The sequence below is a fragment of the Streptomyces spinoverrucosus genome, assembly GCF_015712165.1.
GTDB classification, from domain to species: domain Bacteria; phylum Actinomycetota; class Actinomycetes; order Streptomycetales; family Streptomycetaceae; genus Streptomyces; species Streptomyces spinoverrucosus_A.
This window is the reverse complement of record NZ_JADPZX010000001.1, coordinates 4,600,001-4,656,841: the sequence shown is the minus strand read 5'-3', so window position 1 is coordinate 4,656,841 and position 56,841 is coordinate 4,600,001. Positions and strand designations below refer to the sequence as shown.

Sequence of the window (56,841 nt, the reverse complement as noted above, 5' to 3'; positions counted from 1 at the left end):
GTCGGGTGGGCGTGTCACCGGTGTGTCGCATCCTGAGACGGGATCGTCCAGTATGCGAGAACGAAGAAGCGCCCGGGGCGCCGTGACACGGCACCCGGGCGCTTGTGTACGCCATCACATCTGCGGTACGGACGGGGCGTCTCGCCTGTCGGACAGCGGACGCCGTCCGGGCTGGTCCTACCCGGCCAGCTGCACGTTCGAACCCTGCACCGAGATCTCCACCCCGTTCGGCGCCGCCTCGACCTTGTCCAGCTTCACGCCGCCCGGGAGGTCGTCGATGGCCTGCTGGAAGTCGGTGATCTCGCGGACCGAGTCCTCGGCGAGGTCGAGGCCTGCCAGGTCCGGAAGCGAGTCGGTGCGCACCTCGACGGTGTCACCCTTGACGCTCACCGTGCTGAGCACGGACATCTCCCTGGTGCCGATGACGGGGGCCTCGATCTCCAGCCCGACCTCGATCTTGCCGTTGCCGCCGTCGGAGAGGCTCACCACCCGGGCGGTGATGCCGGGGGCGACCTCCGTCGGCTCGGACTTGGCGGCCTTGAGCAGCTCGTCGTACGCGATGGTCGCCGTGCCCGTCGCGGAGGCGGCCGTGGCGGAGCTGAAGTCGCCGGAGAACTCGACGCCCTTCATGTTCGCCCGCAGGTCGTCGATCCGGATCTGCTCGCCGTCGCCCGCGGCCGCCTCGTAGTCCTGGATGCCCACCTCGACGTCGTCCAGCGTGCCGCCGGCGACCTGGGTGAGGAACGGGAAGCCGTGGATGGACACCTCGGGCGTGGCCGACAGGCCCTCGGTGGTGCGCAGCCGGTCCGCGACCTCGCCCTCGGCGAAGTTGACCGCGAGCCGGTCGGCGGCCACGAACAGGCCGCCCAGGATCACGACGACGATCAGAAGTACTCGCAGCCAGCGCATGTTTCCCCACCCAGGCGGTCAGTGACGGACGACGGTCACCGTAACGCCAAAGGGAACACCCGCCGGGAAATTGTCGATCACCTGTGACAGGCGGTACGTCAGACCAGCGCGCGCCCCAGCACCCACAGCACCGGCGCCGCAGCGCTCAGCGGCAGGGCCACACCGGCCGTGAAGTGGACGAACCGGGACGGGTAGTCGTAGCTCGCCACCCGGTGCCCGATCAGCGCGCACACCCCGGCGGCCGCGCCGAGCAGCGCGCCCCCGTTCCCCACGCCGGTGATCCCGCCCACCGCGATGCCCGCTCCGGCCGCCGCGAGCAGCGCGACGACCACCGAGGCCGGCGTGGGCAGCGGCAGCGCACGGGCGAGGACCGCCACGGCCACGGCGGCGGCGCCGACGGTGACCGCGTCCGGCTCGGCGGCCAGATAGCCGGTCGCGACGACGGCCAGCGCGGCCGAGACGACGGTCGCCATCAGGCCGTACATCCGCGTATCGGGGTCGGCGTGCGAGCGCAGTTGCAGCACGAGGGTCAGCAGCACCCACACCCCGAGCGTGCCGAGGATCGCCGCGGGCGCCTGCTCACGGCCCGCGACCAGCAGCGCCACGTCGGCGGTCAGCGCCCCCGCGAACGCCAGCGCGATGCCCTGCCGGGCCGGCCACATCCCGTTCAGCCGGAACCAGCCCGCGGCCGTGACGGCCTGGAGCAGGACCAGCGGGACGAGCAGGGCGTACGAGCCGAGCGCCGCGCCACCGGCCAGCAGCAGGCCGAGCACCGCGGTGAGCGCGGCGGGCCGCAGCCCGGGCTCGATGATCGGCGACCGCCCTTCGAGCCGGGCCCGCTGAGCGGCCGTGAGCGGCGCCTCCGGGGCGGCCGGGGCCTCGGGGGCCTGCTGGGGCCGCTCGTTCGGCTGCTGCGCCCACTGCCCGCTCTCCGGGGGCTGCTGCGGGACGTACGCCGGGGTCGGCCGGCCCTGCGTGTCCCAGGTCTGGCCCTCCCACTGCTGGGTGTACTGGGCGGCGGCGTGCGGCTGCTGGTACTGGGCCTGCTGGTACTGAGGCTGCCCCGCCTGGTACGGCGGGGCCTGCTGGTACTGGGGCCGGCCCTGCTGGTACTGGGGCTGCCCCTGCCGGTACTGGGACTGTCCCTGTTGGTGCGGAGGCTGCCCCTGCTGGTACGGAGGCTGTCCCTGCTGGTACGGGTCGTACCCGCCGTCGTACGCGCCCTCGTACGGCTGGTTGCTCATCGGTGTGGTCACCCTCCTGCGAACGGCGGGAGCACCTCGACCGTGCCGCCCTCGGCCAGCCGTACCGTCTCATGCCCGCGGGTGCCCACGGGGTCACCGTCGACGAGGAACGAGCATCGCTGCAGGACGCGCACCAGTTCGCCGGGGTGTCGCTCGCGCACGGCGGCGAGCGCCTCGGCGAGCGTGTCCGCGTCGAAGGGCTCCTCGGCGATTCCCGCCGCGGCCTTCGCGGCCGCCCAGTAGCGCACCGTGACCTTTGCCATCTCGTCCTCGAGTCAATCGGCCTGGCTGTGAATACCGCCAGGCTAGCCCGCCGCACCGACAGCCCAGTCCCCGATCCGGGCCAGGAGCTCGTCGGTCGCGGCGTGCTCGGCGTGGCCCATGCCGGGCTCCAGCCAGAGTTCGCCGTGGTCACCGGCGGCCGCGGCCAGCATGTGGGGGTGGTCGACGGGGAAGTAGCCGTCGCGGTCGCCGTGGACGATCAGCAGCGGCGTCGGCGCGATCCGGGGGACCGCCTCGACCGGCGAGAGCGGCACGGGGTTCCAGCCCCGGTGGTGGATGCGGGTGCGCAGGCCGTAGCGGCCGAGCAGGCGACCCTCGGGGCGGGTCACCAGCCAGTGGACGCGGCGCATGGGGGCCGTACCCCGGTAGTACCAGCGGGCCGGGGCGCTCACCGACACCACCGCCTCGGTCTGCCGGCCGTGCAGCGCGGCGTGCCGGAGCACCACCGAGCCGCCCATGGAGAAGCCGACGGTCACCACGCGCGCGTGCCCCTGTTCCCGCGCCCACGCCACCGCCGCCGCCAGATCGAACACCTCACGGTCGCCGACGGTCGAGCGCCCGCCGGACGCCCCGTGGCCCCGGAAGGAGAACGTGACCACGGCGCCGTACCGGGCGAACACCCCGGCGACCCGGCGCACGTGCGGCTTGTCCGCGTCGCCGGTGAAGCCGTGCGCCACGACGAACGCCGGATGGTCGGAAGGTGGCGTCAAAGTTTCGTATACAGCCGCACCCGGCTCGTATACGGCGTCGATCCGCACACCGTCGGCGGTGTGCAGAAACGTCCGCAATAGTGCGGATCTACCTGCCCCGGACGTCTCACAGTTCGGACGAACGGCGGTGGATCGTGCCGCTTGGCCTGCCGGACCGTTGCTCATGTGGGCTATTCTGCTGGGCAGAGGACTCGGGCAACGTAGCCCCCGGGTCCTTTTGTGCTTTCGGAAGCGTTGTATACGAGGCGGAAAACCGCAGGTGACCGCAGGTGTACGGGCCCCGGGATCGCAGCGCAGTACCGCAAACGTCCTCGCAGGGACCGAGGAGGAACCAGACGTATGAGTTCTCTGCTGCTCCTGACCAACGCTCTCCAGCCGTCGACGGAAGTGCTGCCGGCGCTCGGCCTGCTGCTGCACAACGTGCGCGTGGCTCCGGCGGAAGGACCCGCCCTCGTCGACACCCCGGGCGCCGACGTCATCCTCGTCGACGGCCGGCGTGACCTCCCCCAGGTGCGCAGCCTCTGCCAGCTGCTGCGCTCCACCGGCCCCGGCTGTCCCCTCATCCTCGTGGTGACCGAGGGCGGCCTCGCCGCCGTCACCGCCGACTGGGGCATCGACGACGTACTCCTCGACACCGCCGGCCCCGCCGAAGTCGAGGCACGCCTCCGCCTCGCCATGGGCCGGCAGCAGATCGTCAACGACGATTCCCCCATGGAGATCCGCAACGGCGACCTGTCCGTGGACGAGGCCACCTACAGCGCCAAGCTCAAGGGGCGCGTCCTCGACCTCACCTTCAAGGAGTTCGAGCTCCTGAAGTACCTGGCACAGCACCCGGGCCGCGTCTTCACCCGCGCCCAGCTGCTCCAGGAGGTCTGGGGCTACGACTACTTCGGCGGCACCCGTACGGTCGACGTCCACGTACGACGACTGCGCGCCAAGCTCGGACCCGAGCACGAGTCGCTGATCGGGACCGTCCGGAACGTCGGTTATCGATTCGTTACGCCGGAGAAGGTGGACCGCGCCGCGGACGAGGCCAAGGCCAAGGCCGCCCGGCCAAAGCCGGAGGATGCGGACGAGACGGCGCCGTTGAGCGCCGCCGAGGCCCGGGCCGACGCGTAACCGGCGCACGGGCGCCCGTCAGGGGGTGCGCCGTCTTGTGCATGGGTACGCACAAGACGCCGTACGCCCTGCCCAGAGCTGGTCCATCCGCGTAGACTCCGCGCGTGGCCAAGGTGACTCGGGATGATGTGGCGCGGCTGGCGGGGACCTCCACCGCCGTGGTCAGCTATGTCATCAACAACGGACCCCGGCCGGTCGCCCCGGCCACGCGCGAGCGTGTCCTCGCCGCCATCAAGGAGCTGGGCTACCGGCCCGACCGGGTGGCCCAGGCGATGGCCTCCCGGCGCACCGACCTCATAGGCCTGATCGTCCCGGACGCCCGTCAGCCGTTCTTCGGTGAGATGGCGCACGCGGTGGAGTGGGCGGCGGCCGAGCGCGGAAAGATGGTGCTGGTCGGCAACTCCGACTACGTCGGCGAGCGCGAGGTCCACTACCTGCGGGCCTTCCTCGGGATGCGGGTCTCCGGGCTGATCCTGGTCAGCCACGCGCTGAACGACCTGGCCGCCGCCGAGATCGAGGCCTGGGACGCCCGGGTCGTCCTCCTCCACGAGCGCCCCGAGGCCATCGACGACGTCGCCGTCGTGACCGACGACCTGGGCGGCGCCCAGCTCGCCGTACGCCATCTGCTGGAACACGGCTACGAGTACGTCGCCTGTATGGGCGGCACCGCCGAGACCCCGGCCGTCGGTGACCCGGTCTCCGACCACGTCGAGGGCTGGCGGCGCGCGATGACCGAGGCCGGGCTGCCCACCGAGGGACGGCTCTTCGAGGCGCCGTACAACCGCTACGACGCCTACCGGGTGGCCCTGGAGATGCTGTCGGGGCCGGATCGTCCGCCCGCGATCTTCTGCTCCACCGACGACCAGGCCATCGGTCTGCTGCGCGCGGCCCGCGAGCTGCGGATCGACGTGCCCGGGGAGCTGGCGGTGGCCGGCTTCGACGACATCAAGGAGGCGGCGCTGGCGGACCCGCCGCTGACCACGATCGCCTCCGACCGGTCGGCGATGGCGCGCGCCGCGGTGGACCTCGTCCTCGACGACGGACTGCGGGTCGCGGGGTCGCGGCGGGAGCGGCTGAAGGTGTTTCCGTCGCGGCTGATGGTGCGGCGGTCCTGCGGCTGCGAGTGACCGCTCCATGAGGCGTCTCTGAGAGACGTCGACGACCTGCGAGAAGCGTCTTTATATCGGGCATACGAGGTTCTGCCGGGCTTCTCAGGGAGCACTCAGGGAGCTCTCATGGTCGGGCGACAAGCTCATGGACATGACCGAGAGCCTCCGCCCCAGCGGCGAGTACGAGAACCCGTACCAGGGCAACCAGCAGTACGCCTCCACTCCCGTGAACCCCGAGTGGCCTCCTCCGCCCGCACACCAGCCCACCGCGCTCCTCACCGAGCCGGTCTCCCCCGCGCCGGCGCGGAAGAAGCGCACCCCGGGGCCGGTCGGGCTGCTGGCCGCCGTGGCCATCGTCGCCGCGGCCGTCGGCGGCGGCACGGCGTACGGCATCCAGGAGCTGGCCGGCAGCGACACGGTGGCCTCCTCCAGCACCAGCACGAACGTCGTGCCCTCCAGCCAGAAGGGCACGGTCGCCGGCGTCGCCAAGGCGGTCAGCCCGAGCATCGTCGAGATCAACGCCACCTCGAACGCCGGTTCGTCCACCGGGTCGGGCGTGATCATCACCAGCGACGGCGAGATCATCACCAACAACCACGTGGTCTCCGGCGCGTCCCAGGTCAAGGTGACGACCAGCGACGGCAAGTCCTACAGCGCGCAGGTCGTCGGCACCGACAGCGGCAAGGACCTCGCCCTGATCAAGCTGGACGACGCCTCCGGCCTGACAGCGGCCACCCTCGGTGACTCCGACGGCGTGCAGGTCGGTGACGAGGTCGTGGCGATCGGCTCACCCGAGGGGCTGACCGGGACGGTGACCAGCGGCATCGTCTCGGCGCTGAACCGCGATGTGACGGTGTCGACGGGCGAGGGTCAGCAGCAGCAGCAGCGGCCGGGCGGCGGCTGGCCGTTCGAGTTCGGTGGCCAGGAGTTCAACGGCGACACCGGGTCGTCGACGACGACGTACAAGGCGATACAGACCGACGCGTCCCTCAACCCCGGCAACTCCGGCGGCGCGCTGATCGACATGAACGGCAACATCATCGGGATCAACTCGGCGATGTACTCGGCGGCGGGCTCGTCGTCCGACGCGGGCAGCGTGGGCCTCGGCTTCGCGATCCCGATCAACACCGTCAAGGCCGACCTTGCCACGTTGCGGGCGGGCTCCACCGACTAGGAGTACGTCATGATCAAGCAGGTTTCGCACAAGGTGACGGATGTCGGCGCGGCCGACCTCGCCCTGGCCCTCGACGTGGCGTACGAACTGCACGCGCCGACGGCACCGCCCCGGGCGCCCGAGGTTGCGGTCCCGCAGATGATGGGCCTGCGTGGCACGGCTGCCCGCCCGCACCGCCGCAAGGTGCCGCTGAACCGGCTCACGGCGATGCGCGACTGATCTCATCCAACGCTGTTCTTCACGCCGCGGCGGGGAAGCATGCGAGGCTGAAGGCGTCGAGCATCCCCTGTCGTCCCACCGCACCCGAGGAATCCAACGCCCATGAGCCCCGCCGAAGGCGACCGTGACCCGCAGCGCATCCTCATCGTCGACGACGAGCCGGCGGTGCGCGAAGCACTCCAGCGCAGCCTCGCCTTCGAGGGGTACGACACGGAGGTCGCGGTCGACGGCGCGGACGCCCTGGAGAAGGCGACCGCGTACCGGCCCGACCTGGTCGTCCTCGACATCCAGATGCCCCGCATGGACGGCCTGACCGCCGCGCGCCGCATCCGGGGCGCCGGGGACACGACGCCCATCCTGATGCTCACGGCCCGCGACACGGTCGGCGACCGGGTGACGGGACTGGACGCCGGGGCGGACGACTACCTGGTCAAGCCCTTCGAACTGGACGAGCTGTTCGCCCGTATCCGCGCCCTGCTGCGGCGCAGTTCGTACGCGGCGGCGTTGGCGGCGGCCGGGACGCAGGAGGACGAGGCGCTGGTCTTCGCCGACCTGCGGATGGATCTCGCGACGCGGGAGGTGACGCGGGGTGGGCGGCCGGTGGAGCTGACGCGCACGGAGTTCACGCTCCTCGAGATGTTCATGGCCCACCCGCGTCAGGTGCTCACCCGGGAGCAGATCCTGAAGGCGGTGTGGGGCTTCGACTTCGAGCCGTCGTCGAACTCGCTGGACGTGTACGTCATGTACCTGCGCCGCAAGACGGAGGCGGGCGGCGAGCCGCGTCTTGTCCACACGGTGCGGGGTGTGGGGTACGTGTTGCGGCAGGGCGGCGCGGAGTGAACAAGGTAGTACGCCGCTTCCGCACCCTGCCGATCCGGACGCGACTGTCGCTGCTGGTGGCGGCGGCGGTGGCGTTCGCGGTGGCGGCGGTCTCGGTGAGCTGCTGGTTCGTGGTGCGGGACAAGCTGTACGACGAGATCGACAACGATCTGCAGTCGTCCATCGGTTCCGTGTCGCGCATCGACGTCGCGGCGGCCCTCGGCGCCTGCGGCCAGTCGCCGGCCACCGGCCCGCTCGGGCCCCGGTCCGACAGCTACGTCCAGATCGTGCGGGCGGACGGCGAGGCCTGTCCGTTCGCCGGTTCCGCGGGCACGGTCGCGGTCACCGACAGCGACACGGCCGTGGCCGAGGCCCCGCAGGAGCGGGAGTTCACGCTGCGCACCGGCAAGGACAGCGACGGCGCGTCGGTGCGGGTGCTGACCACGGCGCTCGTGGTCAAGCTCGGGCCCGGCGAACAGTACGTCGCCGAGGACTCCGCGCTGGTCCTCGGTATCTCCCTGAAGGGCACTCAGCGCACCCTCAACGAGCTCGCCCTGCTGCTCCTGATCGTCTCCGGCATCGGAGTCGTGGGGGCCGGAGCCGCCGGTCTGGCAGTGGCCCGCGCTGGTCTTCGCCCCGTCGACAAACTCACCGAAGCCGTGGAGCACGTCGCCCGCACCGAGGACCTCACCATCCGCATCCCCGTGGAGGACGACAGCGAGGACGAGGTCGCCCGGCTCTCCCACTCCTTCAACTCGATGACGTCGGCGCTGGCCAGCTCCCGCGAGCTGCAACAGCAGTTGATCGCGGACGCCGGCCACGAACTGCGCACCCCCCTGACGTCCCTCCGCACCAACATCGAACTCCTCACCCGCAGCGAGGAAACCGGCCGCCCCCTGCCCGAGGCCGACCGCAAGGCGCTGCTCGCCTCGGTGAAGGCGCAGATGACGGAACTGGCCGCGCTGATCGGCGACTTGCAGGAGCTGTCCCGCCCGGACACGGGTCTGCACACGGGCAGGACGCAGGTGATCGCCTTCCACGACACCGTCGAGTCGGCCCTGCGCCGCGCCCGCCTGCGCGGCCCGGAGCTGACGATCACGGCCGACGTGCAGCCCTGGTACGTACGGGCGGAGCCGTCGGCACTGGAGCGGGCGGTGGTCAACATCCTGGACAACGCGGTGAAGTTCAGCCCGGACAACGGCACGATCGAGGTCGAGCTCACCGACGGCGTCCTGACGGTCCGCGACCACGGCCCGGGCATCCCGGCCGACGAGCTCCCCCACGTCTTCGACCGTTTCTGGCGCTCCCCTTCGGCGCGTGCGTTGCCCGGCTCGGGCCTCGGCCTGTCGATCGTCGCGCGTACGGTGCACCAGGCGGGCGGCAAGGTCACGCTGGCCCGGGCGGAGGGCGGCGGCACGGCGGCGACGGTACGACTGCCGGGAGCGCCTACGGCTCCGCCGGGGGTTGTGTAGGCGACGGTGCCGGGGCAGCCTTCGCCAACCTCGACGCGGCCGCTGTTTTTCGTCGGACCAGCGCCGAACCGCTGACGGTGACCTGACCGACCGGCCGCCCGCAGTCAACGCGTCAATGAACGCCGAGCATGCCGGGTGAGTCGACGTCGACGGTGAGCATGCCCGGCGGATAGTCGTCCTCGCGTTCGGTGAGAATGATCGACATCCCGCCCGACTCCAGATGCGGCGTGGCCACGTAGATCGCGTGGCAGGTGTCCGCACCTCCCCATCCATCGCGCACCATGCCGCCCACCGTCACAGCGGCGGTCTGTCCCAACGGGTCGACGTTGATCCCCGGGAGTGCCAGCAGCCCGCGCCCGACGCCCTCGTCCTTCTCCTCGGCCCGCATGAGACAGAGCGCGGGGACGTGCAGCCAGTCATTGGGCGTGTGCGCGACGTTGTCGACGAGCCGATGCAAGGCCTCGTGCCCACGCGCGAGCGCCAGCACCGCGCCCGCGTCGAGAATGATCACGCAGCCCGCTCCCGAAGCGCTCGCGTCTTCTCGGCGGCCATCGCGTAGATGTTGGCCAGGACGTCCGGGCCGTCGTCGAACTCCTCGTCCGTGAGCGTGCACCCCATCCGCTCGCGCAGGGCCTTACGCGCCGCCGTCACCCGCTCGGCGATCTGCTCTGCCGTGGGCTGCGCAAGCGCCAGCTCCTCGACAAGCTGCCCCAACGTCATGCCGCGCTCCTTGGCCACCTGCGCGAGGTGATCGCGAGCCTGCCGCGACACCTGGATGGTCGTGTTCTCAGCCATGGGACCACCATAACCACGCCACAGCCCAGCCCGCCCCGCCTTGGGGCCATTCTCACCCCGGCTGTTCCTCCTGCCTACGCCCTCCACGTTCCCCGGCAACCATCCACCCCCCAGCGGCAACTCCCCAGTGACGAACCCTTCCCACGAAACGGACCCGCGCATGACCACCCCCCGCAGTAAGCCCCGTCACCGCCGCCGCAGAAGCGCCCTCCTGGTCGGCGTCCCCGCCGCGGTCGCCGTCGCCGCGACCCTCGCCTACGGCACCGTCTTCGGCGTCTTCGGCGACGACGCGCAGCCCACCGCACAGGCCGCCGCCCCCTCCTGGGCCACCGCCACCGCCGACGGTTTCGCCTCCGTCGACAGCCTCGGCCAGAAGGGGACGTACGGCGGGCGGGACGGCAGGACCGTCACCGTCAGGACCCTCGCCGAGCTGGAGAAGTACGCCACCGCCGCCGAGCCCTATGTCGTCGTCGTCGCCGGCACCATCAACATGAACCCCGTCGGCAAGGAGATCAAGGTCGCCTCCGACAAGACCATCGTCGGGTCCGGGACCGCCGGGCACATCGTCGGCGGCGGGTTCTTCCTCGGCAACGGCGTGCACAACGTGATCATCCGGAACCTGACCATCCGGGACTCGTACCAAGGCGTCTGGAACGACAAGGACCACGACTTCGACGCCATTCAGATGGACGGCGCCCACCACGTCTGGATCGACCACAACGATCTGCGGCACATGGCCGACGGGCTCATCGACGTCCGCAAGGACAGCACCAACATCACCGTCTCCTGGAACAGGCTGAGCGACAACAACAAGGCCTTCGGCATCGGCTGGACCGAGAACGTCGTCACCGACATCACGATCCACCACAACTGGATCCGCGAGACCGAGCAGCGCAACCCGTCCACCGACAACGCCGCCCACGCCCACCTCTACAACAACTTCCTGGAGGACACCCCCAACACCAGCATCACGTCCTCCTACGGCAACTACTCCCGCGGGAAGACGAAGATGGTCCTGGAGAACTCCTACTTCCAGGGCTTCAAGAACCCCGTGACCAAGGACTCCACCGCCACCGTCGTCCAGCGCGGCAATCTCTTCTCCGGCACCAGCGGCCGCAACGAGAGCGGCGGTACCGCCTTCGATCCCAAGGCGTACTACCCCTACACGCTCGACAAGGCCGCGGACGTCCCGGCGCTTCTCAAGTCCGGTACCGGACCTCGTACGTCCATCGGTACGAGCGCGGCTGCCACCACGAAAGCGGCCACCACCCTCACCGTCGCCAAGGACGGCTCCGGCCAGTACTCCACCGTCCAGGCCGCCGTCAACGCCGTCCCGGCGAACAACCCCTCCCGCGTCGTCATCGCCGTCAAGCCGGGCACGTACCGCGAGACCGTCAAGGTGCCGTCCGACAAGCCGCACGTCACCATCCAGGGCACGGGCGGCAGCCGCAAGGACACCGTCATCGTCTACAACAACGCCGCCGGGACGCCCAAGCCCGACGGCTCGGGCACGTACGGCACCAGCGGCAGCGCCACCGTCGCCGTCGAGGCCGACGACTTCCAGGCCCGCAACCTGACCATCACCAACGACTTCGACGAGAAGGCCAACCAGGGCCTCAGTGGGCATCAGGCCGTCGCGCTGCGTACCGCCGCCGACAAGGTGTTCCTCGACAGCATCATCGTCAACGGCGACCAGGACACCCTCCTCCTCGACACCGCCGCCAAGGACAGGCTCGGCCGGGTCTACCTGACCAACTCCTACGTCACCGGCAACGTGGACTTCGTCTTCGGGCGGGCCACCGCCGTGATCGACCGGTCCGTCCTGACGCTGAAGAAGCGGTGGGACGGGACGTCCGCCGGTTACATCACCGCGCCGAGCACCCCCGCCGACCGCAAGGGCTTCCTCGTCAACCGCTCGACCGTCAACGGAGACGTCTCCGCCGCGAGCTTCTTCCTCGGCCGCAACTGGCACGCGGGCGGCGACGCCTCGCTCCGCCCGCAGACCACTGTCCGCGACAGCACCCTGAGCGCCGCGATCAGGTCGACCCCGTGGTCCGACATGGGTGGCTTCTCCTGGAAGAACGACCGGTTCGCCGAGTACCGCAACACCGGCCCGGGCGCCGGGTCCGCGAGCGCCGACCGGCCGCAGCTGACCGACTCCCAGGCGACGGGCCAGGAGGTCGCCGACTGGCTGGGCGACTGGACGCCGAGCGCGTCCTGAAACACTCAACCCTGAAACGCACAACGGGGGGACGCATGGTCCATGCGTCCCCCCGGCTGCGTCAGACGGTCACTTCACGATCGTGATCCGGTTCGCCGCCGGCGGCGCGATCGGGTTCGTCGCCGAGGAGTTGGCCGTCAGGTACTTCTCCAGGGCCGTCAGATCGTCCACGCCCACGAGGTCGTTGGTGCCCTGACCCAGCGTCGGGAAGCCGTCGCCGCCGCCCGCGAGGAAGCTGTTGGTGGCGACGCGGTACACCGCCGACGGGTCGATCGCCGCGCCGTTCAGCTTGACGGAATCCGTCACGACCCGGTCGGCGCCGCTCTTCGTCAGGTCCAGGGTGTACGTCAGTCCGGCCGACGGCTGAAGCACCTTCGGCGCGGCCGCGTTGGCGCCGCTCACCTGCTCCTTGAGGACCTGGACCAGCTGGGCGCCGGTGAAGTCCTGGAGGTTGACCGTGTTGGCGAACGGCTGGACCGTGAAGCCCTCCGCGTACGTCACCACGCCGTCGCCCTCACCGGCCTTGGCCGGGTAGGTGAGGGGCGCGCGGATGCCGCCGGGGTTCATCAGCGCGAGGTCGGTCTCCGGGTCCAGCTCCTTGCCGTACGCGAGCTGGGCGTCGGCGATCAGGTCGCCGAGCGGGGACTCGGTGCCGGTGTTGGTGATGTCGGCGGAGATGTGGCCGATGGCGCGGTTGCCGATGGGGCGGCGAGGGTGTTCCACTTGCTGATCAGCTCGGTCATGTCCGGCGCCTTGGGGACGTCCCGGGTGACCACGTGGTTCGCCGACTTCACGGCCGTACGGGCGATGTCACCCGTCCAGCGGTCGTACGTCAGGGTCGTGTCGGTGTAGAGGCGGCCGAAGGAGGACGCCGAGGTGACCATACGGGGCTTGCCCGACGGGTCATTGATCGTGCACACGTACGCCGCGTGGGTGTGGCCGGTGACCAGCGCGTCGACCTGCGGGGTGACGTTCTTGGCGATGTCGACGATGGGGCCGGAGATGCCGTCGCCCGCGCCCGGCGAGTCACAGTCGTAGTTGTACGCCGAGGAGGCCGGGAAGCCGCCCTCGTGGACCAGGGCGACGATCGACTTCACGCCCTGCCGCTGGAGGACCTTGGCGTACTTGTTGATCGTCTCGACCTCGTCCTTGAAGGTGAGGCCCTTCACGCCCTCGGCGGAGACGATGTCCGGGGTGTCCTCCAGGGTCACGCCGATGAAGCCGACCTTGACGCCGTTCTTCTTCCACACCCAGTACGGCTTGAGGAGGGGCTTCTTCGTCTTCTCGTCGAGGACGTTCGCCGCCAGGTACGGGAAGTCGGCGCCCTTGAACTTCTTGTCCGTGTAGCAGCCCTCGGTGGGGTGGCAGCCGCCGTTCTGGAGGCGGGCCAGCTCCTTGGCGCCCTCGTCGAACTCGTGGTTGCCGACGCTCGTCACATCCAGGTCGAGCTTGTTCAGCGCCTCGATGGTGGGCTCGTCGTGGAACAGGCCCGAGATCAGCGGGGAGGCGCCGACCATGTCGCCGCCGGCCGCGGTGATGGAGTACTTGTTGCCCTTGCGCGCCTCGCGCAGATGCGTGGCCAGGTACTCGACGCCGCCCGCGTCGACGGTCGTGGTCGTGCCGTCCTCGTGCACCTCGGTGACGCGGCCGGAGGAGCCGGCCGGCGGTTCGAGGTTGCCGTGCAGGTCGTTGAAGGACAGCAGCTGCACGTCCTGGTAGCGGCTCGGCCGGTGGCCGCCGCGGTCGTCGTGGGCGCTCGCCGTCGACGGCAGCGCCGCCGCCAGCGCGCCGACGGTGGTGAGTCCGGCGGCTGCGGCGAGCAGTCGGGTGGTACGGCGTCTGTGGTGCGGGTGCCGCTTCGGTGTGGCCGGCATGTGCCCCCCTGGTGGGTCGGCTGAGGTTCGTGGGACGTGGCTCCGTCCGGCCGCAGCCTAGAGTCAACGCGCGTAGCGCGACAGGGGGTTCATGGTTACATCCTGGTATCCACAGGCGTTTTCCCGCGCGTTTCCCCCCGCGCTCCCCGTGCCGCCACTTTGCCGTCCCCGCCCCGTACCCTCATATGCATGACCAGCGACGACAGCGCACGGCCCGGCGGCCCCCTCTCCCGCTCCATCGAGACCTACGCCGCGCTCGCCCCGGAGCAGGCCGAGGCCGTACTCGATCTGCTCGCGGCGGCCGCGCGGGGCGACGGCCAGCAGGCGGTGTCCGAGCAGGGTCGGCTCCAGATCCGTGGCGGCGCCCGCGAGGGCGTGTCCCATCTGCTGCTCAGCGTCGACGGCCAACTCGTCGGCTACGCCCAACTGGAGGACACCGACCCGGTGGAGGCGCCGGCCGCCGAACTGGTCGTCCACCCCTCGCACCGCGGCCACGGACACGGCCGCGCCCTCGGCGCCGCCCTGCTCGCCGCGTCCGGCAAGCGGCTGCGGGTCTGGGCGCACGGCGGCCACGCCGCCGCCCGGCATCTGGCCCAGGTGCTGGGCCTGACCCTGTTCCGCGAACTGCGCCAGATGCGGCGCCCGTTGGCCGGACTGGACCTGCCCGAACCGGCCCTGCCGCAGGGCGTGACCGTGCGCACCTTCGTGCCGGGGCAGGACGACGCGGCCTGGCTGGCGGTCAACGCCGCCGCCTTCGCCCACCACCCCGAGCAGGGCTCACTCACCCAGCGGGACCTCGACGACCGCAAGGCCGAGCCGTGGTTCGACCCGGAGGGCTTCTTCCTCGCCTTCCGCGGCGACGAACTCGTCGGCTTCCACTGGACGAAGGTGCACGCCGAGGAACAGCTCGGCGAGGTGTACGTGCTCGGTGTCGCGCCGGGCGCGCAGGGGACCGGGCTGGGCAAGGCGCTCACCTCGATCGGCCTGCGGCACCTGGCGGCGCAGGCGCTGCCGACGGCGATGCTGTACGTCGACGCCGACAACAAGGCGGCGGTGAGCGTGTACGAGCGGATGGGCTTCACGACGTACGAGACGGACCTGATGTACCGCTCCGAGACGTGAGACATACGCGCACATAAGCCCCGGGAGGGGGCGGCGATCTTGACGCCGCCCCCTCTCTTGCACCACCCTTTCACTACTCAATTAGTGAAAGGGTGGTGTTCGAGTGGTCGAGTACCGCATCGACCGGCGCAGCGGCGTCGCCACCTACGTCCAGATCGTCCAACAGACCAAGCAGGCCCTACGGCTGGGCCTGTTGCGGCCCGGCGACAAGCTGCCCACGGCCCGCGAGGTCGTCGAGGCCACGGCCATCAACCCGAACACCGTCCTCAAGGCCTACCGCGAACTGGAGCGCGAGGGCCTGGTCGAGGCGCGGCGCGGCCTCGGCACGTTCGTCCGGCGGTCGCTGGGCGCCGCCCCGGCCGACTCCCCGTTGCGGGCGGAGCTGGTGGCCTGGGCGGAGCGGGCACGCGCGGCGGGGCTGGAGCGGGAGGACGTGGCCGCGCTCTTCACCGCCGTACTCGATGAACAGTTCACGGAACAAGAGGGGGACCAGGCATGACCGACACCGCCATGGAGGCGGCCGCGCTGGGCAAGCGATTCCGGCGGCGGGGACGGCAGGCGCTTCAGTCCTGCGCCTTCCGGCTGCCCGCCGGCGTCATATGCGCCGTCGTCGGCCCCAACGGCGCAGGCAAGTCGACCCTCCTCGCCCTCGCCGCCGGACTGACCGCCCCCACCGAGGGCACGCTCACCGTCCTCGGCGGCACCCCCGCCCAGGCCCGCGAGCGCCTGGCGTACGTCGCCCAGGACAAGCCCCTGCACCCCCAGCTCACCGTCGGCGAGACCCTGCGCCTGGGCCGGGAGCTCAACCCCCGGGTCTGGGACGCCACCGTCGCCGACCGGGTCGTCTCGGACGGCGACCTGGACCCGGACGCGAGGATCCGCACCCTGTCCGGCGGCCAGCGCAGCCGGGTCGCGCTCGCCCTCGCGCTGGGCAAGCGGCCCGAGCTGCTACTGCTCGACGAGCCGATGGCCGACCTGGACCCGCTCGCCCGGCACCAGCTGATGGGCACGCTGCTGGCCGACGCCGCCGAGCGCGGCACCACGGTCGTGATGTCCTCGCACGTCGTCGCCGAACTGGAGGGCTCCTGCGACCACCTGCTGCTGCTCGGCGCGGGCCGGGTCCGGCTGGCCGGTCCGCTGGACGACCTGCTCGCCGCGCACACCCTCGTGACCGGCCCGGCGACCGGCGACCTCGGCCCGCACACCGTCGTCGAGTCCCGCACGACCGGCCGCCAGCTCACCGCCCTGGTCCGGCCACGGGGCCCGCTCGGCGCCGACTGGGAGACGGCCGAGCCGTCCCTGGAGGAGCTGGTCCTGTCCCATCTGCGTTCCCCCGAGGCGCCGGAACTCCGCCTCGACGCCCCCGAGGAGGCCACCGTATGACCGCCGCGACCACCATGACCGCCCCCGCGCGCGGGGCCCGGCCGCGTGGCCTGACCTGGGTCCTGTTCCGCCTGCACCGCTCGGCGCTGTGGTTCTGGGTGATGCTGCTGGCCGTCGCCGCCGGCGCCCTGCTGTGGGCGTACGGCCCGGGCGCGCACGACGCGCTCGTGGAGTACCGCGAGATGGACTGCGCCGCGCCCGGCCCAAGCCTGTCCTGCGACTACACCGGCCCCGCCCACCAGCGCTACAACACCCTCATGGCCGTCGGCGCCGGGCTGATCAACATCGTCCCGTTCCTCACCGCCGCCTGGGCGGGCGGTGCGCTGATCGGCCGGGAACTGGAGGACGGCACGGCCCGGCTGGCCTGGACGCAGTCCGTCACGCCGGTCCGCTGGCTGGCCGCCAAGCTGGCGGTGCCGGCCGCGCTGATCGTCTCCGGCACGATCGCCCTCACCCTGCTGCACCGGCTCGCCTGGGCGGCGGAGGGCCCGCAGCTGCGCGAGCTCGACTGGTACGACCCTTACGACAGCGCCCCCTACCTCGCCAACGGCACCCTCGCCCCCGCCTACGCCCTGCTGGGCCTGGCGCTCGGCATCCTCGCGGGCCTGGCCGTGCGCCGCGCCCTGCCCGCGCTGGCCACCGCTGTCATGAGCCTGATCGTCGTGTCGTACGGCCTGTCCACCCTGCGCCCGCACCTGTGGCCGGTGCGCACCCTGACCGACCGTGGCGAGTACCCGTCGATCGTCGGCATGTTCGTCGACGAAGGGGCCCTCACCTCCACCGGCGCCCGCGTCGAGGACCCGATCTGCGTCGACGACCTCACGTGCCTCGCCGACCACGACGTCGTCGGCTTCTACCGCGACTACCACCCCGCCTCCCACTTCTGGCCACTACAGCTCATGGAGACCGGCGTCGTCCTCGCCGTGACCGCCCTCGCGGTCCTGGCCGCCTTCCGGCTGCTGCGCCGCCGCACCGCCTGAGCGACGCCGAGGTCGGGCGGCGTACTCCAGGCGTGCGAGTACGCCGCCCCCGCCACCGTGGACGCCGGGGAGCCTCCCCCCGCTATCCCGCACGTCATGTCTCCGTAACCATTGATTCAGCCGGGCTTGCGACGCTCGGCCAATGACGCCCGCTGTGCCAGAGCCTTCGCCGCCCCCCGAGGGCCTCGCGAGGAACGGGGCCGTGATGATCCCGCCCGCTCGGTCCGACGCGCCCGTTTCGCCCCAGGCGCGGAACAATGGGGCCATGAGCCAGCAGAACGCCGAGGCAGAGGTCCAGCACGCACAGCCCTCCGTGGGCTCCATCGCCGCGCACCGCCCCCACACGGTCTCGGCCACGGTCTCCGACCTCGAACCCGACATCGATGCCGACCTCGACGCATACGAGGACGCGCAGGTGGACGGTATCCAGCTGCCGCAGGGCCGGTTCCTCGACCGGGAGCGCAGCTGGCTGGCGTTCAACGAGCGCGTCCTGGAACTCGCCGAGGACCCCAACACGCCCCTTCTGGAGCGCGCCAACTTCCTCGCGATCTTCGCCAGCAACCTGGACGAGTTCTTCATGGTCCGGGTGGCGGGACTGAAGCGCCGTATCGCCACCGGCGTGGCCACCCGCTCCGCCTCCGGACTGCAGCCGATGCAGGTGCTGGAGATGATCTGGGCCCGCTCCCGCGAGCTGATGGCCCGGCACGCCGCCTGCTACCACGAGGACGTCGCCCCCGCGCTCGCGGAGGAGGGCATCCACCTGGTCCGCTGGAGCGAGCTGACCGAGAAGGAACAGGCCCGCCTGTTCACGCTCTTCCGGCACCAGATCTTCCCGGTCCTGACCCCGCTGGCCGTGGACCCCGCGCACCCCTTCCCGTACATCTCCGGCCTCTCCCTGAACCTGGCCGTCGTGGTCCGCAACCCGGTCAGCGGCCACAGGCACTTCGCCCGCGTCAAGGTGCCCCCGCTGCTCTCCCGCTTCCTGGAGGCCGCCCCCGGCAGGTACGTCCCGCTGGAGGACGTCATCGCCGCGCACCTGGAAGAGCTCTTCCCCGGCATGGAGGTGCTGGAGCACCACGCCTTCCGGCTCACCAGGAACGAGGACCTGGAGGTCGAGGAGGACGACGCCGAGAACCTGCTCCAGGCGCTGGAGAAGGAGCTCATGCGGCGCCGGTTCGGGCCGCCGGTCCGCCTGGAGGTCGAGGAGTCCATCGACCGCGAGGTGCTGGACCTGCTGGTGCGCGAGCTGAAGATCAGCGAGGCCGAGGTCTACCCGCTGCCCGGCCCGCTCGACCTCACCGGCCTGTTCCGCATCCACCGCCTGGACCGGCCCGAGCTGAAGTACCCGAAGTTCATCGCCGGCACCCACCGCGACCTGGCCGAGGTCGAGTCCGCCTCCGCGCCCGACATCTTCGCCGCGCTGCGCGCCAGGGACGTCCTGCTGCACCACCCGTACGACTCCTTCTCCACCTCCGTGCAGGCGTTCCTGGAGCAGGCCGCGTCCGACCCGGACGTCCTCGCCATCAAGCAGACCCTGTACCGGACCTCGGGCGACTCCCCGATCGTGGACGCGCTCATCGAGGCGGCCGAGTCCGGCAAGCAGGTCCTCGTCCTGGTCGAGATCAAGGCCCGCTTCGACGAGCACGCCAACATCAAGTGGGCGCGCAAGCTGGAGGAGGCCGGCTGCCACGTGGTCTACGGCCTGGTCGGCCTGAAGACGCACTGCAAGCTGTCGCTGGTGGTCCGGCAGGAGGGCGACACGCTACGGCGGTACAGCCACGTCGGCACCGGCAACTACCACCCGAAGACGGCCCGCCTCTACGAGGACCTCGGCCTGCTCACCGCCGACCCGCAGGTCGGCGCGGACCTGTCCGACCTGTTCAACCGGCTGTCCGGCTACTCCCGCCGGGAGACCTACCGCCGGCTGCTGGTCGCCCCCAAGTCCCTGCGTGACGGCCTGATCGCGCGGATCAACAAGGAGGCCCAGCACCACCGTGCCGGGCGTCCCGCCTACATCCGCATCAAGGTCAACTCGATGGTCGACGAGGCCGTCGTCGACGCCCTGTACCGTGCGTCCCTGGCGGGCGTGCCCGTCGACATCTGGGTGCGCGGCATCTGCGCGATCCGGCCCGGCGTGGCGGGCCTGTCGGAGAACATCCGGGTCCGCTCGATACTCGGCCGCTTCCTCGAACACTCCCGGGTCTTCGCCTTCGGCAACGGCGGCGAACCCGAGGTGTGGATCGGCAGCGCCGACATGATGCACCGCAACCTCGACCGCCGTATAGAGGCCCTGGTCCGCGTCGTCGACCCGGCGCACCGCGCCGCCCTCAACCGGCTCCTGGAGACCGGCATGGCCGACTCCACCGCCTCCTGGCACCTGGGCCCGGAGGGCGAGTGGACCCGGCACGCGATGGACGGGGACGGCGGGCCCCTGCGGAATATCCAGGAGATGCTCATAGACGCCCGGAGGCGCCGGCGTGGCACAGCAACACCTTGACCCGACGGACCCGATGGCCGGGCCGGTGACAGGAGACGCCCTCGCGGGCTACCTGCGCGCCCAGGCCACGGAGTTCCTCCGTGCGCTCCGGCAGCACCGGGAGACCGGGGCCGGAGCCGGCCACAACGGCACGGAGGAGACCGTCGACGCGGCGCGAGCCCTGCGCCGCTCGGCCCGCCGCATCAGCGGCAGCCTGCACACGTTCCGTCCGCTGCTGGACACCGACTGGTCGGAGGGCATGCGCCCGGAACTGGCCTGGCTCTCGGGGACCCTGGCCCTCGAACACGCCTACGCGGCCCGCCTGGAGCGGCTGTTGCAGGCCCTGCACCGATTGTCGGGGGCGACGTTCCCGTCCCAGCCGACGACCACGGCGGCGGGCGTGGCCGCGAACAGTCGTACCGCCGGCGCGGGACGGGTGGCCGCGGGCGCACCTCCCACCGCCGGTCCCCCGGCCGCCCCGGAACGCGGCAGCCTCACCGTGGGCGCGGCCAAGGCCGGCGCGCTGCTCGAACGCCAGCTCACCCTGGCCCGGACCCGGGCCCACTCCAGCGCCCTGCAGGCGCTCGGCTCCTCCCGCTTCCACGCGGTCGCCGACAAGGTCGCCGTACTGGCCAGCGAGGTCCCGCTCACCCCGGCCGCGGCCACCGCCGACCTGCGCCCGCACGCGGCGGCGGCCGAGGAGCGCCTCACGGACGCGGTGGCCGCCCTGCCCCTGGTCACCGCGGGCCACCCGTACAACGCGGAGGCCTTGATCCACGGCCTCTCCCCGGACCCCGCCCCGCACCCGCAGGACGCCCCCTGGCACCAGGTCCGCCTCCTGCTGCGGCTGCACCGCTACGCCCGCGAGGTCCTCTACGGCGAGAACGCCCCGGTCGACGTCCGACTGCTGGCCGCGGGACAGGCCCTCAACCGGCACCGCGACGCCTCCGAGGCGGCGGCGGCAGCGGCGGCCGCGGCCCGTACGCCGCGGATCGCACCGGCGACGGCGTACGCGCTCGGCGTGCTGCACGCCGACCAGCGGCACGAGGTGGAGGCGGCCCGCTTCGAGTTCCAGCAGTCGTGGCAGAAGCACGCGGTGGGTACGTCCTGAGCGCACGAGGGGGCGGTGAGCGGCGTTGACCAGTACGAAGGACACCCCGGTCCAGGCGGCCGGCTGCGTCCTGTGGCGCCGCTCGCCCGCCGACGAGGGGCTGGAGATTTGTCTGGTCCACCGTCCGAAGTACGACGACTGGTCCCACCCCAAGGGCAAGCTGAAGCGCGGTGAGGACCCGTTGGCGGGCGCGCTGCGGGAGGTCGAGGAGGAGACCGGCTACACCGCGGCGCCCGGCGCCGAGCTGCCCACCCTGCACTACATGGCGAACGGCCGCCCCAAGCAGGTCCGTTACTGGGCGGCCGAGGCCGCCTCGGGCGGCTTCGCCCCGAGCACCGAGGTGGACCGCATCCTGTGGCTCTCCCCCATGGCGGCCCGGCTGCGCCTGACCCAGCCCCGGGACCGCGAACTGGTGGACGAACTACTGGCGACCATGCGTCACGCCTGAGACCGGGCGGGACCGTCAGGATCCGGCCATGTGCCCCGCCGCGTCGGTCCGGGCCTGACTCCGCGCCCGACGCGCGGGCCCACGCCAGCCGCAGACGCAGCGGGCCACGCAGAAGGGCCCTTGCTCGACAGTGCCGACGCGATGCTCCGGACGGCCCTCACCTGGGGCGAACCGATCCTGCTCTGTCACCCTGACAACGTTACCCAGGCCGGGTAAACAGCCGGCCAGGCTTTGGTAAGCGTCTCCCATACGCCCGGCCTGCCTCCCCCTCGAACCTCCGCCGAACACTCCCCGTGCACCCCTCCACCACCCCAGACCCCGCGTGACGGCTCTACCTACCCGTCGTTAACCGAAACAACAGGGGGTCCGAGACGAACGTACGGCTGGGGGTAGGCAGACGATGGCGGAGCAGCACGGCAGGACGGGCGGATCGGTCACGGCGGCAGGACTGACGGCCTGCGTCTGCCTACTGGCCTCCGGATGCGCGGGCAGCGGCGCCGCCGCCGAGGACGCCCGCCCCGCCGACCCGGTCCGCACCCTGCACCGCGCCGCCGACGCGCTCGTCGACGCGGGCACGTCCAAGGCCAGGACGTCGATGGAGATGGCGACCGGCGGCACCCGCGTCACCATCCGCGGTGAGGGCGTCTACGACTACACCCGCCAGCGCGGCCGACTGAAGGTCCTGCTCCCCCAGGACCCCGCCGGCCAGACGGAACACCGCCCGATCACGGAACTCCTCGCGCCGGGCGCCCTGTACATGAAGAACCGGGGCGCCGGCGTCCCCGCGGACAAGTGGGTCCGCGTCGACACCACCACCCTCTCCGACGGAAACCTGGTCACCGGCGGAGCCACGGACCCCTACGCCGCCGCCGAGGTGCTGCGCGGCACCCGCACGGCGACTTACGTCGGCCGCACCGAGATCGCCGGCACCGAGGTGAACCACTACCGGGGCACCGCCGACCTCGCCCAGGCCGCCAGGACCGCCTCCCCCGGGGGCCGGGCCTCGCTCGCGGCGGCGGCGAAAGGGTTCGCCACGGCCGAGGTCCCGTTCGACGTGTTCCTCGACGACGAGGGCCGGATCCGCAAGGTCAGGCACCGCTTCAGCTTCGTCAACGGCCGGCAGCAAGCCACCGTGGCGGTCGCGTCGACGACCCTGCTCTACGACTTCGGCGCCCCCGTCGACGTAGGCCTGCCGCCCGAGAAGGACATCTACGCGGGCCGGATCGCCGAGGAGTGACCGGCGCGAACTAGCCCGTCCGTGCCATGCGCGTTGTGTAGGCCACTCCCTACTCTAGGAAGCCGGTGACGGCAGAGAAGAGGTGATGCACGTGGCTCCGGTCGGCGGTACGGCAGTTCAGGACCACGTGGCCCTCGCCGAGATCGAGCTGTGCGGAGAGCTGATCATCGCGGCCTCGCAGGCGCGGGAGCGACTCAGCCTGGAGAGCATCGACGAGGTCCTGAGGGTGGCCGAGGAACGCGGGGACGACTCTTGCCGAAGGTGAGCGAAAGCTCACGTCCGCAGCAGCCGCCCGATGGCCTTCGTGGCCTCCTCGACCTTGGCGTCGATCTCGTCCCCGCCCTTCAGCGCGGCATCGGCGACACAGTGCCGCAGATGCTCCTCCAGCAACTGCAGGGCAAAGGACTGCAGGGCCTTCGTCGAGGCAGACACCTGCGTCAGTATGTCGATGCAGTACACATCCTCATCGACCATCCTCTGCAGCCCCCGGATCTGCCCCTCGATCCTGCGCAGCCGCTTCAGGTGCTCGTCCTTCTGCTTGTGGTACCCGTGGATGCCCCGGTCATGGTCGGTCACCACGCCCTCGCCGGCCTCGGTGGTCGTCATCACGCACCCTCCATCCACATACCCCTACTGGGTATATCGTACCGAACTTTGCTGGGTATAGGCCCCTTGGCCACTGCCCGGAGCCGGACACCGAACCGCCCCCGTACAGATGCACGGAATTCATGGGCGACACTGGAGGACGGCCCATTAGCCGTGGCCGGATGATGCGCCTAGCATCAGCCTGACCGAAACCGAAGCACCCCGAGGACCCCACGTGCGCTTTCGTCTGACCCCCAGGGAGACGAGCTTTTACGACATGTTTGCCGCATCCGCGGACAACATCGTCACCGGCTCGAAACTCCTGATGGAACTGCTCGGGGCGGACGCTTCCGCCCGGGCCGAGATCGCAGAGCGTATGCGGGCAGCAGAACACGCCGGTGACGACGCCACGCACGCGATCTTCCACCAGCTGAACTCCTCGTTCATCACGCCCTTCGACCGCGAGGACATCTACTCCCTCGCGTCCTCCCTCGACGACATCATGGACTTCATGGAGGAGGCCGTCGACCTGGTCGTCCTCTACAACGTCGAGGAACTCCCCAAGGGTGTGGAACAGCAGATCGAAGTGCTGGCCCGCGCCGCCGAACTGACGGCCGAAGCCATGCCCCATCTACGCACGCTGGACAACCTCACCGAGTACTGGATCGAGGTCAACCGCCTCGAGAACCAGGCCGACCAGATTCACCGCAAGCTCCTGGCCCACCTCTTCAACGGCAAGTACGACGCGATCGAGGTCCTCAAGCTCAAGCAGATCGTGGACGTACTGGAGGAAGCGGCGGACGCCTTCGAGCACGTGGCGAACACGGTGGAGACCATCGCCGTCAAGGAGTCCTGACCCGTCCATGGACACCTTCGCCCTGGTCGTGACCGTCCTGGTCGCCCTCTTCTTCACCTACACCAACGGCTTCCACGATTCCGCGAACGCGATCGCCACCTCGGTCTCGACCCGCGCCCTGACCCCGAAGGCGGCCCTGGCCATGGCCGCCGTCATGAACCTGGCCGGCGCGTTCCTCGGCAGCGGCGTGGCCAAAACGGTCAGCGAGGGCCTGATCGAAACGCCCAAGGGCTCCACAGGCATGGGCATCCTCTTCGCCGCCCTCCTCGGCGCGATCACCTGGAACCTCATCACCTGGTACTTCGGCCTCCCGTCCTCCTCCTCCCACGCCCTCTTCGGCGGCATGGTCGGCGCGGCCCTGGCCGGCGGCACGCAGGTCTACTGGCACGGCGTCCTGGACAAGATCATCATCCCCATGTTCGTGTCTCCCGTGGTCGGCCTGATCGTCGGCTACCTGGTGATGACAGCGATCATGTGGATCTTCCGCAACGCCAACCCGCACAAGGCCAAGCGCGGCTTCCGCATAGCGCAGACGGTCTCGGCAGCGGGCATGGCCCTCGGCCACGGCCTCCAGGACGCCCAGAAGACCATGGGCATCGTCGTGATGGCCCTGGTCATCGCCGACGTCGAGGACTACGGCGACCCCATCCCCCTCTGGGTCAAGATCGCCTGCGCGGTCATGCTCTCCCTCGGCACCTACGCCGGCGGCTGGCGCATCATGCGCACCCTCGGCCGCAAGATCATCGAACTCGACCCCCCGCAGGGCTTCGCCGCCGAAACGACGGGCGCGTCGATCATGTTCACCACGGCCTTCCTCTTCAAGGCCCCCATCTCGACAACGCACGTCATCACCTCGGCCATCATGGGCGTCGGCGCAACGAAGCGCGTGAACGCGGTCCGCTGGGGCGTGGCCAAGAACATCGTCCTCGGCTGGTTCATCACCATGCCGGCAGCAGCAGCCGTAGCGGCATGCGCCTTCGGCCTCGTACACCTGGCGTTCCTGTAAGCCCCACCCGGCACTGCACCTGAACCGGGACATCGCGCAACCTGGCACGACGGGGCACCGCTGCGCCCACCCGTGCCGCCCCAGCGGCACGACTGCCCGCGGCTGGACGGCACCAGTTGCCCACGACTGAACGGCACCGCACACCCGCGGCTGAGCGGCACCGCGCCCCCGGGCCGGGCCAGCGATAGCCGCACTCGCGTACGCACGGAAGGGGCCGTGTCGGGGGGTGTCCGCCCGCAGAGGTTGGCGCGTCAACCCGGGCACCTTTGCAGATGACCGATTCCGCGCCGTTCCGAGGACGGACACCCCCCGACACGGCCCCGCCCCACCACCCGAACCGTAGGCGCGACAGCAACCCCCACCAAACACGAGCAGGCCGCCGCAGGCACAAAACAGACGGGGGCCCGCCCCCGGGAGCCAGGGGCGGGCCCTTTTTCGTCCTCGCGGTGGCACCGCCATGCAGCACCGCGAGGAGTCGATACGTCAGCCGAAGCGACCGGAGATGTAGTCCTCCGTCGCCTGCACCGACGGGTTGGAGAAGATCCGCTCCGTGTCGTCGATCTCGATCAGCTTCCCCGGCTGCCCCACAGCCGCCAGGTTGAAGAACGCCGTCCGATCCGACACACGCGCAGCCTGCTGCATGTTGTGCGTCACGATGACGATCGTGAACCGCTCCTTCAGCTCCCCGATCAGATCCTCGATCGCCAGCGTCGAAATCGGGTCAAGAGCAGAGCAAGGCTCGTCCATCAGCAGAACATTCGGCTCAACCGCGATCGCCCGAGCAATACACAGCCGCTGCTGCTGACCACCCGACAACCCCGACCCCGGCTTGTTCAGCCGGTCCTTGACCTCGTTCCAGAGGTTCGCCCCCTTGAGCGACTTCTCCACGATGTCGTCCAGCTGGGACTTCTTGTACGACCCCAGCAGCTTCAGCCCCGCCGCCACGTTGTCGTACACCGACATCGTCGGGAACGGGTTCGGCCGCTGGAACACCATGCCGACCTCACGCCGCACGGCCACCGGGTCCACCCCGGCCCCGTACAGGTTCTCGTCGTCGAGCATGACCTTGCCCTCGACCCGCCCACCCGGAGTCACCTCGTGCATCCGGTTGAGCGTGCGCAGGAAGGTGGACTTGCCACATCCGGACGGCCCGATGAACGCCGTGACCGAACGAGGCTCAATGGTCATCGAGATGTCCTCGATGGCACGGAACGAACCGTAGTAGGCGCTGAGGCCGCTGACATCAATGCGCTTGGCCATTTGAAATCACTGCTTCTTTCAGAAAATCGGTCGCTGAGTGGCCGCGTCAGCGACCGGTCTTGGGGGCCTTCCAGCGGGCAATGCCGCGGGCCAGCAGGTTCAGGATCATCACGAAGGCGATCAGCGTCAGAGACGCAGCCCACGCACGGTCGTACGCAGGTTCGGCACCCGCGCTCTGGGAGTACTGCTGGTAGATGTACAGCGGCAGCGAGGCCTGGGCCCCTTCAAACGGGTTGTTGTTGATGAACGGGTTACCGAACACCAGCAGCAGCACCGGCGCCGTCTCACCGGCGATACGCGCGACCGCCAGCATGATGCCGGTGGTGATACCACCGATCGCCGTCGGCAGGACGACCTTCAGAATCGTCCGCCACTTCGGCACGCCCAACGCGAGCGACGCCTCCCGCAGCTCGTTCGGCACGAGCTTGAGCATCTCCTCCGTCGAGCGCACCACGACCGGCATCATCAGGATCGCCAGCGCGAGCGAGCCGGCGAAGCCGAACGGCTGCATCTCGAACATCAGCATGATGCTGAGGATGAACAGACCGGCGACGATCGACGGGATACCCGTCATGACGTCGACGAAGAAGGTGACGGCCCGGGCGAGGTTGCCCCGCCCGTACTCGACCAGGTAGATCGCGGTGAGCACACCGATCGGCGCGGCGATCAACGTGGCGAGACCGACCTGCTCCAGGCTGCCGATGATGGCGTGGTAGATACCGCCACCCGGCTCCCGGTCACCGACGACACCCATCGAGTGGGTCAGGAAGTAGCCGTCCAGGACCTTCGTGCCGCGCTGGACGGTCGCCCAGACCAGCGAGGCGAGCGGCACCACGGCGATCAGGAAGGAGACCCAGACCAGCGAGGTCGCGACACGGTCCTTGGCCTGCCGCTTGCCCTCGACGACCGCTGCGATGACGTAGGTGCCGAGGACGTAGAGGATCGCGGCGATCAGGCCCCACTGGATCCGGCTGTCCAGCCCGGCGCCCAGGCCGATACCGACCGCGACGGCGAGCGAGCCCGCGGCGATCCCCCACGGGGCCCACTTGGGCAGGCTGGCGCCGCGCAGCGTGCTGGGGCGCTTGGTGAGGACGGCGTGGCTCATGCGTTGGCCCCCGAGTACTCCTTGCGGCGGGCGATGATCGCGCGGGCCGCGCCGTTGACCAGCAGGGTGATGACGAACAGGACCAGACCGGAGGCGATCAGCGCGTCACGGCCGAAGGTGTCCGCCTCACCGAACTTGCTGGCGATGTTCTGGGCGAACGTACCGCCGCCCGGGTCGAGCAGGCTGGTCTGGATGAGGAAGGAGGGGGAGAGCACGGTGGCGACGGCCATCGTCTCGCCCAGCGCGCGGCCGAGGCCGAGCATCGAGGCGGAGATCACGCCGGAGCGGCCGAACGGCAGCACCGCCATGCGGATGACCTCCCAGCGCGTGGCGCCGAGGGCCAGGGCCGCCTCCTCGTGCATCTGCGGGACCTGGCGGAAGACCTCGCGGCTGACGTTGGTGATGATCGGCAGGATCATGATCGCCAGCAGGATGCCGACCGTGAGCATCGAGCGGGCCGGGCCGCCCTCCCAGGAGAAGATGCCGGTCCATCCGAAGTACGCGTCGAGCCAGCCGAACAGGCCGTCCAGCTGCGGTACGAGGATCAGGGCGCCCCAGAGGCCGTACACGATGGACGGCACGGCGGCGAGCAGGTCGATCACATAGGCGATGGGACCGCTCAGCCGGCGTGGGGCGTAGTGGGTGAGGAACAGCGCGATGGCGACCGCGATCGGGACCGCGATGACCATGGCGACGATCGAGGAGACCACGGTGCCGAAGGCCAGCACGGCGATACCGAAGACGGGCTCGGGACCGCTGGTGTTCCACTCGAAGGTGGTCAGGAAGTTGCCCTCGTCCTTACTGATGGCGAGGGCGGCCCGGTAGGTGAGGAAGACGGCGATCGCGGCCATGATCGCCAGCAGCAGAATGCCCGACCCACGGGAGAGACCGAGGAAGATCCGGTCACCGGGCCGGGTGGCGCCGCGGGCCGCGCGCTTGAGCTCGGCCGTCGTCGACTGGGGCGTGGGGGGAGGTGCGTCAGTGTTCTGTGTCGTTATGTCCATCAGGTTCTCCGGTCTGCGGAGCCGTACTCGACGTGCGACTCCTGGCGGCGGTGCACCGGACGGTGCGGGGCCCGGCCCCCGCGTGAGGGGCCGGGCCGCGCACTCAGGTCAGCTCAGGCCCTCGATGGTGGTGCGGACCTTGGCGATGATCTCGTCGGGGATCGGCGCGTAGCCGGCGTCGGCCAGCAGACCCTGGCCGTCCTCGCTGGCGACGTAGTTCAGGAACGCCTTGGTGGCGGGCAGGCTCTCGGCCTTGTTGCCCTTGTCGCAGACGATCTCGTACGTCACCAGGGTGACCGGGTAGGCACCCTCGGCCTTGGTGCCGTAGTTGATCTCCAGGGCGAGGTCCTTGCCCTGGCCGACGACCTCGGCGTCCGCGATGGCCTTGGTGGCACCTTCGGTGGAGGCCTTGACCGGCTCGGCGGCACCGGTGTCGATGGCGACGACGTCCATGCCCTCGGCGTAGGACAGCTCCATGTAGCTGATGGCGCCGGAGACCTGGGAGACCTGCTGGGCGACACCGGAGGAGCCGGACGCGGACTGGCCGCCGTCGGCCTGCCAGGCCTTACCGCCCTCGTAGGGCCAGTCGCTCTTGGCGGTGGCGATCAGGTACTTGGTGAAGTTGTCCGTGGTGCCGGACTCGTCCGAGCGGTGGAAGGCCTGGATCTTCAGGTCGGGCAGGTCGGCGTCGGGGTTCAGCTTCTTGATCGCCTCGTCGTTCCAGTTCTTGATCTTGCTGTTGAAGATCTTGGCGAGGGTCGGAGCGTCCAGGACGAGGTTGTCGACACCCGGGACGTTGTAGCTGACGGCGATCGGGCCGCCGACCATCGGGAGGTCGATGCCCTGACCGCCCTGGCAGACCTCCTTGGACGCGGCGATCTCTTCCTCGTCCAGCGCCGAGTCCGAGCCGGCGAAGGCGACCTGGCCCTGGTTGAACGCGGTGATGCCGGCGCCGGAGCCGGAGCCCTTGTAGTTGATCTGGACACCCTGGCAGGCAGCGGTGAACTGCTTGACCCAGGCGTCGATAGCGTTCTTCTGCGCGGAGGAGCCGTCGGCCAGCAGCTGGCCCTTGGCGTCACCGCAGTCGATGGAGCCGGTCGCGGCGGTCGTCGCGCCCGCGTCGCCACCGTTGCCGGTGTCGTCGGAGCCGCACGCCGTGAGGGCCAGGGCGCCGGAGACGGCGAGAGCACCGAGGGTGAGGGCCCGCCGGTTCATGCGCTGAAGCTTCACTTTCGGGAGTTCCTTCCAGGAGCCGCCGTCCTGATCGGCGGCGTGCGAAGTCTGGTCGGTGGTGGACACGCATTCGGGCACGCCCGTCACCGGTAAGGCCGAAATTAGGCAGATCAGGTGAAGCCGCCTACGGCCGTAAGTGAACGGACGGTGAACCCCTGTGGTCGGTGTGGTTAGGTCACGGAATGCTTACGGGGAGGGCACACATAGGTCCCACCTGGACTTAGTCCAGCACGCACACCGTCAGCAACCCCCAGGAATCTCCCGGACAAGAACATATAAGGCATCACGTATGAACCTACACGGACTACGACTGTACGGGCCAGAACGGATGGGCGACAGGGGTGACGGTGGGTAACCGGCGAGGGCGCGAAAGCGGGGCGGCGATCCGCGGAACCCGTGCGCCCGGGGAGCCGTCTCGTCTCACGTAAGCGGTGGGAGCGGGAGGCACTCATGGAACGGCGTACGTTCATCGGGGGCGGGGCCGCCGCGGTCGTGGGGATCGCGTCGGCGGTGGCGTGCAGCGGCGGTTCCGGCACCGCCACGGCCACCCCCACCACGGGCCGGGCCACCCCCACCGCGGGCCGGGGCACCTCCGCGACGGGCAGCGGGATCCGCACGACCGCCGCCGCGGCCGCCGCCAACTGGTCGGCGCTCGCCCGCGACCTCGACGGCCCCCTGATCCGCCCCGGCGACGCCTCCTGGCCGACCGCCCACCGGCTCTACAACACCCGCTTCGACGCGCTGAAGCCCGCCGCGGTCGCCTACGTCGCCCACCAGGACGACATCGGCACCACTCTCGCCTACGCCCGCGCCCATGACATCCGCGTGGCGATCCGCAACGGCGGCCACTCCTACGCCGGCTGGTCGTCCGGAAACGGCCGCCTGATCATCGACGTCTCCAAGCTCAACCGCGTACGCGCGAGTGGCGACACCGCCGTCGTGGGCGCCGGCGCCAAGCTGATCGACGTCTACCGTGCCCTCGCCGCCAAGGGCGTCACCATCCCCGCCGGCTCCTGCCCGACGGTCGGCGTCTCCGGCCTGGTGCTCGGCGGCGGCCACGGCGTGGTCTCCCGGGCGTACGGCCTGACCTGTGACAGCCTCACCCGGGCCACCCTGGTCACGGCGAACGGCAAGCGGATCACCGCCGACGCCACCACGCACAAGGACCTCTTCTGGGCCCTGCGCGGCGCGGGCAACGGCAACTTCGGCGTCGTCACGGAACTGCACTTCCGCACCCACCCGGCGCCGCAGGCGGTCTCGGCGTATCTGACCTGGCCGTGGAGCAGGGCGGCCGCGGTCGTGAAGGCGTGGCAGGAGTGGGGCCCGGACCAGCCCGACGAGATCTGGTCGTCCCTGCACCTGGCGAGCGCGGCCGGCGGCACCCCCACCGTCTCGGTCGCCGCCTTCTCCCTCGGCACCTACCGCGAACTCCAGAACGCGGTGGACCGCCTCGCCGCCCGAGTCGGCGCCTCGGCGTCCAGCGTGTCTCTCAGGCGCCGCTCGTACGAGGAGGCGATGGAGGTCTACGCCGGCTGCTCCTCCTTCTCCACCGACGCCCAGTGCCACCTTCCCGGCACGACGCCCGGCCGCTCCCCCGAGGGCGCGCTGGGCCGCGAGACGTACGCCGCCCGCTCCGACTTCTTCGACCGCTCCGTCTCGGCGGCCGGCATCCGCGCGCTGCTCGCCCAGATCACGTCGGTACGGGGCGGCGCGGGCAGCATCGCCTTCACGGCCCTGGGCGGCGCGATCAACCGCGTCTCCCCCACGGCGACGGCCTTCGTCCACCGCCGCTCCCGCATGCTGGCCCAGTACATAGCGTCCTGGCGTGCGGGCACGTCCGGGACGACGGCCCAGTCCTGGCTGACGTCGGCGCACGGCGCGATGCGCCCGTACGCCTCTGGAGCGGCGTACCAGAACTACACGGACCCGACGCTGAAGGACTGGCGGAAGGCGTACTACGGGGACGCGGCCCCGCGCCTGACCCGGCTGAAGCGGACCTACGACCCGAACAGGATGTTCACGTATCCCCAGGCGCTATGAGCCTCAGTCACGAACCCTCCGAACCCTCCGAACCCTCCGAACCCTCCGAGCCGCGAGATCCCGGCGTCGTCAGGCCGCGAGATCCCGGCGTCGTCAGGCCGCGAGGTCCCGCTCCTCGGCCGCCCCCGTGGCTTCCTTCCGCGCCCCCGGAATCAGAGCTTCCCGCCCCTCGACCAACGACCGCCGCCGAATCAGCCACCCCACCCGGGGCGACCGCTCCACGGCCTTCGTCACCGGAGTCAGCAGGGCCATGGCGGGCGGCGACAGCAGCAACGCGACAGCCGTACCCAGCGCGAACCCGCCGACGACGTCCGTCGGGTAGTGCACACCCATGTACACCCGGCAGAACCCCTCGACCAGCGCCAGCCCGATCCCCACGAGCCCGAAGGTCCGATGGGCGACGAACAACCCCACTCCGAGCGCCATCGCGATGGTCGCGTGATCGCTCACGAACGAGAAGTCGGTCTTCCCGGAGACCAGGACCTCCAGCCCCTCATGCTGAAGAAACGGCCGGGGCCGCTCCACGAACCCTCGTATCGGCACGTTCACCAGCACCGCGACGCCCGCGGCCAGCGGCGCCCACACCAGCGCGGCGACCGACCCCGCCGCCTCCTCGCCGGACATGCCGTCGCGCCGCCGCACGGTCCACCAGCACCACACCACCAGCAGGACCATGGCGAGCAGCAGTCCGAACTCCCCGACGAACTCCATGCCCCGGTCGAACCACCGCGGCGCGTCCTTGGCCAGGCCATTGATGTCGTAGAGCAGCTCGACGTCAGGGTTCGACCCGGATTGCGCGAGTCCAGCCATGGTGCAGCGGCCCCTTCGTCGTCGTCTGTCGGGCGCATCCGTGCATGCGCCGCTCTGCCACCCCCGTGGTCTGTAGATCCGCGTTCATCGGCTACGTCAACAGGAACGCACGGCCTCCGTCACTACGTTCCACATTCCACTGAATGATCACGCAGACGTTATCGAAGAGAGACACATCATCGCAGCTCAGGGGTAGGGTTCACGCTCTGTCCCAAGCCTCGTCAGACCGCCGAGGGGAGCGCTTTCGCGCCATCCTCGGTGACGCGGGTGGCACCGAAGTAGTCGGGGGTGTCAATCGGGTCGAACCGGATCACGGCACCCGGCCGGGGCGCGTTGATCATGTACCCGCCGCCGACATAAATCCCCACATGCCGGATGGCCCGGGAGTTGGTGAGGTCGTCCGAAAAGAACACCAGGTCGCCGGGGAGCAGCTCTCCCCGGTCCGGATGCGGCCCGGCGTTGTACTGATCGTTGGCGACCCGGGGCAGGGTGATCCCCACACTCTCGTACGCCGCCTTGGTCAGCCCCGAGCAGTCGAACCGCCCGCCCTGCTCGGCCGTTCCGTTGCCGCCCCACAGATAGGGCGTACCGAGCTTCTTCTGCGCGTAGTGAATGGCGGCGGCGGCCTGCTCGGAGGGATCGACCCGCCCGACGGGCGCGGCAAAGCTCTCCTGCAGCGACGTGATGACCTGGACGTAGTTCTGGGTCTCCTTGTACGGCGGGACGCCCCCGTACTTGATGACGGCGTACGCCCCCGCGTTGTACGCGGCGAGCATGTTCTTCGTCGGGTCCCCCGGCACGTCCTTGACGTACTTCGCGAGCGTGCAGTCGTACGAAGCGGCCGACGGAATCGCGTCATTGGGGTCCCACACGTCCCGGTCCCCGTCCCCGTCCCCGTCGACGCCGTGCGTGGCCCAGGTCCCCGGGATGAACTGCGCTATGCCCTGCGCCTGCGCCGGACTCTGCGCGTTCGGATTGAAGCCGCTCTCCTGGTACAACTGCGCGGCGAGCAGCGCGGGATTGATGGCGGGGCACAGATTGCCCCACTTCTGCACCAACGTCTGATAGGCGGCGGGCACGGCCCCCTTGGCGAGCTTCTTACCGGCGCCACTGACCCCGTTGACGAGGTCCCCGGCCACGACGTACACGCCGACGACCAGCAACATCACGAACGAAACCCCGGCGCCCGCTGCGGCAACCGCCACGACCCACGCCTTACGCACCGTCAACCGCCCCTCACCACCCGGGAGTACGCCCAGGTCAGTGTAGAGGCGGACACTCGGCCCAGAGCAGCTTTCCGGCCTGCGCCGTCCCGGGCTCGCCCAGCACGGACACACCCCAGGCGTCGGCACAGGCCTGCACGAGACGCAGACCTCGGCCGTTCTCGGCATCGTCCGGCGGTACGGCGGGTTCGGCAGGGAAGCCAGGCGGAACCCTCGGGTCCGTGTCCCACACGGCGATCCGGAGGCGACCGGGTTCCGCCGACCGGATGCGCAGGGCGTAGGGCCCGGCAGTGTGGAGGTGTGCGTTGGCGAGGAGTTCGGCGGCCAGGAGCTCGGCCGTCGGGGTGAGGTCGGCGAGATCGTGAGCGGCGAGGACGGTGCGGAGGGTCGCGCGGGCGATGCGCGGGGCGCGTGGATCGTGCGGCAGTTGGAGGGTGTAGGCCCAGGGCGGGGATACGGTGGGCATGGAAGTGTCCGATCCGTGAGGGGAGTTGGTGATGCCCAGTGACCTCGCCGCTCCGTCGAGCGGTGGCACTTCTGAGCGGTGCGGCGCCTGCGCTTCAAGGTAGCGTGAACCAATAAGGTCTTATCCCGATTTGCAAGAAGCTCTGACTTAACCACCCGTGCGGGTGACGAGGTGGTGTCGAGGGAGAACGTCAGTGCCCGTGAAAAGCACCCCCACAGGGCGCCAGGCCCGGCTGGGCGGCGAGTTGCGCAAGATGCGCGAGCGCGCAGGGCTGTCGTCGACGGAGGCGGCACAACTGCTCGGCATCAAGCAGCACCAGGTCAGCAACATGGAAGCCGGCCGCCTGGGCGTCAGTGCCGACCGCGTGCGCATGCTCGCCTGTCACTACGAGTGCCCGGACAGGGTCCTTGTCGAAGCGCTCACCCGCATGACACGCGATCGCAGGCGCGGCTGGTGGGAGGACTACCGTGAGCTACTCCCCAGCCCTCTGCTGGACATGGCCGAACTGGAGCACCACGCCCAGTCGTTGCGCGACGCCACCACAGCCCGCATCCCGGGCCTGCTCCAGACGCGCGAGTACGCACTCGAAATCTTCCGTCAGGGAGTCACCGAACTGTCGCCGCCCGACATCGAGCACCGCCTGTCATTCCGCATCAAGCGGCAGGCGATCCTCTTCCGTGACGGCGACCCGACCCCGTACGAGGCGATCATCCATGAGGCCGCCCTGCGCATGAAAGTCGGCGGCTCGACGGTTGCCCGGCAGCAGTTGCAGCACCTGCTCGACATGAGCGACCGACAGCACATCACCCTGCGGGCCATCAGCTTCGACGTCGGGGCCTACCCGGGATCCGGACAGTCGATCCACTACGCGCGCGGCCCCGTAGCCCAACTGGACACCGTCTACCTCGACCAGTCCCACGGACTCGCGTTCCTCGACGCCGAGGCCCAGCTGCACAAGTACCGAACCCTGTTCGACCGAATCGACACAGTCGCGCTCGACCCCGCGAAGACCCGGGACCTCATCCACAACGTGATGCGAGAGCTGTGAAGGGAATGCCATGAACCCCCGCTGGCAGAAGTCGTCGTACTGCTCGGAGGGCGCGTCCTGCGTCTATGTCACCGCCACCCTGGACGCCTCCCAAACGATCCACCTCACCGAAAGCGGCGACCCAACCGGCGCGATACTCACGGCCACCCCGGCCACCTTCGGAACTCTGCTCACCACCCTCAAAGAGGAACCGCACGCCACCGACCCCGATCCCGGCCCCCGGATCGACATCACCTTCGGCGAGGACGAGGACGATGCTCCAGTCATCCTCCGCGAAACCAGCACCCCGGACGCCGTTGTCACAACCACCCGCCGCAACTGGGACGTCTTCGTACTCGGCGTACAAGCGGGCGAGTTCGACCACTTCGCAGAGGGTTCGGCGACCGCAACCGGGTGAACGCACCTTGGCCGGAGCTGAACGTCTGTTGTCAGTGGCGTGTGTGATGCTGAGACGGACCGAGGAAACGTATCAGCACGGGGAACAACGGGGGTTGGCGTGACGGGGTGGGACATCTCCCCCAGTGGCGTGGAGTCGATTCTGTCGCTGGTGGGCCTCGCGGCCGAAGACATGAGCAAGGGCCTCAAGGGCTACGGCGAGAGCGCGGCGGACGCCGCGAGTTTCGCGGGCACGATCAGTGGGCCGTACTGCGGTGACGCGCCCGTAGGGCCGGTGGGCCTTGCAGTGGCGAACTTCGTCTCGGACAACGAGCGCAGCATCAGGTTCATGGCCGCGCGCACCAAGAAGACGATGGACGGCACGGTCAAGGCCACCACCGAGTACATCGAGGGAGACCTGGCCATGGCCGCCGAGGCCCAGCGACAGGCGGCCAAGGTGCCCACGCCGGCCGAACTCCGGGCCGTCGGGGAGAAGGCCGACGGCAAGGCCGGGGAGTAGCGACGTGATCAATCCGGGCGGGATACCGCAGTACACCGGTGATTTCGAGCAACTGGGGACAGCCGTCGCCGACCTGCGCAAGCATGCGACAGGCATTCGGAACGGCGGCGAGGGCATCCACTCCCGCTTCCAGGCGACGGCGGCGTACTACAAGGCCCCGGAGGCGGAGCAGCTCTTCTCCTCCACTCAGCCGGTGATGGACACGGCGGACACCTTCGCGGCCGACATCGAGACCCTCGCCGACGCCCTGGACTCCTTCATCGCCGAGGCCAAGCTCCACGCCGACCGTCTGAAGCAGCTGAAGCAGGACGCCATCGCCTTCGTCGACAGTGTCGAGGGCGATGCCGACTGGACCGAGGACGAAGACAAGGTCAGCAGGCACCAAACGCTGATGGACGATGTGGCGGCAGCGGTCGAAGGCTTCCAGGAGGCTGAGCGCAACGCCGCCAACAAGATCAACGCGATCAGCAAGACCATGTGCCGGCCCGCGTGGGTGCCGGACGACGGCACGCACGCCTCAGGCATGTACGGCGTGGACGCCGACATGCTCAAGGACGTCCAGGACCTGCCGTGGGGCAGCCCCGAGGGGCGCACCTACGAGCGGTGGAGCCTGGACTGGTGGGGGCACGGGGTCAAGAGCTGGGCGTGGGACGGCATCGCCAAGGACAGCGTCTGGGGCGGCATCGAGGGCCTCGGCACCCTTGTCGGCTTCCACGGTACGGAAGCCCGCGACGAGGCCTGGGACGGACTGCGGCGCACCTTCGTCGGCGCCTACGCCTACGGCATGGACCTCGCCGGGCAGGAGGAGCACCTCTCCGACTGGCAGTCGGAGAGCAAGGCGTACGCGAAGGAGTTCGGCAAGCAGTTCATCGCCTACGACATGTGGGAAGAGGACCCGGCCCGCGCCCACGCCGTGGTCACCTTCAACCTCCTCACGCTGGGCGCCGGTCCCGCGGCCGGCCTCGCCAAACTCAGCAAGGGCGGCACGCTGGGCAAAACAGCCGGTACCCTGGCGAAGATCGGCGACGCGCTGGACCCGGTCTCCGGCGGCCTGAAGGCGGCAGGCGCGCTGTCTTCCCTGCCCAAGGTCTCCCAGGTACTGGCCAACGTCAGCGATCACCTCCACCTGCCGAAGACCAAGTTCCCCGACGGCGCCCTCGACCTCAGCGACCGCTACCGGGTCGACAGTCGCGGCAACCTCATCCCCCTCAACCCCGACGGCACCCGCAACTCCACACCAGCCCCACGCGAACCCTCCGCCGCCGAGCGCGCGATCGGCTACCGCGAACTGGTCGGCGCCGGCGCCCGCGCAGGGGAGAGCGCGGCCCGCGCCGCCGACGACGGCCTGTCGTCTCAGGCACGGCAAGACGCCGATGGCCCGAGCAGCCCGGGTGTCGGGTCGTCGCAGGGAGGGCACGGTCACACCGGCGCCCCCGGCGGCGGACACACCCCCGACCAGCCGGGCGCGGACCGCTACAGCAGTCCCGACGGCACGGGTAGCGACCCGGCCGACGGCACAGGCGCTGGGACCGACCCCGTCGGCGGCCATGACAGAGCGGCTGGCGACGCGACACCCGGCGGCCCCTCGTCAGGCGGCGGAGAGAACGTCGGTCAGTCCTCGTCCGGCCAGAAGGGTGTCTGGCCGGCCCGTAGCGACATACCTGGTCCGGCGGCAGGCGAAGATCTCAAGCGTCCTCATCCGAGGCACACGGTCAGCGGGGCCGCCAAGGGTGAGATCAAGGAGAAGAACAGCGTCATTCTTCCCGGATTCGCCGACCAGATCGACAACGACATCGCGGGCATCGCGGCGGGACGGGCAAGACTCATCGACGATGGGAACCGTTACGAAATCAATGGCCGCACGTACGGAGTCGAGCCAGGGGGGCGGGTCTATCCCGATTCAGGACCGGGTATCGTCAACTTGGACAGAAACGAATATGCCGCCCTGCAGCAGTTGGTCAGGGCCAAGGGCGACCTCAATGCCGCACCTCAGTTGACTAGGAACCCCAGGTTCGTCAACAATCCGGACGCTGTCCAGAAGGCGCTGGATGTATACAACGGGACTTACCGATGACCTACAATTTCTTCACCGTCGATCGCCTGCAACCGCCCCTCTTGTCCAATGCCCTGGCGTCATGCATCAACGTGGAACCGAGTACGGTCGACGTCGCTGACGTGGACGGCGATCAAGACGATCGCAACTGGGACGCGCATGTCCTGTGTGACTACACGCACGTCTTCGGTAATGTCTCGCTGACTCTCGACATCTTCGTTCAGGACGCTGTGCCGAATCAGCCGAATGAGGCGGACGCCGCCAAGAAATTCGCCGCAGCGGCACAAACGGTCGTCCTGTACCCAGCCGCAGAGCAGATCCCCAGCGCGTACTGGCTGGTGACCCCGACTGGTTTGCTGACCCGTGCCCGACTGGTGGCAACGGACGACGAACGCCCCACATACTCGATCGACGCGGTTGAAGCTGCCATTCCTCAGCTTCCCGGCGTTCGTGTCATGCAGTTGCCGGAAATCGTTCGTGAGCGGCGCGTTCCCACACCTGTCACCGCGGATTTCACTCGCGCTGTGGACGCACTCCGGCGGTCGCAACACGGTTCTGTGAATGCTGCACTCATTGATGAACCAGGAACCCCCCTGAACCACTCGCGAAATTATCTTGCGGAGTGGGAGAGAATGGTACGGATCATGGCGTCGAACTGGCAGCCGACCGGGCGCTATCCGATTGAACTGTACTGTGACGCCCTACGTGCGCGGGACTTTCTTGCACACCTTTCGGCAAAACTTCCCCAGCCTGTGGATGATTTGCTGCAAAAGGCAGTCGATCAGCTCGACGCAAGGTTCAGGAGCCACACCCAGTTGGATGACACCTGGGCAATCGAGGCGGGAACATCAGATTCATCGGCCACCATGGAGAACCCCGGTTGGTGGTGGCACCGAAAACCTCTAATTCTGCCGTGGGACGGTAATTGAGGTCGGGTCAGGACATAGTGATCACCTCAGATCCCATTGGCGATTGGACTTGGGAAGTCACGTCGAATACTGCAGGGGCAGTATGAGGGACTTCCGTATCCACGCCAGTGGTCTGCTCCTGGAGCAGGATCCGCTGGCCCAGGAAACGGCGCTGTCGCGCGTCATGGCCGACGCCGAATCCCTTGCAGGCGACTTCCTCGTCACCGTGCGGGTCGACTGCCCCGGTATCTGGCTGGAGTCGGGAGCGAAACACCGCGCGGAAAAGTTGTTCGTCGTCCACGTGGACATCTGGGAGGGCAGCCTCCTCACGGTGACGCTGGAGACGTACTCCGACGCGTGGTTGACGATGAACACCCGTGGTCGTGAGCAGCTTGAAGTGCACGCGGAGAACGCACCCCGGCTCGCCGCGGCCCTGGAGGGCATTTCAGCTCTGCTCGGCAGCAAGCCCACGCCAGCAGACCCCAACCGCCACGCGACTCCGACGGAGACGGGTTTCGAGGACCCGAGGATCGAGGGCCCCGCTTACGACGACTCCTGGGGGACATTCGAGGTCCCGCGCCGATCCACCCTGCTCCGGGCCAGAATTCCGGCCTCCGAGGACGAGTACGAGCAGACCACCGACCACCCGGTGCGCTACTTCACGATCCGGCGTGGTGGAAAGACGCTGGGGTACATGTGGTCCTCGTTCGGCGACGAGGCCGCAGGCTACGAACCGCGAACCGCCGCAGGCGAGGAGGCATTCGAGGCAGGATCCGGATGGCTGATGCGCCTGCGGGCCGCCCATGGCCAAGGGCTCAGCGCGCTCGCCGCGCTGGACTGGTTGGCGCAGAACCCACCGCAGCCCGACATCGGCCTGATCGTCGAGGACACCCCTCAAGAAGCCCCGTCTTTGGACGCCCTGGAAGAGTTCTCGGGCCGCTACTGACCCTGACAACACCCGCCTCCCCCATCAGCGAGCAGCACATGACCCAAGACGTCATCGCCCTCACCCCAGAGATGCCGGACATCAAGACCCTGCTGGCCGCACTCCACGCCGGCGGCCCCGACCTGCGCGTCAGCCAGGCCGGCGGCGGGGCCGTCGCGCAGTTGTGCACGGACGACGGACAGCCCCTGGTGTCGGTCGAGGCACCCCGCTACCTCCAGGTGCCCGGTGAGGTCGAGCGGTTGCTCGGGCCGAGTGCCCGGACGGACGCGCCGGTGTGGTGGACCGAGGCGAGGGCGACCACACGGGTCGAGGAGGCCAGACGGCTGGCCGGGTCCATAGCCGGGCGGCTGGCCACCGTACTCGGCGGCACGACGTGGCCACGCGAGGCCGCCCACACCGATGTCGTGACTGTCCCCACCCACGGTGACGCGGCCGCCACGCCAGCCGATGTCGACGTGCTCACCGACAGGGCCGCCGTCGTCCTCCAGGACCGCCCGCTCGTGGCAGCCACGACCTGGCTGACCGACGTGGTGCGCAGCACCCTCCAGTCCGGGCACGAGTTGCACATCGTCACCCCACCCGGAACCCGGCTCACCCTGCCCGCACGTTCCGTACTGGAGCGCATCCCCGCACGCTGGGTCGTACGCGACCCCGATTGCGGCTACTACGACGGACTCTCCGGAGCCGTACTGCACTGGCACGAAGGACACTTCGCCCCCGCCGGTGACATCGCACCCGGGATCGCGCACGCCTTCCAGCGACCGCCCGCTCCCAGCGGCGAACGGCAGCTCCACCTGTCCCTCCGCACCATCCACCCCGCCGATGAGCGCCTGCTCCTCGGCGGCGCACTTGAACACACCTGGCAGACCCTCACCGGAGCGCCGCCCGCAGGTTGGGCCAGTGCCGAACCCGTCAACGTCCCTTGGTCACCAAGGCAGCTGACCGAACTCGCCCGCACCCGCGCCCGCCAGTCCATGCCCACCTGGCTGGTCGTCATAGGCGCCCCCGACCGCCCGGCGATCGCCACCCTGCGCATCGTCCGCACGCGCCTCGGCGTCGAGGAGCACATCTCCATGGCCCTCGGCTACACCGTCGGCGAAACGGTCCCGGCGGACCGCCTGCCCGAGGCCGCCGAGACACTCACGACCGACCACAACGTGGCCACGATGGTCACCGAACTACGCACCGCCCAGGCCGACCTGACGGTGCCGGCCCACCACGAGCCACCGCCGATCCCGCTCACCCTCACCCTCGGCCCCGACGCCCTGGCGGACCTCGGCACGGACCACGCCCGCAACGCCCTACCCGGAGCCGCGCCCCTCCAGCTCGGCCCGGCCACCCGGCCCGCCCTCCACTACTCACTCGGCACGGGCACCGATCCCACCGCGTGGGAGCGCCTGCGACAGATCGACGAGCGGCTGAGAGGCAGGAGCGCGAAAGGGTGATGGGTCACCCTTTGAGCGGTATGACTCGAGTACGATGCGAGTATGACCGCGAAGATCACAGTGTCGCTCTCCGATGAAACAGCCAGCTACGTCCGCGCCCACGCCCCTGAAGGCAATGTGTCCGCGTACATAGACCGACTCATTCGTCGGCAGATCACGCTGGACGCGGCACAGCAGCTGGCCGCCGCCGGCTACCGACCGGACCTGGACGGGGAAGGCGACGCGTGGTGAAGAGGGGGGACATCTGGCAGGTCAAGGGCACTCAAGGTGAACGCACGGTCTGTGTGGTCAGTCTCGACGGACTCGATGAGGCCTTCGGCGCCTGCCTGGCCATCGTGCTGCATCCGCCCGGCGCCTATCCGGACACCATCATGTCCGTACACCTGAGCGCTCCCGTGGAAGGCGTCGCCGTGGCTCTCAACCTCGCTCAGCTCAAGACAACGCGCTTCCATGACGGCACCTACCTGGGAAACATCGGTCCAGACGCCCTCGCACGCGTCGACCAGGCCCTCCGAGCAGTTCTCGACCTCTGAGGAAGCAACTCGACGGCGAGGAGCCTTCCTCACGCCCGCGCCGCATCCATCAGCGGAAACGTCACCCCCGTCAGCTCCTCCGACACCGACCACAGCCGACGCGCCGCCGCCGGATCGCCGGCCGCTGCCGAGCGGCCCACCAGCGTGGGGGCGCCGCGCATCTCGCCGAGGCCGTCCGGGCCGACGAAGCTCGCGCCCGGCAGGTCCATGACCGCCGCGTACAGGGTCGGCAGGGCGCCTGCCCTGTCGTCCTGGGCGAAGAACTTGTTGCCGAGCCGCATGACAGCGCGGGACACGGGGCTCGCCGCGTGGCTCTGGAGGTTGGTGGCCGCGTAGCCGGGGTGGGCGGCGAGGGCGCGGACCGGTGAGCCGGCCCCCGTCAGCCGGCGCTGGAGTTCCAGGGTGAACAGCAGGTTCGCCAGCTTGGACTGGGCGTAGGCGCGAACCGGGGTGTAACCCCTCGTCAGGTTCAGGTCGTCGAAGTTGATGACACCGGCGCCGAAGCGATGGGCGCCCGACGACACGGTGACGACGCGGTCGGTGACGTACGGCAGCAGCAGGTTCGTCAGCGCGAAGTGACCGAGATGGTTCGTGCCGAACTGCATCTCGAAGCCGTCCTTGGTCCGCTGCTCGGGCAGCATCATCACGCCCGCGTTGTTGATCAGCAGGTCCAGCGGACGGTCGCCCCACTCCTGCGCGAACTCCCGCACCGACGCCAGGTCCGCGAGGTCGAGCCGCCGCACCTCCGTACTGCCGCGCACGGTCGCCGCCGCTGTCCGCCCTCGCTGCGGATCCCGTACCGCGAAGACGACATGCGCCCCCGCACCCGCCAGCGCGTCCGCGGCCGCCAGGCCGATACCGCTGTTGGCGCCCGTGACGACCGCCGTCCGGCCGGTGAGGTCGGGCAGACGGCCGACGTTCCACTTACTCGCGTTGCTCTTGGTAGCCATGCCCCCAATGTAGGCAGCGACAACAATGCTGTCAACGACAACAATAGTGACAGTGCCAACAAAGATGGCGGCGTCAACATCGAGATACGATGATGCGCATGCCCGAGACCCGCCCCTACCACCACGGAGACCTGCGCGCCGCCCTGCTCGCCGGCGCGGAGCGCACCTTGCGGGAGAAGGGCGCCGCCGCACTGTCCCTGCGCGAACTCGCCCGCGAGACCGGCGTCAGCCACGCCGCCCCGGGCCGGCACTTCAAGGACAAGCAGGCCCTGCTCGACGCCCTCGCCCTCGCCGGCTTCGAGCGCCTGACCCGGACCCTGGACACCGCGGACGACCCCGACCTCCCCCTGGAGGAGCGGCTCACCGCGCTCGCGCGCGCCTACCTCGGCTTCACCATCGACAACCCCGCGCTCCTGGAGCTCATGTACGCCCGCAAGCACGACCCGGACGTCTCCGAGCAGCTCGCCGCCGCGGTGGAACGCACGATCACACCCTTCCTCCGGCTGATCGCGGACGCCCAGCAGCGCGGCGAGATCGTCGAGGGCGACCCCGAAGGCATCACGCTCCTCGCGGGCGCCAGCCTGCACGGCATCGCCGCCTTCACCGCCAACGGCACGTTCCCGCCCCAGGCCGCACTCGACGGCATCGGCGAAGTCGTCCACCACCTGCTGCACGGACTGCGCCCTCGCTGACCCCTCGTCACGGCCCGGCGGCACAACGGCGATAGCCTTCACCGCAGAACCCGGAAATCACGGGGAACATCGGCACGACCACTCACCCCACCCACCACCCGAACCGGGCCGGGTCGTAAAGAGGCTCAACGACGGCACCACACCACAGGTTCCGCTCCCACCTCGTTGCCCGGCGTGACCTGCCGTGATACACAGAGTGACGATACGAGGTATTCGTACGAAACCCGCCAAGCAATGACGCCAAGTCGACATACGACGGCGCCGTTGTCAGCGAGAATGAGGCCTGACCTCTGCGCACCGCAGGGGACTGCGGAACTACCCAACAGGGGCGGTGACTTACATGCTCTTTGCGGCCGACAAGGGAGACATCAACACCATCATCGGCGGGATCGCTCCGGACTGGGGCCCCTTCGGCAGCCTGGGCAACGAGGCCAAGGTGATGATCGAGGTGGTGATGGCGGTCGCCATCCTCATCTGCCTCGGCATCGCCATCTGGGGGGCGGCCAAACAGCGCATCGGCGCGACGGCCCTCCGGGACACCTTCAGCGCGGAACAGGGCAAGGGCCTCATCATCGCCGGCCTCACCGGAGTCTTCATCATCGGCTCCCTCGGCACGCTCTTCACCATCGTGTACGGCATGGCGGTGTAAGACCCCGACCACGTCCTCTCCGGGCGCGCCCGGTCCCCCTCTACCCCACCCGCCCGTCGTGCCCACCGGCTGAGGTTGCGTTTCCCCCATGTCCCTGATGTCGAGTCACCACACCGCGCCCGCGTGGGAACCATCGCGGCTACCGTCGTACACCTACACGGTGTTTCGGTACGACGGTCTCCGCTACGACATCGAGGGGGCGGGCGCGGCATGAGTCCCGGGGACGAACACGAGGCCGCCGGCGGTTACGCCGGCACCGGGCACACCCGTACCCGACTGCCCGACAACGAGCCGTACGGCGCCCGACGCGGGGGCCGCAGCTCCTCCCGGAGCCTGGTCACGGTGGTCGGCGTGGTGGTCCTCCTGATCGCCGCGATCGCATTCGCCAACCGCGGAGGAGACGACTCCACTTCAACGGAGGAAAGCGCCTCGGGCCCGGAGGCGACGTCCACGGCGGCCAGCGGGGAGCGGCCGGTGGACTCCAAGTCGGGCGGTGTTCCGGCCGGGTTCGGCCATGACCGGCAGGGAGCGGAGAGCGCGGCGGCGAACTACGCGGTCGTACTGGTTTCGGCGGACTTCCTCAAACCCGTCCGGCGCACCGAGATCGTCCGGCAGGTCTTCGTCGCCGACAAGCAGGCCGCGCTGGAGGGCAAGTTCAACCAGACGTACTCCAAGGAGTTCCTGAAGAACGTCGGGCTGGACGCGAAAGGCAACGCGACCGCGGGCAGCACCTATGTCTCGCGCACCATGCCGATCGGCACCAAGGTCACGACCTACTCGGACACCGGGGCAACGGTCGAGGTCTGGTGCACGGGAGTGTTCGGCACCACGGGTGAACGCTCGACCAACCCGGTCACCAGCGACTGGTTCACCATGACGCTTCAGCTGCGCTGGGCGGACGGGGACTGGAAGATCGAGAGCTTCTCCCAGGAGGACGGCCCCGCGCCCGTTCCCGGCGACGACAGGGCGTCCAGCGCCGACGACATGGCCAAGGCCGTCGAGGAGTACGGAGGCTTCACTTATGCCCGGTAGCCAGCGCCGCGCGCTCCAGGTCGCCGCCACCCTCACCGCCGTACAGACCGCCGTTGTCCTGTTGGCCACACGTGCCGTCGCGGCGCCCACGCCCACTCCCTCGCCGTCCAACGACAACTGCGACCTCCTGTCGGGCCAGGTCAGGGAGTTCTGCGAGAGCGACACGGGCGACAACAGCGGCACCAGCACCCCCTCCCTGGACCCCACCTCCACCCTCGACCCCCTCTCCTCCCTCGCCAAGGGCTGCGCGGACGCCGCCTCCTGGACCATCGACAAGCTCAGCGCGGCCGTGCGGGACACCGCGAACGTCGACTTCACGAACGACAAGTTCCTCCAGCAGTACGCAGTCGTCTTCGCCGCCTCCACCATCCTCACCCTCCTCCTGTGGCTCCTCGCCGTGGCCAAGCGGGCCGTAAGAGGCGTCCCCCTCACCACCGCCATCGGCGAAGCCATCGGCTTCCTCTGGCTCACCGTCCTGGCCTCCGCCTTCACCCCCCTGATCCTCTACACGGTCGTCTCCGCCACCGACGGCGTCTCCGACGTCCTCGCGTCGGCCACCGGCGACCAGACGGACGCCTTCTTCGGCAACTTCTCCGGCGCCCTGAAGAAGGGCGAGGACATCGGCGGCGGCCCGATCATGCTGATCGTCGTCTCTCTGGTCAGCATCCTCGCCGCCGGCGTCCTGTGGCTGGAGCTCGTCATCCGCGCCGCCCTGCTCTACGTCGGCGCCCTCCTCGGCACCGTCGTCTACGCGGGCCTGGTCGACAAGAACCTGTGGGGACACGTCCGCCGCTGGGCCGGCATCATGATCGCGGTCATCCTGGTGAAGCCGGTCATCGTCATCGTCCTCGGCCTCGCCGGCGCGCTCTCCGCCGACGACGGCCCCGACGCCTTCTCCGCCGTCGTCTCCGGCCTCGCGATCATCCTGCTCGCCATCTTCGCGTCCGCGATGATCTACCGCTTCGTCCCCGGCTTCGGCGACGAGATCGCGGGCTCCCGCAACAACCGCATCATGCAGAACGCCGAAGGCAAGGCCGCCGCGGTCATCAGCTCCCCCGCGACCCTCGTCGCCCAGGGCATCAAGACCCACAGCACCCGCGCGGACAACAACGGCCAAGCCCAGTCCGGCGGCAGCCCCCGCCCCGCCAACCAGGCCTCCGGCGGTGTCGCCGCCCACAGCTCCCGCCCCTCGACCGGTGGCGGCGGACCTGTCCCCTCCGCCGCACCCGCGCCGCGCTCCTCCAGCCCGGTCAACACACCCCACGCCAGCAACACCCGCAACAGCAGTAGCAATCGCTCAGGAGGTGACGGGCGTTGACGACCGAGTCCCATCTGTCCCATCCGGTCACGCCCCGCCGTACATATCTGATCGGCCGCGCCCGGCCGAACGCGATCGTCGGCCGGAATCGAGAGACCGGTGAGATCGCGCTGATCATCGCGGGCGCGTTCCTCGGCATGATGTGCGGTCTCCTCGTCCCGGTGCTGTCCCTGCGGATCGTGCTGCTCATGGGCTTCCCGCTGCTCGCGCTGGCCGCGGTCTACGTGCCGTACAAGCACCGCACGTTCTACAAGTGGTTCGAGGTCAACCGCAGCTACAAGCGCACCCTCCGCCACAACGCCACCTACCGCTCCGCCGCCATCGAGGCCGGTACACGGCTCGACGGGCGTGAGGTCGAGATCGGTCCGCCCCCCGGCATCGGCCGCATCACCTGGCTCGCCGCACCCTTCGGCCCCGACGAGATCGCCGTACTGCTGCACGCGGACCGCAAGACCGTCACCGCCGCCATCGAGATCGAGGGCCCCGGCGTCGGCCTGCGCGACAGCGAGGACCAGGAAGCCCTCGTCGACCGCTTCGGCACCCTCCTGAAGCACGTGGCGAACGGCGACGGCTTCGTCACCCGCCTGCAGATGCTCGCCCGCACCCTCCCCGCCGACCCCGACGCGCACGCCAAGGACGTCGCCGTACGCGGCGACGACCGCGCACCGGCGTGGCTGCAGCAGTCGTACGACCAGCTGCAGTCGATGGTGTCGACGAGCAGCGAACAGCACCGCGCGTACCTCGTCGCCTGCATGCACTACAACCGCGAACTGGCCGCCGAGGCCCAGGCCATGGCCCGCGCGGCCCGCCCGCACGGCGGCAAGGTCGACCGCGACGCCGGTCTCGCGGTCGTCATGGCCCGCGAGCTGACCGACATCTGCTCCCGCCTCCAGGAAGCCGACATCCGCGTACGCCAGCCCCTCGGTCAGGGCCGGCTCGCCTCGCTCATCCACTCCATGTACGACCCGGACCACCCGATCGACCACATCCAGGCGATGACGAAACGCAACGCCTGGCCGGCCGAGCTGGACGCCACCGAGCCGACCTTCCTCCAGGCCAAGACCCGAGAGTCGTCCACGCGCGCGCCGTGGTGCCATGCCACCGCCTGGGTCAAGGAGTGGCCGATGACCCCCGTCGGCGTCAACTTCCTGGCCCCCCTCCTCGTCCACACCCCGGACGTCATCCGAACGGTCGCCGTGACGATGGATCTCGAACCCACCGAGGTAGCCATCGAACGTATGTTGACCGAGAAGACGAACGACGAGGCCGAGGCATCCCGCGCCGCCAAGATGAACCGCACCGTCGACCCCCGCGACATCGCCGCCCACAACCGCCTCGACCAGCGCGGCGAGGACCTCGCGAGCGGTGCGGCGGGCGTGAATCTCGTCGGCTACATCACGGTCTCCTCGCGTTCCCCGGAGGCACTGGCCCGCGACAAGCGCACGATAAGGGCGTCGGCCGGAAAGTCGTATCTGAAGCTGGAGTGGTGCGACCGCGAGCACCACCGGTCCTTCGTGAACACGCTCCCGTTCGCCACCGGAATCCGAAGGTAGGGGTTGATGCCCTGATGCGGGACCCGCTCTCCGCAATCACCGAAGCCTTCACGTCCTTCCTGTTCGGGAAGGTGGAGACCACGCGGCTGCCGGTGCGCACCTCCACGGGCCAGGCGCAGGCGGTCTACCTGCCCACCGCCGCCCCCGGCCTCGGCGACTCCGGCGTGATCATCGGCCGCGAGGTCTACTCCGGGAAGGGCTACATCTACGACCCCTTCCAGCTGTACGGCCAGCAGCTCCCGGCCCCGCACTGGCTGGTCCTCGGCGAGTCCGGCAACGGCAAGTCGGCCCTGGAGAAGACGTACGTCCTGCGCCAACTCCGCTTCCGGGACCGCCAGGTCGTCGTCCTCGACGCCCAGGGCGAGGACGGCGTCGGCGAGTGGAACCTGATCGCGCAGGAGCTGGGGATAACACCCATCCGCCTGGACCCGATGGCCGCCCTGGACCACGGCATCCGCCTCAATCCGCTGGACCCCGCCATCACCACCACCGGCCAGCTTGCCCTCCTGCGGACCATCATCGAGGTCGCGATGGGGCACGGGCTGGACGAGCGTTCCGGCTTCGCCCTCAAGGTCGCGCACGCCTACGTCAACGAGACGATCGTCGAGCGGCAACCGGTCCTTTCGGACATCGTGGAGCAGCTACGGCACCCCGAGCCGGAGTCGGCCGAGTCGATGAACGTCGACATAGACGACGTACGGGCGTGGGGCCTGGACGTGGCGCTGGTGCTGGACCGTCTGGTCGACGGTGACCTGCGCGGCATGTTCGACGGCCCGACGACGGTCGGCATCGACCTCGACGCCCCGCTGATCGTCTTCGACCTCTCCCACATCGACCGCAACTCCATCGCCATGCCCATCCTGATGGCGATCGTCGGCGTCTGGCTGGAACACACCTGGATCCGCCCCGACCGGAAGAAGCGCATCTTCCTGGTCGAGGAGGCCTGGCACATCATCAACAGCCCGTTCGTGGCACAACTGTTCCAGCGCCTGCTGAAGTTCGGCCGCCGACTGGGTCTGTCGTTCGTGGCCGTGGTCCACCACCTGTCCGACGTCGTGGACGGGGCGGCGGCGAAGGAGGCCGCGGCGATCCTGAAGATGGCCTCGACCAGGACGATCTACGCCCAGAAGGCGGACGAGGCGCGGGCGACCGGCCGGGTGCTGGGTTTGCCCAGGTGGGCGGTGGAAATCATCCCCACGCTGACACCGGGCATCGCGGTGTGGGACGTCAACGGCAACGTCCAGGTCGTCAAACACCTGGTCACGGAGACGGAACGCCCCCTGGTCTTCACCGACCGCGCGATGACCGAGTCCGCCTCCGACCTCCCCGACGACGCGCTGCGCGCCGCCGAGCTGGAGGCCGAGGAGCGGGCGGCGGCGTTCATGGAACAGCACCTCGGCGACTCCGAGTCGACGGTGGCGTAAGACGGTGGCGTAAGGGGACGGCGTGAGAGCGGACGACCACCGGCGGGAAGCCCAGGGCGGCATCCCCGACGGCCTGCTGATCGGCATACTCGCGTTTCTGCTCGGCATGACCCTGCTGGTCTGGACGGCCACGGGCCTGGCGGCCTGGTTCGCGACCGGGGCGTGGCCACCGGGCGTGACGTTCACCCGTACGCCCCTGGCCATGCGCCACCTCATCGCCGAGCCGCACGACATCACCGGCGCCTGGCCGGACACCCCGGGAGCACAGCTCTCGGGGTACGGGCTGTTCTGGGGGCTGTTCATCGGCCAGTTGATGGTGCTGTTCGTGCTGAGCATGTTCGTGATGGGGACGGTGGCGCGGTGGAAGGCGGGGCGGGTACGGCGCCGGGCGACCCCGCGGCAGGCACCGGCCCCGCAGCAGGCACCGGCAGCGGCGTCGGCCCCTGAGCCGCCGACGCCGCACGAGGTCCCGACGCCGAGGAGCCCGGAACCCACGGAGGCGAGACCCGAAGAACCGGAGGCGGAACCACTGCGCGCGAGCGCACGGGTGGGCGGATGGGAAAAGATCCACATTACGACCAGGGAAAGCCGCCAGACAACCGCGACCGAGGCGATCCGGGACGCGGACGGCCCCACCCTCGTCGTCACCTCGAACCCCACCCTCTGGCAGGAAACCAAGGACGCCAGATCCAAGCTGGGCCCGACCCTCCTCTACGACCCCACCCACACCTGCGACACCCCGGCCCGCCTCCACTGGTCCCCCACCACCCACTGCGAGGACAAGCAAACGGCGACAGCAAGAGCCGCCGCCCTCCTCACCCCCGTCCGCCCCACCTCCCGCCTCGACCAAGCCGTCAGCGACACCGCCGAGACCCTCCTGCGCAGCTACCTGCACGCCGCGGCCCTGGACAACCGCACCGTCCGCCACGTCCACCGCTGGTCCCAGGGCACCCAGATCCAGGAAGCGGTACGCGTCCTCCGTACCCACCCCAAGGCAGCCCCCGGTGCCGCGGGCGAACTCGAAGCCGCCCTCACCGCACACCCCGACCGCCGGGACATGGCCCACGAGTTGACCGCCCGTGCCCTCTCCGCGCTCTTCACGGTCAACATCCGCGAGTCCTGCACACCCAACCGACCCGACACCCTCGCCCTGGATTCCCTCATCGCCGAAGGGGGCACGCTTTATGTGGTCGGTGAATCCATCGAGGACCCCCGGACGAACCCGGGCGCGATGCCCCTGCTCACCGCGCTCGTGTCCAGCGTGGTCGAGCGCGGCCGGCGCATGGCCGAACGGTCATCCTCCGGTCGGCTCGACCCACCACTCACCCTCGTCCTCGACGACGTCGCGGCGGTGGCCCCCATCCCCCAACTCCCCTGGCTGCTGGCCTCCGGAGCCGACCAGGGCCTGCCCACCCTGGCCCTCCTGCGCTCCCGCGAACAGGCCCGCACCCGTTGGCCGCACGACGAACTGCCGGTCTGACGTCACCCTCGTTCGAGGACGAACTCCCGCTCACAGGCGTCCGGTTGACCGGCCAGCGGCACAGTCAGCCCACTGGCCTCGAATCCCAGCTTCCGGTAGAAGGCCTGCGCCCGACCGTTCTCCTCGTGCACGATGAGCCGCACCCGCTCCAGCCCCCGCGCCCAGCACCACTCCAGGGCCTCGTCGAAGAGCAGCTCGGTCAACCCGCAGCCACGAAGCTCCGGCCGCATGTACACGCCCACGACATGCCCCTGCCGCCGCTCGACGGGGAACCCGGCCCAGTCCGTCGTCCCCGGTTCCTCGACCAGCACGGTCAGCGTCCCGACCAACGCCCCGTCCGGCCCCTCGGCGACCACCTGCCGAGCCCCGGCCTGCCCCTGAGCGGCCCGCTCGGCCCGCTCCCGCCAGAACGACTCCGGCCGGGCCACCGCCTCCTCGTACGTCTCCAGGAAGGCGATCCGCGCCACCGGATCCCGCAGCGCGGCCAGCCGCAGCTCCCGCATCGCCGGCCACTCCTCGGCACGCAGAGACCGGACGACGTACCGCTCTTCGGCGCTGATGCTCATGAGCCCACCGTAGTACCCGGGTACGACAGCCCTCCTCCGAATACTGCCCACGGTCCGACGCCCCGGGCCCCCGCGCGGCCGACGATCGAAACATGATTACGGCCCAGCAACTCACCAAACGCTATGGCGACAAGACCGTCGTCACCGACCTGTCCTTCACCGTCCGCCCGGGCACCGTCACCGGCTTCCTCGGCCCCAACGGCGCCGGCAAGTCCACCACCCTGCGCATGATCCTCGGCCTGGACGCCCCCACCCGCGGCCACGCCACCATCGGCGGACGCGCCTACGCCGCCCACGCCGCGCCCCTCACTGAGGTCGGCGCGCTGCTGGAGGCCCGCTCGGCCCACCCGGGCCGCACGGCCCACCCGGGCCGCACGGCCCACCCGGGCCGCACGGCCCACCACCACCTGACAGCGCTCGCCCTCACCCACGGCATCCCGCGCAGCCGCGTCACCCACGTCCTGGACCTGACAGGCCTGTCGGACGTGGCCGGCCGCCGGGTCAAGGGCTTCTCCCTCGGCATGGGCCAACGCCTCGGCATCGCCGCGGCCCTGCTCGGCGACCCGGCCACGGTCATCCTCGACGAACCGGTCAACGGCCTGGACCCCGAGGGCGTCCTGTGGATCCGCACCCTTCTGAAGTCGCTGGCCTCACAGGGCCGTACGGTCTTCGTCTCCTCCCACCTGATGAGCGAGATGGCCCTCACCGCCGACCACCTGATCATCGTCGGCCGAGGCCGCCTCCTGGCCGACACCACGGTCGCGGACTTCGTACGGGACTCGGGCGCGGGCACGGTCAGGGTCGTCACCCCGGACGCCGCCGCCCTCGCACGCCTGCTCGCCGCCCCCGGCGTCGACATCACCACCGACACCCCGGGCACCCTCCGGATCCGCGGCACACTCGAAGCCGGCCCACTCCCACACCCCGACCAGGGCTGGCGCATCCACCTGCACCTCCCGGAGGAACCCCCGCAGTGACCACCGTCCTCATCGCCGACGACCAACCCTTGCAGCGCTTCGGCTTCCGCATGCTGCTGGAAAGCCAGGACGACCTGACGGTGCTGGGCGAGGCGACGAACGGCGGCGAGGCGGTCCGTATGACGGCCGAACTCCACCCTGACGTCGTCCTGATGGACGTCCGCATGCCCGGCCTGGACGGCATCGAGGCCACCCGCCGCATCACCGCCACCGGCGACCGCACCCGCGTACTGATCCTCACCACCTTCGACCTGGACGAATACGCCTACGCCGGCCTCCGCGCCGGCGCCTCCGGCTTCCTCGTCAAGGACGCCCAGCCCGAGGAACTCCTCGCCGGTATCCGCGCGGTGGCCACCGGCGACGCGGTGGTGGCCCCCAGCCTCACCCGCCGCCTCCTGGACGCGTACGCCCACCACCTCCCGACCCCCGAAACCCACCCGGAGCCGGACCCCCGCCTCGCTCCCCTCACGGACCGCGAACGCGAAATCCTCACGGTCATCGGCAAGGGCTGGACCAACACGGAAATCGCCACGCGCCTGCACGTGGCCGAGTCGACGGTGAAGACGCACGTCAGCCGCATCCTGGCGAAGACAGGATCGAGGGACCGCATCCAGGCGGTGATCCTGGCGTACGACACGAAACTGGTGAGCCCGTCCTGAAGACCCCTGAAATGCAGAAAACCCCGCATCCGAAGATGCGGGGTTTCCCCAAAAATTGTTCGGCGGCGTCCTACTCTCCCACAGGGTCCCCCCTGCAGTACCATCGGCGCTGTAAGGCTTAGCTTCCGGGTTCGGAATGTAACCGGGCGTTTCCCTCACGCTATGACCACCGAAACACTATGAAACTGACAACCGGAAACGGCTGTTCGTGGTTTCAGAACCAACACAGTGGACGCGAGCAACTGAGGACAAGCCCTCGGCCTATTAGTACCGGTCAACTCCACACGTTACCGTGCTTCCATATCCGGCCTATCAACCCAGTCGTCTACTGGGAGCCTTACCCCATCAAGTGGGTGGGAGTCCTCATCTCGAAGCAGGCTTCCCGCTTAGATGCTTTCAGCGGTTATCCCTCCCGAACGTAGCCAACCAGCCATGCCCTTGGCAGAACAACTGGCACACCAGAGGTTCGTCCGTCCCGGTCCTCTCGTACTAGGGACAGCCCTTCTCAAGACTCCTACGCGCACAGCGGATAGGGACCGAACTGTCTCACGACGTTCTAAACCCAGCTCGCGTACCGCTTTAATGGGCGAACAGCCCAACCCTTGGGACCGACTCCAGCCCCAGGATGCGACGAGCCGACATCGAGGTGCCAAACCATCCCGTCGATATGGACTCTTGGGGAAGATCAGCCTGTTATCCCCGGGGTACCTTTTATCCGTTGAGCGACGGCGCTTCCACAAGCCACCGCCGGATCACTAGTCCCGACTTTCGTCCCTGCTCGACCCGTCGGTCTCACAGTCAAGCTCCCTTGTGCACTTACACTCAACACCTGATTGCCAACCAGGCTGAGGGAACCTTTGGGCGCCTCCGTTACCCTTTAGGAGGCAACCGCCCCAGTTAAACTACCCATCAGACACTGTCCCTGATCCGGATCACGGACCCAGGTTAGACATCCAGCACGACCAGACTGGTATTTCAACGACGACTCCACACGAACTGGCGTCCGCGTTTCAAAGTCTCCCAGCTATCCTACACAAGCCGAACCGAACACCAATATCAAACTGTAGTAAAGGTCCCGGGGTCTTTCCGTCCTGCTGCGCGAAACGAGCATCTTTACTCGTAGTGCAATTTCACCGGGCCTATGGTTGAGACAGTCGAGAAGTCGTTACGCCATTCGTGCAGGTCGGAACTTACCCGACAAGGAATTTCGCTACCTTAGGATGGTTATAGTTACCACCGCCGTTTACTGGCGCTTAAGTTCTCAGCTTCGCCCCACCGAAATGGAGCTAACCGGTCCCCTTAACGTTCCAGCACCGGGCAGGCGTCAGTCCGTATACATCGCCTTACGGCTTCGCACGGACCTGTGTTTTTAGTAAACAGTCGCTTCTCGCTGGTCTCTGCGGCCACCCCCAGCTCCGGCAGCAAGTGCCGTCACCGGATGTGGCCCCCCTTCTCCCGAAGTTACGGGGGCATTTTGCCGAGTTCCTTAACCATAGTTCACCCGAACGCCTCGGTATTCTCTACCTGACCACCTGAGTCGGTTTAGGGTACGGGCCGCCATGAAACTCGCTAGAGGCTTTTCTCGACAGCATAGGATCATCCACTTCACCACAATCGGCTCGGCATCAGGTCTCAGACACATGCCAGGCGGATTTACCTACCTGACGTCCTACACCCTTACCCCGGGACAACCACCGCCCGGGATGGACTACCTTCCTGCGTCACCCCATCACTCACCTACTAACCGCTTGGTCCGGCGGCTCCACCACTCCGTGCTTGTCCGAAGACGCACACGGCGGTTTCACGGCCTTAGCATCACGATGCTCAGTGTTTGACGCTTCACAGCGGGTACCGGAATATCAACCGGTTATCCATCGACTACGCCTGTCGGCCTCGCCTTAGGTCCCGACTTACCCTGGGCAGATCAGCTTGACCCAGGAACCCTTAGTCAATCGGCGCAAACGTTTCTCACGTTTGTATCGCTACTCATGCCTGCATTCTCACTCGTCAACCGTCCACAACTCGCTTACGCGGCTGCTTCACCCGGCAGACGACGCTCCCCTACCCATCCATACACCCGTTGGGGCTACTGTACGAATGACACGACTTCGGCGGTACGCTTGAGCCCCGCTACATTGTCGGCGCGGAATCACTTGACCAGTGAGCTATTACGCACTCTTTCAAGGGTGGCTGCTTCTAAGCCAACCTCCTGGTTGTCTGTGCGACTCCACATCCTTTCCCACTTAGCGTACGCTTAGGGGCCTTAGTCGATGCTCTGGGCTGTTTCCCTCTCGACCATGGAGCTTATCCCCCACAGTCTCACTGCCGCGCTCTCACTTACCGGCATTCGGAGTTTGGCTAAGGTCAGTAACCCGGTAGGGCCCATCGCCTATCCAGTGCTCTACCTCCGGCAAGAAACACACGACGCTGCACCTAAATGCATTTCGGGGAGAACCAGCTATCACGGAGTTTGATTGGCCTTTCACCCCTAACCACAGGTCATCCCCCAGGTTTTCAACCCTGGTGGGTTCGGTCCTCCACGAAGTCTTACCTCCGCTTCAACCTGCCCATGGCTAGATCACTCCGCTTCGGGTCTTGAGCGCGCTACTGAAACGCCCTATTCGGACTCGCTTCGCTACGGCTACCCCACCCGGGTTAACCTCGCAACACACCGCAAACTCGCAGGCTCATTCTTCAAAAGGCACGCAGTCACGAGATACAGCAAGCTGCATCCGACGCTCCCACGGCTTGTAGGCACACGGTTTCAGGTACTATTTCACTCCCCTCCCGGGGTACTTTTCACCATTCCCTCACGGTACTATCCGCTATCGGTCACCAGGGAATATTTAGGCTTAGCGGGTGGTCCCGCCAGATTCACACGGGATTTCTCGGGCCCCGTGCTACTTGGGTGTCTCTCAAACGAGCCGCTGACGTTTCGACTACGGGGGTCTTACCCTCTACGCCGGACCTTTCGCATGTCCTTCGCCTACATCAACGGTTTCTGACTCGCCCCACGGCCGGCAGACCGTGGAAGAGAGATCCCACAACCCCGCATACGCAACCCCTGCCGGGTCTCACACGCATACGGTTTGGCCTCATCCAGTTTCGCTCGCCACTACTCCCGGAATCACGGTTGTTTTCTCTTCCTGCGGGTACTGAGATGTTTCACTTCCCCGCGTTCCCTCCACTTGCCCTATGTGTTCAGGCAAGGGTGACAGCCCATGACGACTGCCGGGTTTCCCCATTCGGAAACCCCCGGATCAAAGCCTGGTTGACGACTCCCCGGGGACTATCGCGGCCTCCCACGTCCTTCATCGGTTCCTGGTGCCAAGGCATCCACCGTGCGCCCTTAAAAACTTGGCCACAGATGCTCGCGTCCACTGTGCAGTTCTCAAACAACGACCAGCCACCCATCACCCCG

Annotated in this window: 54 protein-coding genes, 2 rRNA genes and 1 pseudogene; 37 read left to right on the top strand and 20 right to left on the bottom strand. The window is 69.1% G+C overall.

Annotation, left to right across the window (positions count from 1 at the left end; translation table 11 throughout):
- Positions 1 to 177 precede the first annotated feature (177 nt).
- The 4 genes from I2W78_RS21065 to I2W78_RS21050 all read right to left on the bottom strand — a co-directional run bounded on the left by I2W78_RS21065 (position 178) and on the right by I2W78_RS21050 (position 3,310).
- On the bottom strand, positions 178 to 909 hold the full coding sequence (locus I2W78_RS21065; protein WP_196461820.1) for an LmeA family phospholipid-binding protein: 732 nt from the start codon (positions 907 to 909) through the stop codon (positions 178 to 180).
- Positions 910 to 1,007: 98 nt separating this feature from the next.
- Positions 1,008 to 2,153, bottom strand: a complete 1,146-nt coding sequence (locus I2W78_RS21060) for a hypothetical protein (protein WP_196461819.1) — start codon at positions 2,151 to 2,153, stop codon at positions 1,008 to 1,010.
- Between the two features lie 8 nt (positions 2,154 to 2,161).
- Complete coding sequence (locus I2W78_RS21055; RefSeq protein ID WP_196461818.1) at positions 2,162 to 2,416, bottom strand: MoaD/ThiS family protein; 255 nt, start codon at positions 2,414 to 2,416, stop codon at positions 2,162 to 2,164.
- Positions 2,417 to 2,458: 42 nt separating this feature from the next.
- On the bottom strand, positions 2,459 to 3,310 hold the full coding sequence (locus tag I2W78_RS21050) for an alpha/beta hydrolase (protein ID WP_196461817.1): 852 nt from the start codon (positions 3,308 to 3,310) through the stop codon (positions 2,459 to 2,461).
- A gap of 174 nt (positions 3,311 to 3,484) precedes the next feature.
- On the opposite strand from I2W78_RS21050, the gene I2W78_RS21045 reads away from it, so the two are divergent.
- From I2W78_RS21045 to I2W78_RS21020, 6 genes are all read left to right on the top strand, one after another.
- Positions 3,485 to 4,264, top strand: coding sequence for a response regulator transcription factor (locus I2W78_RS21045; protein ID WP_196461816.1), 780 nt, complete (start codon positions 3,485 to 3,487; stop codon positions 4,262 to 4,264).
- A 104-nt stretch (positions 4,265 to 4,368) separates the two neighbouring features.
- Complete coding sequence (locus tag I2W78_RS21040; protein WP_196461815.1) at positions 4,369 to 5,391, top strand: LacI family DNA-binding transcriptional regulator; 1,023 nt, start codon at positions 4,369 to 4,371, stop codon at positions 5,389 to 5,391.
- A gap of 133 nt (positions 5,392 to 5,524) precedes the next feature.
- Positions 5,525 to 6,547, top strand: a complete 1,023-nt coding sequence (locus tag I2W78_RS21035) for a S1C family serine protease (RefSeq protein ID WP_196461814.1) — start codon at positions 5,525 to 5,527, stop codon at positions 6,545 to 6,547.
- A 9-nt stretch (positions 6,548 to 6,556) separates the two neighbouring features.
- On the top strand, positions 6,557 to 6,766 hold the full coding sequence (locus I2W78_RS21030) for a hypothetical protein (RefSeq protein WP_196461813.1): 210 nt from the start codon (positions 6,557 to 6,559) through the stop codon (positions 6,764 to 6,766).
- 102 nt (positions 6,767 to 6,868) lie between these two features.
- Positions 6,869 to 7,606: a response regulator transcription factor gene (locus I2W78_RS21025; RefSeq protein WP_196461812.1), complete on the top strand. Its 738-nt coding sequence runs from the start codon at positions 6,869 to 6,871 to the stop codon at positions 7,604 to 7,606.
- On the top strand, positions 7,603 to 9,057 hold the full coding sequence (locus I2W78_RS21020; protein ID WP_196461811.1) for a sensor histidine kinase: 1,455 nt from the start codon (positions 7,603 to 7,605) through the stop codon (positions 9,055 to 9,057). Before I2W78_RS21025 ends, I2W78_RS21020 begins: the two co-directional genes overlap by 4 nt.
- A gap of 112 nt (positions 9,058 to 9,169) precedes the next feature.
- Here I2W78_RS21020 and I2W78_RS21015 read toward each other — a convergent pair whose 3' ends face one another.
- Both I2W78_RS21015 and I2W78_RS21010 read right to left on the bottom strand, forming a co-directional pair.
- On the bottom strand, positions 9,170 to 9,568 hold the full coding sequence (locus I2W78_RS21015) for a hypothetical protein (RefSeq protein ID WP_196461810.1): 399 nt from the start codon (positions 9,566 to 9,568) through the stop codon (positions 9,170 to 9,172).
- Positions 9,565 to 9,852: a hypothetical protein gene (locus I2W78_RS21010; RefSeq protein ID WP_196461809.1), complete on the bottom strand. Its 288-nt coding sequence runs from the start codon at positions 9,850 to 9,852 to the stop codon at positions 9,565 to 9,567. Before I2W78_RS21010 ends, I2W78_RS21015 begins: the two co-directional genes overlap by 4 nt.
- A 160-nt stretch (positions 9,853 to 10,012) precedes the next feature.
- Here I2W78_RS21010 and I2W78_RS21005 point away from each other — a divergent pair, with 160 nt between their 5' ends.
- Entirely contained in the window at positions 10,013 to 12,073 is a 2,061-nt protein-coding gene (locus I2W78_RS21005) for a pectinesterase family protein (RefSeq protein WP_196461808.1), read from the top strand.
- Between the two features lie 69 nt (positions 12,074 to 12,142).
- On the opposite strand, the pseudogene I2W78_RS21000 reads toward I2W78_RS21005, so the two are convergent.
- Positions 12,143 to 13,947, bottom strand: a pseudogene (locus I2W78_RS21000) (bifunctional metallophosphatase/5'-nucleotidase).
- A 189-nt stretch (positions 13,948 to 14,136) separates the two neighbouring features.
- Here I2W78_RS21000 and mshD point away from each other — a divergent pair.
- From mshD to I2W78_RS20965, 7 genes are all read left to right on the top strand, one after another.
- Positions 14,137 to 15,069, top strand: a complete 933-nt coding sequence (gene mshD / locus I2W78_RS20995) for a mycothiol synthase (RefSeq protein ID WP_196461807.1) — start codon at positions 14,137 to 14,139, stop codon at positions 15,067 to 15,069.
- Positions 15,070 to 15,172: 103 nt separating this feature from the next.
- Positions 15,173 to 15,568, top strand: coding sequence for a GntR family transcriptional regulator (locus tag I2W78_RS20990; RefSeq protein ID WP_196461806.1), 396 nt, complete (start codon positions 15,173 to 15,175; stop codon positions 15,566 to 15,568).
- Positions 15,565 to 16,452 carry an ABC transporter ATP-binding protein gene (locus I2W78_RS20985; RefSeq protein ID WP_196461805.1) on the top strand — a complete coding sequence of 296 codons (888 nt, stop codon included), beginning with the start codon at positions 15,565 to 15,567 and terminating at the stop codon, positions 16,450 to 16,452. Before I2W78_RS20990 ends, I2W78_RS20985 begins: the two co-directional genes overlap by 4 nt.
- Positions 16,449 to 17,432, top strand: coding sequence for an ABC transporter permease (locus tag I2W78_RS20980; protein WP_196461804.1), 984 nt, complete (start codon positions 16,449 to 16,451; stop codon positions 17,430 to 17,432). The genes I2W78_RS20985 and I2W78_RS20980 overlap by 4 nt, the downstream gene beginning before the upstream one ends.
- 265 nt (positions 17,433 to 17,697) lie before the next feature.
- Positions 17,698 to 19,929: an RNA degradosome polyphosphate kinase gene (locus I2W78_RS20975; protein ID WP_196461803.1), complete on the top strand. Its 2,232-nt coding sequence runs from the start codon at positions 17,698 to 17,700 to the stop codon at positions 19,927 to 19,929.
- On the top strand, positions 19,910 to 21,019 hold the full coding sequence (locus I2W78_RS20970; protein WP_196461802.1) for a CHAD domain-containing protein: 1,110 nt from the start codon (positions 19,910 to 19,912) through the stop codon (positions 21,017 to 21,019). Before I2W78_RS20975 ends, I2W78_RS20970 begins: the two co-directional genes overlap by 20 nt.
- A gap of 25 nt (positions 21,020 to 21,044) precedes the next feature.
- Positions 21,045 to 21,467 carry an NUDIX hydrolase gene (locus I2W78_RS20965; protein ID WP_196461801.1) on the top strand — a complete coding sequence of 141 codons (423 nt, stop codon included), beginning with the start codon at positions 21,045 to 21,047 and terminating at the stop codon, positions 21,465 to 21,467.
- Between the two features lie 15 nt (positions 21,468 to 21,482).
- On the opposite strand, the gene I2W78_RS41700 is transcribed toward I2W78_RS20965, so the two are convergent.
- Positions 21,483 to 21,716, bottom strand: coding sequence for a hypothetical protein (locus tag I2W78_RS41700; RefSeq protein ID WP_374222688.1), 234 nt, complete (start codon positions 21,714 to 21,716; stop codon positions 21,483 to 21,485).
- A 151-nt stretch (positions 21,717 to 21,867) separates the two neighbouring features.
- On the opposite strand from I2W78_RS41700, the gene I2W78_RS20960 reads away from it, so the two are divergent.
- Together I2W78_RS20960 and I2W78_RS20955 are read left to right on the top strand one after the other, a co-directional pair.
- The gene (locus tag I2W78_RS20960) at positions 21,868 to 22,704 is read left to right on the top strand and encodes a hypothetical protein (RefSeq protein WP_196461800.1); all 837 of its coding nucleotides are present in this window, start codon (positions 21,868 to 21,870) and stop codon (positions 22,702 to 22,704) included.
- 85 nt (positions 22,705 to 22,789) lie between these two features.
- Positions 22,790 to 22,969 carry a hypothetical protein gene (locus tag I2W78_RS20955; protein ID WP_196461799.1) on the top strand — a complete coding sequence of 60 codons (180 nt, stop codon included), beginning with the start codon at positions 22,790 to 22,792 and terminating at the stop codon, positions 22,967 to 22,969.
- An 8-nt stretch (positions 22,970 to 22,977) separates the two neighbouring features.
- Here I2W78_RS20955 and I2W78_RS20950 read toward each other — a convergent pair whose 3' ends face one another.
- The gene (locus tag I2W78_RS20950; protein WP_230885534.1) at positions 22,978 to 23,310 is read right to left on the bottom strand and encodes a metal-sensitive transcriptional regulator; all 333 of its coding nucleotides are present in this window, start codon (positions 23,308 to 23,310) and stop codon (positions 22,978 to 22,980) included.
- A gap of 214 nt (positions 23,311 to 23,524) precedes the next feature.
- On the opposite strand from I2W78_RS20950, the gene I2W78_RS20945 reads away from it, so the two are divergent.
- Positions 23,525 to 24,145, top strand: coding sequence for a DUF47 domain-containing protein (locus I2W78_RS20945; protein WP_053759661.1), 621 nt, complete (start codon positions 23,525 to 23,527; stop codon positions 24,143 to 24,145).
- A 7-nt stretch (positions 24,146 to 24,152) separates the two neighbouring features.
- Positions 24,153 to 25,151: an inorganic phosphate transporter gene (locus tag I2W78_RS20940; protein WP_196461798.1), complete on the top strand. Its 999-nt coding sequence runs from the start codon at positions 24,153 to 24,155 to the stop codon at positions 25,149 to 25,151.
- Positions 25,152 to 25,634: 483 nt separating this feature from the next.
- Here I2W78_RS20940 and pstB read toward each other — a convergent pair whose 3' ends face one another.
- The 4 genes from pstB to pstS form a co-directional block, all read right to left on the bottom strand.
- Positions 25,635 to 26,411, bottom strand: coding sequence for a phosphate ABC transporter ATP-binding protein PstB (gene pstB / locus I2W78_RS20935; RefSeq protein WP_196461797.1), 777 nt, complete (start codon positions 26,409 to 26,411; stop codon positions 25,635 to 25,637).
- Positions 26,412 to 26,457: 46 nt separating this feature from the next.
- Positions 26,458 to 27,516 (bottom strand): phosphate ABC transporter permease PstA, encoded by a 1,059-nt coding sequence (gene pstA / locus I2W78_RS20930; RefSeq protein WP_196461796.1) that lies wholly within the window; start codon positions 27,514 to 27,516, stop codon positions 26,458 to 26,460.
- Complete coding sequence (gene pstC / locus I2W78_RS20925; protein ID WP_196461795.1) at positions 27,513 to 28,520, bottom strand: phosphate ABC transporter permease subunit PstC; 1,008 nt, start codon at positions 28,518 to 28,520, stop codon at positions 27,513 to 27,515. The genes pstA and pstC overlap by 4 nt, the downstream gene beginning before the upstream one ends.
- Positions 28,521 to 28,628: 108 nt before the next feature.
- Positions 28,629 to 29,750: a phosphate ABC transporter substrate-binding protein PstS gene (pstS, locus tag I2W78_RS20920; RefSeq protein ID WP_196464657.1), complete on the bottom strand. Its 1,122-nt coding sequence runs from the start codon at positions 29,748 to 29,750 to the stop codon at positions 28,629 to 28,631.
- A gap of 453 nt (positions 29,751 to 30,203) precedes the next feature.
- Between pstS and I2W78_RS20915 the strand changes: the two genes are divergently transcribed.
- Complete coding sequence (locus I2W78_RS20915) at positions 30,204 to 31,793, top strand: FAD-binding oxidoreductase (protein ID WP_196461794.1); 1,590 nt, start codon at positions 30,204 to 30,206, stop codon at positions 31,791 to 31,793.
- 93 nt (positions 31,794 to 31,886) lie between these two features.
- Here the strand turns inward: I2W78_RS20915 and I2W78_RS20910 are convergent, their stop codons facing one another.
- From I2W78_RS20910 to I2W78_RS20900, 3 genes are all read right to left on the bottom strand, one after another.
- Complete coding sequence (locus I2W78_RS20910; protein WP_196461793.1) at positions 31,887 to 32,603, bottom strand: phosphatase PAP2 family protein; 717 nt, start codon at positions 32,601 to 32,603, stop codon at positions 31,887 to 31,889.
- A gap of 221 nt (positions 32,604 to 32,824) precedes the next feature.
- Entirely contained in the window at positions 32,825 to 33,832 is a 1,008-nt protein-coding gene (locus tag I2W78_RS20905; RefSeq protein ID WP_230885532.1) for a C40 family peptidase, read from the bottom strand.
- A 31-nt stretch (positions 33,833 to 33,863) separates the two neighbouring features.
- Positions 33,864 to 34,292, bottom strand: a complete 429-nt coding sequence (locus I2W78_RS20900) for an ATP-binding protein (protein ID WP_196461792.1) — start codon at positions 34,290 to 34,292, stop codon at positions 33,864 to 33,866.
- Positions 34,293 to 34,491: 199 nt separating this feature from the next.
- On the opposite strand from I2W78_RS20900, the gene I2W78_RS20895 reads away from it, so the two are divergent.
- The 9 genes from I2W78_RS20895 (at position 34,492) to I2W78_RS20855 (ending at position 42,120) form a co-directional block, all read left to right on the top strand.
- Positions 34,492 to 35,340 carry a helix-turn-helix domain-containing protein gene (locus I2W78_RS20895; protein WP_196461791.1) on the top strand — a complete coding sequence of 283 codons (849 nt, stop codon included), beginning with the start codon at positions 34,492 to 34,494 and terminating at the stop codon, positions 35,338 to 35,340.
- A gap of 10 nt (positions 35,341 to 35,350) precedes the next feature.
- The gene (locus I2W78_RS20890; protein ID WP_196461790.1) at positions 35,351 to 35,737 is read left to right on the top strand and encodes a DUF397 domain-containing protein; all 387 of its coding nucleotides are present in this window, start codon (positions 35,351 to 35,353) and stop codon (positions 35,735 to 35,737) included.
- 99 nt (positions 35,738 to 35,836) lie between these two features.
- Entirely contained in the window at positions 35,837 to 36,235 is a 399-nt protein-coding gene (locus I2W78_RS20885) for a DUF6507 family protein (RefSeq protein ID WP_196461789.1), read from the top strand.
- 4 nt (positions 36,236 to 36,239) lie between these two features.
- Positions 36,240 to 38,309 (top strand): hypothetical protein, encoded by a 2,070-nt coding sequence (locus I2W78_RS20880; protein WP_196461788.1) that lies wholly within the window; start codon positions 36,240 to 36,242, stop codon positions 38,307 to 38,309.
- Positions 38,306 to 39,217 (top strand): hypothetical protein, encoded by a 912-nt coding sequence (locus I2W78_RS20875; RefSeq protein WP_196461787.1) that lies wholly within the window; start codon positions 38,306 to 38,308, stop codon positions 39,215 to 39,217. Before I2W78_RS20880 ends, I2W78_RS20875 begins: the two co-directional genes overlap by 4 nt.
- An 82-nt stretch (positions 39,218 to 39,299) precedes the next feature.
- Positions 39,300 to 40,142, top strand: a complete 843-nt coding sequence (locus tag I2W78_RS20870) for a hypothetical protein (RefSeq protein ID WP_230885531.1) — start codon at positions 39,300 to 39,302, stop codon at positions 40,140 to 40,142.
- A 38-nt stretch (positions 40,143 to 40,180) separates the two neighbouring features.
- Complete coding sequence (locus tag I2W78_RS20865) at positions 40,181 to 41,587, top strand: DUF6177 family protein (protein WP_196461786.1); 1,407 nt, start codon at positions 40,181 to 40,183, stop codon at positions 41,585 to 41,587.
- Between the two features lie 42 nt (positions 41,588 to 41,629).
- Positions 41,630 to 41,818 carry a toxin-antitoxin system HicB family antitoxin gene (locus tag I2W78_RS20860; protein ID WP_230885530.1) on the top strand — a complete coding sequence of 63 codons (189 nt, stop codon included), beginning with the start codon at positions 41,630 to 41,632 and terminating at the stop codon, positions 41,816 to 41,818.
- Entirely contained in the window at positions 41,812 to 42,120 is a 309-nt protein-coding gene (locus I2W78_RS20855; protein ID WP_230885529.1) for a type II toxin-antitoxin system PemK/MazF family toxin, read from the top strand. The genes I2W78_RS20860 and I2W78_RS20855 overlap by 7 nt, the downstream gene beginning before the upstream one ends.
- A 29-nt stretch (positions 42,121 to 42,149) precedes the next feature.
- Here the strand turns inward: I2W78_RS20855 and I2W78_RS20850 are convergent, their stop codons facing one another.
- Complete coding sequence (locus I2W78_RS20850) at positions 42,150 to 43,070, bottom strand: oxidoreductase (protein ID WP_196461785.1); 921 nt, start codon at positions 43,068 to 43,070, stop codon at positions 42,150 to 42,152.
- Between the two features lie 89 nt (positions 43,071 to 43,159).
- Here I2W78_RS20850 and I2W78_RS20845 point away from each other — a divergent pair, with 89 nt between their 5' ends.
- The 7 genes from I2W78_RS20845 (at position 43,160) to I2W78_RS20815 (ending at position 51,218) form a co-directional block, all read left to right on the top strand.
- The gene (locus tag I2W78_RS20845) at positions 43,160 to 43,762 is read left to right on the top strand and encodes a TetR/AcrR family transcriptional regulator (RefSeq protein ID WP_196461784.1); all 603 of its coding nucleotides are present in this window, start codon (positions 43,160 to 43,162) and stop codon (positions 43,760 to 43,762) included.
- A gap of 340 nt (positions 43,763 to 44,102) precedes the next feature.
- The gene (locus I2W78_RS20840) at positions 44,103 to 44,411 is read left to right on the top strand and encodes a hypothetical protein (protein WP_004000049.1); all 309 of its coding nucleotides are present in this window, start codon (positions 44,103 to 44,105) and stop codon (positions 44,409 to 44,411) included.
- Positions 44,412 to 44,621: 210 nt separating this feature from the next.
- Entirely contained in the window at positions 44,622 to 45,443 is an 822-nt protein-coding gene (locus tag I2W78_RS20835; RefSeq protein WP_196461783.1) for a hypothetical protein, read from the top strand.
- On the top strand, positions 45,433 to 46,761 hold the full coding sequence (locus I2W78_RS20830) for a hypothetical protein (RefSeq protein WP_196461782.1): 1,329 nt from the start codon (positions 45,433 to 45,435) through the stop codon (positions 46,759 to 46,761). The genes I2W78_RS20835 and I2W78_RS20830 overlap by 11 nt, the downstream gene beginning before the upstream one ends.
- Positions 46,758 to 48,314: an SCO6880 family protein gene (locus I2W78_RS20825; protein WP_196461781.1), complete on the top strand. Its 1,557-nt coding sequence runs from the start codon at positions 46,758 to 46,760 to the stop codon at positions 48,312 to 48,314. Before I2W78_RS20830 ends, I2W78_RS20825 begins: the two co-directional genes overlap by 4 nt.
- A 14-nt stretch (positions 48,315 to 48,328) precedes the next feature.
- Positions 48,329 to 49,738 carry an ATP-binding protein gene (locus tag I2W78_RS20820; protein ID WP_196461780.1) on the top strand — a complete coding sequence of 470 codons (1,410 nt, stop codon included), beginning with the start codon at positions 48,329 to 48,331 and terminating at the stop codon, positions 49,736 to 49,738.
- Positions 49,739 to 49,760: 22 nt separating this feature from the next.
- On the top strand, positions 49,761 to 51,218 hold the full coding sequence (locus tag I2W78_RS20815; protein WP_196461779.1) for a type VI secretion protein: 1,458 nt from the start codon (positions 49,761 to 49,763) through the stop codon (positions 51,216 to 51,218).
- 2 nt (positions 51,219 to 51,220) lie between these two features.
- On the opposite strand, the gene I2W78_RS20810 is transcribed toward I2W78_RS20815, so the two are convergent.
- Complete coding sequence (locus I2W78_RS20810; protein WP_196461778.1) at positions 51,221 to 51,784, bottom strand: GNAT family N-acetyltransferase; 564 nt, start codon at positions 51,782 to 51,784, stop codon at positions 51,221 to 51,223.
- Between the two features lie 92 nt (positions 51,785 to 51,876).
- Between I2W78_RS20810 and I2W78_RS20805 the strand changes: the two genes are divergently transcribed.
- Both I2W78_RS20805 and I2W78_RS20800 read left to right on the top strand, forming a co-directional pair.
- Entirely contained in the window at positions 51,877 to 52,761 is an 885-nt protein-coding gene (locus I2W78_RS20805; RefSeq protein WP_196461777.1) for an ATP-binding cassette domain-containing protein, read from the top strand.
- Positions 52,758 to 53,420: a response regulator gene (locus tag I2W78_RS20800; RefSeq protein ID WP_196461776.1), complete on the top strand. Its 663-nt coding sequence runs from the start codon at positions 52,758 to 52,760 to the stop codon at positions 53,418 to 53,420. Before I2W78_RS20805 ends, I2W78_RS20800 begins: the two co-directional genes overlap by 4 nt.
- A 57-nt stretch (positions 53,421 to 53,477) precedes the next feature.
- Here the strand turns inward: I2W78_RS20800 and rrf are convergent.
- Both rrf and I2W78_RS20790 read right to left on the bottom strand, forming a co-directional pair.
- Positions 53,478 to 53,594, bottom strand: a 5S ribosomal RNA gene (gene rrf / locus I2W78_RS20795).
- Positions 53,595 to 53,664: 70 nt separating this feature from the next.
- Positions 53,665 to 56,783 (bottom strand): 23S ribosomal RNA (locus tag I2W78_RS20790).
- Between the last annotated feature and the right edge of the window lie 58 nt (positions 56,784 to 56,841).

Coding starts and splice junctions, on each gene's coding strand:
- I2W78_RS21065 (WP_196461820.1), bottom strand. CDS start 909: ATGCGCTGGCTGCGAGTACTTCTGATCGTCGTCGTGATCCTGGGCGGC.
- I2W78_RS21060 (WP_196461819.1), bottom strand. CDS start 2,153: ATGAGCAACCAGCCGTACGAGGGCGCGTACGACGGCGGGTACGACCCG.
- I2W78_RS21055 (WP_196461818.1), bottom strand. CDS start 2,416: ATGGCAAAGGTCACGGTGCGCTACTGGGCGGCCGCGAAGGCCGCGGCG.
- I2W78_RS21050 (WP_196461817.1), bottom strand. CDS start 3,310: ATGAGCAACGGTCCGGCAGGCCAAGCGGCACGATCCACCGCCGTTCGT.
- I2W78_RS21045 (WP_196461816.1), top strand. CDS start 3,485: ATGAGTTCTCTGCTGCTCCTGACCAACGCTCTCCAGCCGTCGACGGAA.
- I2W78_RS21035 (WP_196461814.1), top strand. CDS start 5,525: ATGACCGAGAGCCTCCGCCCCAGCGGCGAGTACGAGAACCCGTACCAG.
- I2W78_RS21030 (WP_196461813.1), top strand. CDS start 6,557: ATGATCAAGCAGGTTTCGCACAAGGTGACGGATGTCGGCGCGGCCGAC.
- I2W78_RS21025 (WP_196461812.1), top strand. CDS start 6,869: ATGAGCCCCGCCGAAGGCGACCGTGACCCGCAGCGCATCCTCATCGTC.
- I2W78_RS21010 (WP_196461809.1), bottom strand. CDS start 9,852: ATGGCTGAGAACACGACCATCCAGGTGTCGCGGCAGGCTCGCGATCAC.
- I2W78_RS21005 (WP_196461808.1), top strand. CDS start 10,013: ATGACCACCCCCCGCAGTAAGCCCCGTCACCGCCGCCGCAGAAGCGCC.
- mshD (WP_196461807.1), top strand. CDS start 14,137: ATGACCAGCGACGACAGCGCACGGCCCGGCGGCCCCCTCTCCCGCTCC.
- I2W78_RS20985 (WP_196461805.1), top strand. CDS start 15,565: ATGACCGACACCGCCATGGAGGCGGCCGCGCTGGGCAAGCGATTCCGG.
- I2W78_RS20980 (WP_196461804.1), top strand. CDS start 16,449: ATGACCGCCGCGACCACCATGACCGCCCCCGCGCGCGGGGCCCGGCCG.
- I2W78_RS20975 (WP_196461803.1), top strand. CDS start 17,698: ATGAGCCAGCAGAACGCCGAGGCAGAGGTCCAGCACGCACAGCCCTCC.
- I2W78_RS41700 (WP_374222688.1), bottom strand. CDS start 21,716: ATGGGAGACGCTTACCAAAGCCTGGCCGGCTGTTTACCCGGCCTGGGT.
- I2W78_RS20960 (WP_196461800.1), top strand. CDS start 21,868: ATGGCGGAGCAGCACGGCAGGACGGGCGGATCGGTCACGGCGGCAGGA.
- I2W78_RS20955 (WP_196461799.1), top strand. CDS start 22,790: ATGCACGTGGCTCCGGTCGGCGGTACGGCAGTTCAGGACCACGTGGCC.
- I2W78_RS20950 (WP_230885534.1), bottom strand. CDS start 23,310: ATGACGACCACCGAGGCCGGCGAGGGCGTGGTGACCGACCATGACCGG.
- I2W78_RS20940 (WP_196461798.1), top strand. CDS start 24,153: ATGGACACCTTCGCCCTGGTCGTGACCGTCCTGGTCGCCCTCTTCTTC.
- pstB (WP_196461797.1), bottom strand. CDS start 26,411: ATGGCCAAGCGCATTGATGTCAGCGGCCTCAGCGCCTACTACGGTTCG.
- pstA (WP_196461796.1), bottom strand. CDS start 27,516: ATGAGCCACGCCGTCCTCACCAAGCGCCCCAGCACGCTGCGCGGCGCC.
- pstC (WP_196461795.1), bottom strand. CDS start 28,520: ATGGACATAACGACACAGAACACTGACGCACCTCCCCCCACGCCCCAG.
- I2W78_RS20915 (WP_196461794.1), top strand. CDS start 30,204: ATGGAACGGCGTACGTTCATCGGGGGCGGGGCCGCCGCGGTCGTGGGG.
- I2W78_RS20910 (WP_196461793.1), bottom strand. CDS start 32,603: ATGGCTGGACTCGCGCAATCCGGGTCGAACCCTGACGTCGAGCTGCTC.
- I2W78_RS20900 (WP_196461792.1), bottom strand. CDS start 34,292: ATGCCCACCGTATCCCCGCCCTGGGCCTACACCCTCCAACTGCCGCAC.
- I2W78_RS20890 (WP_196461790.1), top strand. CDS start 35,351: ATGAACCCCCGCTGGCAGAAGTCGTCGTACTGCTCGGAGGGCGCGTCC.
- I2W78_RS20875 (WP_196461787.1), top strand. CDS start 38,306: ATGACCTACAATTTCTTCACCGTCGATCGCCTGCAACCGCCCCTCTTG.
- I2W78_RS20870 (WP_230885531.1), top strand. CDS start 39,300: ATGAGGGACTTCCGTATCCACGCCAGTGGTCTGCTCCTGGAGCAGGAT.
- I2W78_RS20865 (WP_196461786.1), top strand. CDS start 40,181: ATGACCCAAGACGTCATCGCCCTCACCCCAGAGATGCCGGACATCAAG.
- I2W78_RS20860 (WP_230885530.1), top strand. CDS start 41,630: ATGACCGCGAAGATCACAGTGTCGCTCTCCGATGAAACAGCCAGCTAC.
- I2W78_RS20850 (WP_196461785.1), bottom strand. CDS start 43,070: ATGGCTACCAAGAGCAACGCGAGTAAGTGGAACGTCGGCCGTCTGCCC.
- I2W78_RS20845 (WP_196461784.1), top strand. CDS start 43,160: ATGATGCGCATGCCCGAGACCCGCCCCTACCACCACGGAGACCTGCGC.
- I2W78_RS20840 (WP_004000049.1), top strand. CDS start 44,103: ATGCTCTTTGCGGCCGACAAGGGAGACATCAACACCATCATCGGCGGG.
- I2W78_RS20835 (WP_196461783.1), top strand. CDS start 44,622: ATGAGTCCCGGGGACGAACACGAGGCCGCCGGCGGTTACGCCGGCACC.
- I2W78_RS20830 (WP_196461782.1), top strand. CDS start 45,433: ATGCCCGGTAGCCAGCGCCGCGCGCTCCAGGTCGCCGCCACCCTCACC.
- I2W78_RS20820 (WP_196461780.1), top strand. CDS start 48,329: ATGCGGGACCCGCTCTCCGCAATCACCGAAGCCTTCACGTCCTTCCTG.
- I2W78_RS20810 (WP_196461778.1), bottom strand. CDS start 51,784: ATGAGCATCAGCGCCGAAGAGCGGTACGTCGTCCGGTCTCTGCGTGCC.
- I2W78_RS20805 (WP_196461777.1), top strand. CDS start 51,877: ATGATTACGGCCCAGCAACTCACCAAACGCTATGGCGACAAGACCGTC.